At 46.4% G+C, this 44,519-nt stretch carries 43 protein-coding genes; 22 read left to right on the top strand and 21 right to left on the bottom strand.

Annotated features, from left to right (window positions below):
• Positions 1-122: 122 nt before the first annotated feature.
• From H3001_RS10990 to H3001_RS10955, 8 genes are all read right to left on the bottom strand, one after another.
• Complete coding sequence (locus H3001_RS10990; protein WP_181214947.1) at positions 123-1,838, bottom strand: carboxypeptidase-like regulatory domain-containing protein; 1,716 nt, start codon at positions 1,836-1,838, stop codon at positions 123-125.
• A 29-nt stretch (positions 1,839-1,867) separates the two neighbouring features.
• Entirely contained in the window at positions 1,868-4,153 is a 2,286-nt protein-coding gene (locus H3001_RS10985; RefSeq protein ID WP_181214946.1) for a carboxypeptidase-like regulatory domain-containing protein, read from the bottom strand.
• Positions 4,154-4,321: 168 nt separating this feature from the next.
• A complete protein-coding gene (locus H3001_RS10980; RefSeq protein WP_181214945.1) occupies positions 4,322-4,504 on the bottom strand; it encodes a hypothetical protein in 183 nt (60 codons plus the stop codon).
• A gap of 10 nt (positions 4,505-4,514) precedes the next feature.
• On the bottom strand, positions 4,515-5,873 hold the full coding sequence (locus tag H3001_RS10975; protein ID WP_181214944.1) for a radical SAM/SPASM domain-containing protein: 1,359 nt from the start codon (positions 5,871-5,873) through the stop codon (positions 4,515-4,517).
• Between the two features lie 9 nt (positions 5,874-5,882).
• Entirely contained in the window at positions 5,883-7,793 is a 1,911-nt protein-coding gene (locus tag H3001_RS10970) for a hypothetical protein (RefSeq protein ID WP_181214943.1), read from the bottom strand.
• 22 nt (positions 7,794-7,815) lie between these two features.
• Complete coding sequence (locus H3001_RS10965) at positions 7,816-8,166, bottom strand: DUF3244 domain-containing protein (protein ID WP_181214942.1); 351 nt, start codon at positions 8,164-8,166, stop codon at positions 7,816-7,818.
• Between the two features lie 98 nt (positions 8,167-8,264).
• Positions 8,265-10,007 (bottom strand): tetratricopeptide repeat protein, encoded by a 1,743-nt coding sequence (locus H3001_RS10960; RefSeq protein WP_181214941.1) that lies wholly within the window; start codon positions 10,005-10,007, stop codon positions 8,265-8,267.
• 90 nt (positions 10,008-10,097) lie between these two features.
• Positions 10,098-10,349, bottom strand: a complete 252-nt coding sequence (locus H3001_RS10955; RefSeq protein WP_181214940.1) for a type B 50S ribosomal protein L31 — start codon at positions 10,347-10,349, stop codon at positions 10,098-10,100.
• Between the two features lie 401 nt (positions 10,350-10,750).
• Here H3001_RS10955 and H3001_RS10950 point away from each other — a divergent pair, with 401 nt between their 5' ends.
• The gene (locus H3001_RS10950) at positions 10,751-11,758 is read left to right on the top strand and encodes a class II fructose-bisphosphate aldolase (protein WP_181214939.1); all 1,008 of its coding nucleotides are present in this window, start codon (positions 10,751-10,753) and stop codon (positions 11,756-11,758) included.
• Between the two features lie 117 nt (positions 11,759-11,875).
• On the opposite strand, the gene H3001_RS10945 is transcribed toward H3001_RS10950, so the two are convergent.
• From H3001_RS10945 to H3001_RS10935, 3 genes are all read right to left on the bottom strand, one after another.
• Entirely contained in the window at positions 11,876-12,814 is a 939-nt protein-coding gene (locus H3001_RS10945) for a transglutaminase domain-containing protein (protein WP_246368562.1), read from the bottom strand.
• A complete protein-coding gene (locus H3001_RS10940; RefSeq protein WP_181214938.1) occupies positions 12,807-13,442 on the bottom strand; it encodes a hypothetical protein in 636 nt (211 codons plus the stop codon). The genes H3001_RS10945 and H3001_RS10940 overlap by 8 nt, the downstream gene beginning before the upstream one ends.
• A gap of 200 nt (positions 13,443-13,642) precedes the next feature.
• Complete coding sequence (locus H3001_RS10935) at positions 13,643-14,194, bottom strand: DUF3332 domain-containing protein (RefSeq protein WP_181214937.1); 552 nt, start codon at positions 14,192-14,194, stop codon at positions 13,643-13,645.
• 159 nt (positions 14,195-14,353) lie between these two features.
• Between H3001_RS10935 and H3001_RS10930 the strand changes: the two genes are divergently transcribed.
• Positions 14,354-15,712, top strand: a complete 1,359-nt coding sequence (locus H3001_RS10930; protein ID WP_181214936.1) for an MFS transporter — start codon at positions 14,354-14,356, stop codon at positions 15,710-15,712.
• A gap of 140 nt (positions 15,713-15,852) precedes the next feature.
• Here H3001_RS10930 and H3001_RS10925 read toward each other — a convergent pair whose 3' ends face one another.
• Positions 15,853-17,526: a nucleoside kinase gene (locus tag H3001_RS10925; protein ID WP_181214949.1), complete on the bottom strand. Its 1,674-nt coding sequence runs from the start codon at positions 17,524-17,526 to the stop codon at positions 15,853-15,855.
• 82 nt (positions 17,527-17,608) lie between these two features.
• On the opposite strand from H3001_RS10925, the gene H3001_RS10920 reads away from it, so the two are divergent.
• Complete coding sequence (locus H3001_RS10920) at positions 17,609-19,303, top strand: Na/Pi cotransporter family protein (RefSeq protein ID WP_181214935.1); 1,695 nt, start codon at positions 17,609-17,611, stop codon at positions 19,301-19,303.
• A gap of 124 nt (positions 19,304-19,427) precedes the next feature.
• On the opposite strand, the gene H3001_RS10915 is transcribed toward H3001_RS10920, so the two are convergent.
• Positions 19,428-19,901: an Lrp/AsnC family transcriptional regulator gene (locus H3001_RS10915; RefSeq protein ID WP_181214934.1), complete on the bottom strand. Its 474-nt coding sequence runs from the start codon at positions 19,899-19,901 to the stop codon at positions 19,428-19,430.
• Between the two features lie 219 nt (positions 19,902-20,120).
• On the opposite strand from H3001_RS10915, the gene H3001_RS10910 reads away from it, so the two are divergent.
• The 7 genes from H3001_RS10910 to H3001_RS10885 all read left to right on the top strand — a co-directional run bounded on the left by H3001_RS10910 (position 20,121) and on the right by H3001_RS10885 (position 29,206).
• The gene (locus H3001_RS10910) at positions 20,121-21,407 is read left to right on the top strand and encodes an O-acetylhomoserine aminocarboxypropyltransferase/cysteine synthase family protein (protein WP_181214933.1); all 1,287 of its coding nucleotides are present in this window, start codon (positions 20,121-20,123) and stop codon (positions 21,405-21,407) included.
• Positions 21,408-21,732: 325 nt separating this feature from the next.
• Positions 21,733-22,596 (top strand): helix-turn-helix domain-containing protein, encoded by an 864-nt coding sequence (locus tag H3001_RS10905; RefSeq protein WP_181214932.1) that lies wholly within the window; start codon positions 21,733-21,735, stop codon positions 22,594-22,596.
• 85 nt (positions 22,597-22,681) lie between these two features.
• The gene (locus H3001_RS10900) at positions 22,682-23,836 is read left to right on the top strand and encodes an OmpA family protein (RefSeq protein WP_181214931.1); all 1,155 of its coding nucleotides are present in this window, start codon (positions 22,682-22,684) and stop codon (positions 23,834-23,836) included.
• Positions 23,837-23,909: 73 nt separating this feature from the next.
• The gene (locus tag H3001_RS10895) at positions 23,910-24,785 is read left to right on the top strand and encodes a copper resistance protein NlpE N-terminal domain-containing protein (protein WP_181214930.1); all 876 of its coding nucleotides are present in this window, start codon (positions 23,910-23,912) and stop codon (positions 24,783-24,785) included.
• Positions 24,786-25,284: 499 nt separating this feature from the next.
• The gene (locus tag H3001_RS19490; protein WP_246368561.1) at positions 25,285-25,668 is read left to right on the top strand and encodes a hypothetical protein; all 384 of its coding nucleotides are present in this window, start codon (positions 25,285-25,287) and stop codon (positions 25,666-25,668) included.
• Between the two features lie 12 nt (positions 25,669-25,680).
• Entirely contained in the window at positions 25,681-27,969 is a 2,289-nt protein-coding gene (locus H3001_RS10890) for a hypothetical protein (protein WP_246368560.1), read from the top strand.
• 10 nt (positions 27,970-27,979) lie between these two features.
• Positions 27,980-29,206 (top strand): OmpA family protein, encoded by a 1,227-nt coding sequence (locus H3001_RS10885; protein WP_246368559.1) that lies wholly within the window; start codon positions 27,980-27,982, stop codon positions 29,204-29,206.
• Between the two features lie 129 nt (positions 29,207-29,335).
• Here H3001_RS10885 and H3001_RS10880 read toward each other — a convergent pair whose 3' ends face one another.
• Both H3001_RS10880 and H3001_RS10875 read right to left on the bottom strand, forming a co-directional pair.
• A complete protein-coding gene (locus H3001_RS10880; RefSeq protein WP_181214929.1) occupies positions 29,336-30,205 on the bottom strand; it encodes an FKBP-type peptidyl-prolyl cis-trans isomerase in 870 nt (289 codons plus the stop codon).
• A gap of 54 nt (positions 30,206-30,259) precedes the next feature.
• Positions 30,260-30,844, bottom strand: coding sequence for an FKBP-type peptidyl-prolyl cis-trans isomerase (locus H3001_RS10875; RefSeq protein WP_181214928.1), 585 nt, complete (start codon positions 30,842-30,844; stop codon positions 30,260-30,262).
• A 113-nt stretch (positions 30,845-30,957) separates the two neighbouring features.
• Between H3001_RS10875 and H3001_RS10870 the strand changes: the two genes are divergently transcribed.
• Entirely contained in the window at positions 30,958-31,662 is a 705-nt protein-coding gene (locus H3001_RS10870) for an SIR2 family NAD-dependent protein deacylase (RefSeq protein ID WP_181214927.1), read from the top strand.
• 73 nt (positions 31,663-31,735) lie between these two features.
• Positions 31,736-31,900, top strand: coding sequence for a rubredoxin (rd, locus tag H3001_RS10865; RefSeq protein WP_181214926.1), 165 nt, complete (start codon positions 31,736-31,738; stop codon positions 31,898-31,900).
• Between the two features lie 230 nt (positions 31,901-32,130).
• Here rd and pnp read toward each other — a convergent pair whose 3' ends face one another.
• Positions 32,131-34,317, bottom strand: a complete 2,187-nt coding sequence (pnp, locus tag H3001_RS10860; protein WP_181214925.1) for a polyribonucleotide nucleotidyltransferase — start codon at positions 34,315-34,317, stop codon at positions 32,131-32,133.
• 246 nt (positions 34,318-34,563) lie between these two features.
• Between pnp and H3001_RS10855 the strand changes: the two genes are divergently transcribed.
• From H3001_RS10855 to H3001_RS10810, 10 genes are all read left to right on the top strand, one after another.
• Entirely contained in the window at positions 34,564-35,706 is a 1,143-nt protein-coding gene (locus H3001_RS10855) for a thioredoxin-like domain-containing protein (RefSeq protein ID WP_181214924.1), read from the top strand.
• 1,482 nt (positions 35,707-37,188) lie between these two features.
• On the top strand, positions 37,189-37,536 hold the full coding sequence (locus H3001_RS10850; protein ID WP_143867833.1) for a molybdenum ABC transporter ATP-binding protein: 348 nt from the start codon (positions 37,189-37,191) through the stop codon (positions 37,534-37,536).
• Positions 37,533-37,748, top strand: a complete 216-nt coding sequence (locus H3001_RS10845; protein ID WP_103004125.1) for a hypothetical protein — start codon at positions 37,533-37,535, stop codon at positions 37,746-37,748. Before H3001_RS10850 ends, H3001_RS10845 begins: the two co-directional genes overlap by 4 nt.
• A gap of 12 nt (positions 37,749-37,760) precedes the next feature.
• Positions 37,761-37,982, top strand: coding sequence for a hypothetical protein (locus tag H3001_RS10840; RefSeq protein ID WP_103004126.1), 222 nt, complete (start codon positions 37,761-37,763; stop codon positions 37,980-37,982).
• Between the two features lie 21 nt (positions 37,983-38,003).
• The gene (locus H3001_RS10835; protein ID WP_143867831.1) at positions 38,004-38,252 is read left to right on the top strand and encodes a DUF6926 domain-containing protein; all 249 of its coding nucleotides are present in this window, start codon (positions 38,004-38,006) and stop codon (positions 38,250-38,252) included.
• A gap of 13 nt (positions 38,253-38,265) precedes the next feature.
• Entirely contained in the window at positions 38,266-38,688 is a 423-nt protein-coding gene (locus H3001_RS10830; RefSeq protein ID WP_143867829.1) for a PcfK-like family protein, read from the top strand.
• Entirely contained in the window at positions 38,685-39,950 is a 1,266-nt protein-coding gene (locus H3001_RS10825) for a PcfJ domain-containing protein (protein WP_143867827.1), read from the top strand. The genes H3001_RS10830 and H3001_RS10825 overlap by 4 nt, the downstream gene beginning before the upstream one ends.
• 11 nt (positions 39,951-39,961) lie before the next feature.
• Positions 39,962-40,207 (top strand): DUF3873 family protein, encoded by a 246-nt coding sequence (locus H3001_RS10820; RefSeq protein ID WP_143867825.1) that lies wholly within the window; start codon positions 39,962-39,964, stop codon positions 40,205-40,207.
• Positions 40,204-40,449 carry a DUF6956 domain-containing protein gene (locus H3001_RS10815; protein ID WP_143867823.1) on the top strand — a complete coding sequence of 82 codons (246 nt, stop codon included), beginning with the start codon at positions 40,204-40,206 and terminating at the stop codon, positions 40,447-40,449. The genes H3001_RS10820 and H3001_RS10815 overlap by 4 nt, the downstream gene beginning before the upstream one ends.
• 57 nt (positions 40,450-40,506) lie before the next feature.
• The gene (locus tag H3001_RS10810) at positions 40,507-40,821 is read left to right on the top strand and encodes a hypothetical protein (protein ID WP_143867821.1); all 315 of its coding nucleotides are present in this window, start codon (positions 40,507-40,509) and stop codon (positions 40,819-40,821) included.
• A 487-nt stretch (positions 40,822-41,308) separates the two neighbouring features.
• Here H3001_RS10810 and H3001_RS10805 read toward each other — a convergent pair whose 3' ends face one another.
• The 5 genes from H3001_RS10805 to traN form a co-directional block, all read right to left on the bottom strand.
• On the bottom strand, positions 41,309-41,824 hold the full coding sequence (locus tag H3001_RS10805; RefSeq protein WP_181214923.1) for a glycoside hydrolase family protein: 516 nt from the start codon (positions 41,822-41,824) through the stop codon (positions 41,309-41,311).
• On the bottom strand, positions 41,824-42,279 hold the full coding sequence (locus H3001_RS10800) for a DUF3872 domain-containing protein (protein ID WP_250884450.1): 456 nt from the start codon (positions 42,277-42,279) through the stop codon (positions 41,824-41,826). Before H3001_RS10800 ends, H3001_RS10805 begins: the two co-directional genes overlap by 1 nt.
• 56 nt (positions 42,280-42,335) lie before the next feature.
• A complete protein-coding gene (locus H3001_RS10795; protein ID WP_143867816.1) occupies positions 42,336-43,208 on the bottom strand; it encodes a toprim domain-containing protein in 873 nt (290 codons plus the stop codon).
• A gap of 8 nt (positions 43,209-43,216) precedes the next feature.
• A complete protein-coding gene (locus H3001_RS10790; RefSeq protein ID WP_143867814.1) occupies positions 43,217-43,792 on the bottom strand; it encodes a conjugal transfer protein TraO in 576 nt (191 codons plus the stop codon).
• A 4-nt stretch (positions 43,793-43,796) separates the two neighbouring features.
• Positions 43,797-44,519: conjugative transposon protein TraN (gene traN / locus H3001_RS10785; protein ID WP_246368558.1), on the bottom strand; the 723-nt coding region annotated here is incomplete at its 5' end.

Here is a 44,519-nt window from a genome sequence, read left to right as displayed (position 1 = left end):
AATCCTGTCGCTGCAAGCACTTGGCTATGACGGTGGCGAATCTTGTCATAATACATCAATTGAACTTTTTAGACCACAAAGATAAGTCAAAGAACGCTTTAATCAATTATTCGATATAAACTCTATTTAAGTTCAAACTGCATGTTGACTTTGTTCACCTGTGCCCTGTACTGCAAGAAATAGCTGTATATTTTTGTATTGTCCAGATAAGGATTTCCTCTTTTAACCTGTAGTGAATCCACAGCCTGACTTACAGAATTCAGGTAGCTGATGTCCGCCTGCTCATTGCCGATGGCCATACTTAGGAACAGCTGGTGTTTGGGGGTGAACTGATAACGCAACCCCACGTTCGTCCTGAAGTTCCAGAAACTGTGTTTGTCCTCGTTGTTGTGGTTAAGCTTATACCTCAGCAGCGATACCCCTGGCGAAACCATGAAGGTGAACTTCTTTCCAATATCCTGTGTATAGCTTAAAAACGCCATCGTTTCTCCCATGCGCAGGTATTGCGAAGACAAGGTATTTCCGGTATATTCGGAAGAAGTGATATTCTGATAATGCTGTATGTTCCCTCCTATGGAGTTGTGATGTCTCAGCTTGATGTTATATATCCCAATTGCACTTACCGAATACAGGTCCTCGTTTACATCGGTGTTGTACATCCGTTCCTGTTCCGTATAGTTTCTCAGATACTCGTTCCTTGAATAGGAGGAGTTGAGCAGGATGTGCAACCTTTGTCTGTCGCTGGGATAGAAAGTACCGTCCAGAGATACGGCCGGCTTGTAGTTCTTCTGGCTTGTAGTTTCTACGGAGCGGATAGCCTGATTCCCGGTTTCACTCGTATATGTCAGCAGTTCACCGAGGTCGTTGTGCGGTGTCTGGTTATGTACGAAAGAAACACTTCCCGACAAGGTTCTTTTGCTGTTACTGTTATTCACCTTGAACTGCACGTACTGCTGGTTGTTTTTATAGGACGCATCCTCGGTCGAAGCATTTCGGTAAACCGGCACATCCAGTGCAAACATCTCTTCCTTCTCCGTATCTGTTCCGTCATACTTTTTCATGTTATATCCGGCAAACAGCAGATAATCCGTGTTGTGGTGCGATGTTTTTGAAGCGATGTTATAGTCTCCACTCAGATATCCGAACAGCTGCTCCCCATCCAGTGAGATATATCCCCCCGTCTTGTATTCCTTGGTAATATAATTGATAGAGGCAGCATCTCCCAGATACTGTCCGGTAGGCATTTCGAAAAACTCAATCCGTTCGATGTCCTTCGGGCGCAGGTTCTGCACTTCCCTGAAATCAGCCTTTACGCCATTGATATATAACGTAGCCTGTCCCCGGGAGGTAGATACCGTCTTCTGTCTTCTCTCTACGGTGATTCCTGGAATCATCAGATTATACAATAAATCATATCCCGTATATGCATGCTTTACCTGCTGCTTGTCGGGAATAATCAGCAAATGGTCTTTCTTCTGTATGACAGATGCGCCTGTCACGGTGACTCCCTCCAGCATCACATTGTTTTCTTCTAGTATGACCGTTGGTAGTTCATAATCCTTGTCGGGCATTTCAAAGTCAAGAAAACGGTTGGTATATCCGATGCAACTGGCAGACAGAATATATTTCCCCTTCTTGATGTTATCCAGACAGAATTCTCCCTTCTCATCCGTCACGCTTCCTTTGACGAAAGAGGAGTCTGGAGCCAGTATCCGTATGGTGGCTGCCGGTATGGAGTTCTGTTCTATGTCTTTTATACTTCCGGTTACTTTATGATTGGCAGAGTAGGCACTCATAAAGGAGAAGCAGGTGATAAGCAAGCAGATTCGTTTTTTCATATCTATTCTTCATTTTATGTAGATTCATATTATTCAGCTTTCAATATTGCACTGTTTATTGTAGTGTTAATATTACGCTGTTCTTTAGAAGTGTTCTTTCCAAAGTCGAATGTATAAGCTACTTTGATATAACCTGTTTTTTGATACGTTTCACTATAAGAGCTGTTATGAAAACGATATACCCCCATATCCATATACATTTTAGTTTGGTTGTGTTTGCTAAATGTATTGTCCGTACCGGCTTCTGCCATCCAATTTTTATGATTCCAACGCACAAATGCACCATAATTTGCTGGGGTATCTACGAAAGCGGGATAATTATCTAATGTTTTTCCCGTAGATTTTCCGTGTATATTAAATGCAAAATCTTTCCAGTAATAGTTTATATCCATGCTTCCTCCCCATTCGTTTCTATGTTGTTTTACCTTTCCCGTAATTTCATTATAACGATAAAATCCTAGCAGTTTAATATGTAAACTAGGAATTATCTTGTAAGTAACAGCGAGTGAACCTTTTAATTGATGAAAATTTCCTCCAGTACGGAATGTATTCACCAGTTTGTCATTTTCTATATAGTAATCACTGAAAACACTGTTTATAGCCCCAAAATAAAGCCCTGCCACTTGCAGATTGATTTTTCCTGTCTGGTGGTTATAAACCAAATAACTATTATAATAATTGGTCCTTTCCAGATGCGGATTACCCCGTTTGACAGACAATGAATCCAATTCTTGATTCACATTATTTATCCATTCCATAGGTGGATTGGAATTTCCTGTATTCAATCCATACAATATAGAGTTTTCGGAATTTATCTGATAGTTCAATAAGATATTAGCATGAGGAGACAGGTAACGTTTTGCTTCATTTCCATGCAAACAATATTGCAGTAAATCACCTCCAAACTGCAAACTCATATATATTTTTCCGATGCTTTGATTGTATTGTCCCATTAATAAAGTCTCAGTTGTCCATAAATGACTCCATTCCTTAAAATCTTCTTTATATGTGGCAGAAGAAATAGAATGTAAATGGCTGAAGTTTAATCCGAAAGAGTTGTTGTGTTTTAACTGGATATTATAATCTGTTGAAAACGTAATATTGTATAAACTTTCGTCCACTTTCGTATGAGAAAAGTAGTTTCTTTCCGTGTACTTTCGTATATACTCATTGTTTGTATAAGTAGCTGTTAAATTAACATTCAAAAACTGCGTCTGTCCCAATTTAAAACTTCCATATAAATTTAAACTTGGCATTAGGGCAGTCTGGGTTGTTTCAGTTTTTGCACTAATATCATTAACTGGAGTATTATCATATTCAATGACACTTTTACTATAATTGTCCGGCATGCTTTGATGGACAAAGGAGATTTTTCCAGCTAATGTCCGTTTATCATTGTTGTTATTAATATTCAGTTGTGCATATTGTTTGTTCTTATTCAGCTCTGCATCATCTACATGGGTTGTACGGCTTATTTCCTGCTCTGGGAAGTAAAAAACTTCTTTTTTATCTGTTCGTATCCCATCATTATGCTCCATGGAGTGACCGGCAAATAGCGTATAGCTGGTACTTTTGTACACAACCTTTAGATTGGCATTGTAGTCGCCTCCCAAATACCCGATAGTTTGCATCCCATCTAATGCAACATAACCACCTGTGTTTTTCTTTTTCAATATATAGTTGACCGAGGCTTTATCACCTGCATACTTCCCCGTAGGCATTTCAAAATATTCTATTTTTTCAATATCTTTAGGACGAAGAGCATGTATTTCTTTGTTGTCAGCTTTTTGCCCATTTATATAAAGGGTAGCTTCTCCCAACAATGTATTTACCGAGCCTTTTTGTGTATTGACAGACATTCCCGGAATCATCAGATTATACAAAAGATCATATCCTGTAGAAGCGTGTTTTACTTGTTGTTCAGTTGGGATAATTAATACCCGATCTTTTTGACGAACAAAAGAAGAAGCTTTTACTACTACTTCATCCAATAATATATTATCCTTTTTCAGCGTAAGCAAAGGTAATTTCTTATCTTGGATTCCTATACTAAAGATATGCCATTGCGGTATATATCCCATAGAACTTACAAAAAGTAGATAATCACCCGAATATACATTTTGCAGGCAATAGTTACCTATACTATCCGTTATGGTTCCTTGTACAAAGGAAGAATCGGGATGTAATAGCTGAATGGAAGCATAAATTACTTCTTGTTTGTTTTCACTCTTCACATTACCTTTGACCAATACTTGAGAAATCATAGGAAGTACATAAAACAACCAAAACCAAACAGTTAAACCTAATATTTTCATTAATAACTTTTTAATTTAAAATTATTAAAAGCGACCATTGAACAGATAATTTGCCTCGTTTTAATATTTGTTATCTAAATTCATATGTTGTACGAACAAAATATCATTTAATGGTCGCTCAATCAATCTTAATCTAAATAGATTTTAATTTTCTGTTACAGCACTTAGTTAGCATTGTAGTTCACAATTCTGCAAGTGAGGACAGCGAAACAAACAAGTTGGTGTTGGATCATCCGTTAAATCTAATAATCCACCAGACACTAGAGGGTCTGTTTCCAAACGTTCTTCTAATTGCTGAAGATCAAACTCTGAAAAATCTGAGTTTACTGAAAAGATTTCATCTTTAATCATAGCTAAAACTTTATTTATTAAACATATTCGCATAAACACTATTATATACAGTATTTACGGCTTTTATTATCATTCTCTTAAATAAATTACACTGATTGCTTTTCATTGCTAAGCACCCTCCACCACACAAAAAGACATATTTACAATGTTTACAAGACGAAGAAGTGACATCATGGGTATGCCATTTTTTTAATTCATTCTTATTCCAGCTAATGGTATTATTCTTAATAGTTCCTATTTGGAACTTTTTATCCCCAACAACTTCCCAACATGGATAAATTTCTTTTAATGGCGAAAATACATACTCTCCAGTTTGAGCAGTACAATGCACAGCTGTTAGTGGTAAGGACTTTTTAGCTGTAACCGAATATTCTATTTTTTTATAAACTGTATTATATCCTGCACAAACAGTAATCGTACCCATCTTTTCATGTCTTTTTAAATACTCGGATTCGGATAAAAAATCAATATCATTTTTATCATTTTCTTTGACCTCTTTATTATCTTGAATTAATGCAGAATACACTTTAAAGTTTTTATGGGCTAAGAATCCTAATTGCCTGAAATAAGAATATAAATCCCTAAAATCTTCTAAATTATAATTATCCACATTTACTCTTATGTGAATATCTACGTTCAATCCTTTTTCAAAAATCAATTTAATGTTAGAAATAATCTTGTCAAAAGAATTAAAATCTTCAAAATGTTTTCGCTTTTGATTATGTTTTTTCTTTGTTCCATCAATTGTAATCTGAAGCAGAGTAATTAAATCAGGTGCTAATAAAGTCAAATAAGAATCTAGATCATATCCATTAGTTATAGCATGGAACTTATACCCTTTTTTTCGACCTTCCTGAACAATATATGTCACTATTTCTTTATTTTCTTTCAATAAAGGTTCGCCTCCATATAATGTTATTACAGGGGCTTGAAGTTGTTTCCTTGGTTCAATTTCAGTCATGGCATTAAACAATTGGTCCACTTGAGATTTTGTAAGAACAATGCGATGTGACGAATCTTTATATTCTCTTTTTTCAAAGCAGTAAGGACACCTAAAATTACAGTTATAGGTAACAACCCATGTGAAACTTTTATGCAAAATTTCATCTCTTTTATGTAATGCTTGAGCTACCCTTTCTACATATTCTATTTCTTCTTCTTTTGTTTTATTTGTAATATATCCTCTCTTCTGTAAAACTTGTAATGTCAGACTTGAAATTTTTTTTATTTCATTATTTTTTAGATATAATACAATACTTTCACTAACAATATCCATAGCGCCTGTGTATCCATGAATTAGCATATATTTCCCTTTTTCACTTTCCAGTTTAACTGGAATCATGTAGGATGATGTTCTAAGTGTTCCCATAAGGTTATTTTATTGTATATCGTTAATATAGATTTGTCTGTGATTTTGAAAATAGAATATTTGCTCCTCCTGTCCCCGGGTACGGTCTCTGAGTAGAAGTAGAGCATTATCGGGTACTTGGCAAGGCATTGTAACTTCTGTAGCCACTTGTTTCAGTATTGGAATCCATCCTTTTGTGTGGTCGAAATAGAAGAGTTCGTATTCATCGTCGATACGGATGAAGTTATCATCGTTGCGGGGAACGCATATTGCATGAGTCAGGTGGACTTCTCTTCCAAAATCGAATATGATGGAGTCTCCCTTGTGTTTCGACAGATAATAGGTCAATGGATCATGGTCAAAACAGTTGCTTAATTGCATGGCTGGATCGCGTGAATCATACGCTTCTCCGGCTTCCATATGAAGAGGCTTTATTTCCTTTGTATTGTCATAGAAATGAAGTTCGGCCAATTCCACAGGTACATTATCACGGGCAATGTATTTGAGGTATCGCAGCTTGCTTTCCAAAGGATAACGATTGTAGCATACATAGGGTGTATCACATATCTCATAAAGTTTACGGCTTATTCGATAAGGCGTATCTCCTGCATAAAAACGGGCATGGAGTACTCGGTACAGGCGCTCTTTGTTCCATACAGGCATTGGATATTTGCGGTAAAGTAGTTCTTTATTCATCTTGGCTGTGTCGGGTATCAGGTAATGTACATGATTATGCAGGAAAATGAATGGGGCGCTTTCTAATGTTAAATGCTCGGGTGTACCGGAAAGAAGTAGATAAATGTTCTTGTCTTCTACTGTTCCGAAGGTAACGGCATGTTCCTTTATTTCCCCTTTGATAATGGGGATGATTTGCTCTCGTTTGAAAGTTCCCAAATAATAGTTCTTACCGGTATCTGTTATGGGAAGAGTGAGTTCGGTGTGAAAATATTCATCGGATACATCTTTCCGGTGTGGGTCTTTCAGGTTGTCTGGTATGGATTTATCGTTCAGCAAAGAGAGGAATTCATCCTGAAGAGCATAGGTACGTCGGTATACTTTGCACTTACGTCGAGGGTCAGTTTCCATGCTGCCTCTTTGGGCAAAGAAATCCGAGTAGAATAAAGGGACATTTTGTTTGGTCGTGTCCAATACTACACACCAGCCATGTGAACTGAAAGTTTCCGGAGAATAGGCATAGAAGTCTTTTTGGATAGGAATACCTAATGCCCGCATTACTAAAATGGTAAAATTACACTCATCAGTACAGTCACCTATGCGATGCTTGGCAATAAACAGAGGAGAGGCAGTTCCCAATGGATTGAAGGTCATGGTGTGGATATACCCTTCTTCTTTTAGTACCTTGCATACTGCATTGGCAGCTTCGATAACATCGCTACCAGTATATAGTGAATCTAATATATAGCTGTATTGTTGGAGGAAGGTAGTGCGCCATTCTTCCAGTTCTTCGTTTGTAGCTCGGTAGGGAAGCAGGTATTCGCAGAATTCCTGAAAGGTATAATGCTTGCCCCACGGCCTTTTATGCCATGCTTCAAATGCCATGTCAATATTTCGTATCAGGTAATCGGATTTTATGGTCTTCAAATCTTCTGCTATGGTGAAATTACGGCATTGGGTAAGAAGAGACTGAAGGCTGTCCGGATGGATAAAACCGTCTTTCAGAAATGCTGTTTTGGCTGCTTCTACTTTTGTCCGATCAGTGTTGAGGCTACTATACTGGTAGGGCATATTTTCTATCAGGTAAATAGCGGCTTTGTACTTCAAGGTATCGGCATCATTTTGATAGTGTGCCAATACTTTGAATAGTTCTTCTCGGTTTTGTTTGGCTTGTTCTAGGGCATAGGCAAGTTTGTCACTGCCGGAAGATAGGCAAGAGGTAAACAGACCGAGAATTAGGACGCCTATGTATAGTGCTTTTTTCATAGTATTGTGCAGGATTGTAAGGTCATTTTTCAAGATATCCTAATATGTAGTTGTCTCCTTTTCGTATCTCTACTAAATACTTTCCGGGTGATAAGGTTTCGGTAGGTATGAGGTGGGGGGAATTGGCAGCAAGACAGATTTCTTCTTGAGAAATTAAATGCCCTGTAGTGTCTTTTATTTTTATACAGAGTCCTTCTATCGTTTTGTCTGATGAGATAGTCAGTTGTCCTTTCTCTATAGATAAGAGCGGAGAATTCCGGTCCTTATTTGAAGTGTTTTTCCAATTATTTTCTATTGTGAAAAAGGTTTGTGCATCTGCACTGATTAAAGTAAGTAAGCTGAATAGCAAACTGAATAGCACTTGTTTTTTCATAATCTCTTTTGTGTTTTTTTGATTTGTTGCTAAAGTAGAAGTTATGAAGAAACAAGTGCAAAAAATGAGTTTGCATTTTGTTTACATTTTGTAACTGCTTATAAATCAAGTATAATTTTGTCGGTTTTTTCAGCAGAACCTTCCTCTCCGGTTAGCTTTTTGTGCATACGTGCACGAGCTACCGTAATGGCAGAAGTGGAGCGGTTAAGCAGATGTGCAATCTGCGATACTGGAATTCCTGTCTTCACCAAGTGGCAAATATGAAGTTCATTGGCTGACAAGCGAGGGTAGAGCATCAGTAGTCGGTGGGTAAACTGGGGATATACCTTGTCTATCTCACACTGTAAGGTTTCCCAGTCATTCGGATTCAGGTCGCGACTGTCTGTGGCGCGGTGAAACAGCAGATAGATATCCGACTGCTTGAAGTGTGCGATGCGCTGTTCTTGTGACTCTATGGTGTGAAGGAACTGCTGGGAACTTTCCAATGCTTCTTTCTGGGCTTCCAGTTGAGCTTGCTTTAGCTTGTCGTTTTGCCGGATAGCGACTTGAAGCTGTTCGGTGAGTTCCTTTATCTGTTGCTCTTGCTGCTGTTGATTTTGTTGGGTCTGTCGGTAATGTTCTTCTTGGATAAGTAAGAGGCGTTTGGCCTGTTCTTCTGCTTTTTGGCGTTTTTGTCTGATGTGCAGGTAAATTCCTCCTCCGGCAGAAAACAGGATGCCAAGAGAGAGAATGAGTCCGGTTATGGTCATTTGCTGGTGGATAGTCTGCTCCTTTAAATGAAAGTTTTCTTGTTCGGTCAGATGATAGTCATAAAGGGTATTGGCTTTGGCTACCTCTTCCGTTTTTGTGATTTGCCGGATCGTGTCTTGTAGTTGGTACGCCTTTAATTCATATTGATATGCTTTAGGATAATCTTTTCGATATGCGGCTACTTGGCTTAGGGCATGATATGCTCCTATTTGGTTATAGGTATCTCCTTCCTTAAATACTGTTTGCAGGTAATATTCGGCAGAGTCAATCTTTTCATCCTGTAGATAGATTTCACCTAGCATTTTGCATACATTGGAGAATGGTGAATACTTCAGCACTCTCTGTAAGATGACACGGGCAGAATCGTTCTGTTTCTCTTCGAAATAAACTCCTCCCAACTCTGAAAGAATGGAGTAGGCTGTGTTTGAATCTTGGTGGGCAATGGCTATTTCATACCCTTTCCGGTAAGAAAGGATAGCGCTGTCTATCTGTGCAGAAAGGTGGTAGATGCGTGCCATGTCACGGCATGCAAAAGCCATGCCGCAGAAATTACCTGCAGTATCCCCATAAGCATATTGCTGTCGGGCTGCTGCCATACTTTCCTTGTGCAGCCCCTGATAGGCAAAGAGAATGGCCATTTGTCCGTATATTTTCCCCATCAGTGTCTTGTTGCTTCCGCCTTGCCCCGTTGTAATTGCCATGCGGTAGCACGCTATGGCGCGTGGGGCATTATGCAGGTCACGATATACGCCTCCCTGCTGGTAGTAGGCTTCGGTGAGCCGCTCTTTGTCGGGATGACTTTCGTAATATGCTACAATCCGGTTGATGAGGCTGTCGGAGGTGGGGAGGACATCCATTTTGTCCTTCGCCTTGATGCAGAGCAGGTGGTAGTACATTTGGGTTTCTTCAGGCTCTTCGTTCAGATGCTCTATTTTTTGCAGATAGAGGAGTGCACTGTCCGGGCGGGTTTCAATAAGACGGATGGCCTGCTGCATGGCGGCAGGGTAGGGCTGTGGCCGTCGGCATCCGGTAAAGAGGACCACCAGTATTCCGGAAAGGCTGAGAAGAAGGGAAAGAAGTGGCTTTGTCATAGTAGGCGTGGCTAAAGTAAGGGATAAAAAAACGGTCGGTTTTCCACTAGGAGACCGACCGTTTTTCTTATGCATGATTCGTAGTCAAAATTACTTTTTGATACGGTTGTAACGGCTCATGAACTTATCTACGCGTCCAGCTGTGTCAACCAGTTTAGACTTACCAGTGTAGAAAGGGTGAGAAGTGCTGGAGATTTCCAACTTAACACAAGGATAAGTTTCGCCTTCGAATTCTACTGTGTCTTTTGTAGCACAAGTTGAACGAGACAGGAACATGTCACCGTTTGACATGTCTTTAAATACTACCGGACGGTAGTTTTCAGGATGAATGCCTTTTTTCATTTCAGTATATACTTTATTGTTATTATTAGCTTGTTTATATTAAATATGGTGGTAACACGAGTGTGTAATGGTTTTATTTTCGGATTGCAAAAATACTGCTTTTATTTGAAATAGAAAAAGTTTTTTGCTATTTTTTTGTTTTTGCTTCTGTATATTAGTGCTTTGCTGCTTTCTTTTGTCCTTTCTGAGTATCCGTCATTCCGGCAATTACCGGCTTTTTTATGCTTTCTGTTTGCAACATGCAGTTTGCAGACCGTCCTTCAATTGTCATTATCGGCATTGATTTAGGTCAAAATACACCTTAATCCTGCATTTTCATGAGTGAAAAGAAGGCATTTGATTCATTTATTCGTATTTTTGCACATAGAATTTAATCACTAACAATTATAAAAATTACAACAATGGTTAATTACAAAGATTTAGGTCTGGTTAACACAAGAGATATGTTTGCCAGAGCAATCAAAGGTGGATATGCTATCCCTGCTTTCAACTTCAATAATATGGAACAGATGCAGGCTATCATCAAGGCTGCAGTTGAAACAAAGTCTCCGGTAATCCTTCAGGTTTCTAAAGGTGCTCGTCAGTATGCTAACGCTACTTTGTTGCGTTACATGGCTCAGGGTGCTGTAGAATACGCTAAGGAATTGGGTTGCGAACATCCTGAAATCGTTCTTCACCTCGACCACGGAGATACTTTCGAAACTTGCAAGAGCTGTATCGACTCAGGTTTCTCTTCAGTAATGATCGACGGTTCTCACCTGCCATACGAAGAAAACGTAGCTTTGACTAAGAAAGTTGTAGAATACGCTCATCAGTTCGATGTAACTGTAGAAGGTGAATTGGGTGTATTGGCTGGTGTTGAAGATGAAGTTTGTGCAGAACACCACACTTATACTAACCCTGAAGAAGTTATCGACTTCGCTACTCGTACAGGTTGCGATTCATTGGCTATTTCAATCGGTACTTCTCACGGTGCTTACAAATTCAAACCGGAACAGTGCCACGTTGATCCGGCAACTGGTCGTCTGGTTCCTCCTCCTTTGGCATTCGAAGTATTGGATGCTGTAATGGAAAAACTTCCGGGATTCCCTATCGTTCTTCACGGATCTTCTTCTGTTCCTCAGGACGAAGTTGATACTATCAATAAGTATGGTGGTAAACTGGAAGCTGCTATCGGTATTCCTGAAGAAGAATTGCGTAAGGCTGCTAAATCTGCAGTTTGCAAGATCAACATCGACTCAGACTCTCGTCTGGCAATGACTGCTGCTGTACGTAAAGTCTTCGCTGAAAAACCGGCTGAATTCGACCCACGTAAATACCTGGGCCCGGCTCGTGACAACATGGAAAAACTGTACAAGCACAAAATCCTGAACGTTTTGGGTTCTGACAATAAATTGGCTAACTGCTAATTTAAATTGATATAGACTTTATACACCTATATTATAAATGTAAAAGAGTTGCTCTTTTCTTCGTGAAGGAGCAACTCTTTTTTTTATGGGACTTTTCCCGATTCTGCCTGAGCCTTGTCAGGGTTTTATGGATAAGGGTACGGTATATGATTTCCGTTTGTCTTTCAGTTCCTTGGCAAGCATGTCGGCCTGTGTCTCATCGGTATGCTTGTCGTTCAAGAAGGTTTCGGCTTTCCGGATCAGCTGTTCCAGTTCTTTGGCCTGAGGCTGTTCCAGATTGAAGTAATCGTCTTCGCCATGGTAATAAAGCAGTCTCAGCCGGGCAAGCAGCAGTTCCGCTTTCAGCGATACCGTTCCTTTGTATACATGGATTGGCTGACTTTCGTCCTGTGTGAACTTCAGTTTATCGTAAGATGCTTCTATAAACGAAATCTTTTTCTCCTTTCTGAAATCGTTTCCGTCGTAGTTCATTGAGCAGATGTGATAGCTGCCGTCCAGGTGGTCAATGAAGTAAATCCGATCTTGAGTAAGTTTCAATTTGTCTATAATACCCGCTCTGGAGTCGGTTTGCAGTTGCCTTAGTACCGTCCGGCGGCTTCCTGAAAAGTCGCTCTTTATGATTGCCATCTTTTCGTCTTTTTGGGATACATAATACCAGTTTCCATCGGCATACAGGGCTTCGGTCTTGGTTATCCGGTTGTTGGCGTCGTACCGTCTTATTACACACGATTCATCGTCGAATCGGGTGCCGGCTTTCAGGTAAATCCGTGGCGCCAGATTGGTATGGGGCCTAGGATGTCCGAATGCCGTGTAGAACAGTTCGTCGGAGCATAGAAAATATTTATTGATGCTGCTCATGTTTTTCTGCCTCTGCGTGCTTGCATCGTCAAAGGTTGCATCTGCATGATACCAGTTTCCGTCGATGTAAATCCGGTTCCATACATGTCCCTGAGTGTTCGTGGCCTGACCGGTAACGTAGTCTGTAGTAATTCCGATGCCGTTCATCAGCAGTGAATAAGAAAGGCTGTATCCTTGGCAGACTGCTTTTTTAGGCAGGAAGACTCCTACAGCCGAGAAGGCACTGTATGCCAGATAGGGGATATTCTTCGTTCATTTGTCCGTAGATGACCTCCTTGCATACTTTCTGATAAAGAGTATAGGCTATTTCGGGTGCTGTCATTCTGTAGTCTAGCTGTGAATAGTATTCGGCCAGGCTTTCTTCCATCTGCGGGAATACATCCTGCATATGGCTGGGGTTTACGGCATATCGGGGGAGGAAGGCCTTCAGGTTTTCCGGATTGTCTATGTCGGTCCGGTATCCGATATTTCCGCTCATCTTCAGGTGGAACAATAAAGGGGTTTCTGCCAGAAACTGCTGATAGATACTGTCGGCCTTGGTTTGGGGAATGTGGAATTCACGGACATCTATTGCCTGTTCTCCACGTAATACTCCGTTGGTCAGTTTCTTGAACAGTTCACTCATCTGCTCGGGAGTGGTTTGTGGATTTTCCTCTTCCGGTGTTTTCTCTTCTGTGGTGTCACCGGTCTGTTCCGGGTCTTTTTCTGAATCCTTTTCTTCGGTCTTTTCCGGTGCCTTGGGGATTTCCGGTTCTTTTTTCTCGCATCCGGAGCAAAGCATGCCGCACATAAGCACTGAGAGTGCCAACAGGGGTAGTTTTCTCATAAAATTCTTGAATATGTAAATGTAAGTCTAGTATTTCTGTGTCTTGAAATGCAGGACAGCATTTTTTAATTTATATATAACAAAGGTAGGGCCCGGAATGTTTGCCGGATAAGTAATTATTCTTTATATAAAAGAGCAGCGTCCGATAAATCTTGCGGCAGATTCATCGGACGCAGTATCACAGGTTGAAAAGACAACGCTTATCTTGCAGCAAAGAACAGTGAGCCGTTCTGGGCACGCATGGCAGATACACCCATCAGGTCGGGAGTGACTGTCATCGGGGTACCGTCTTTCTGCTTGAACGTGATGGTGCCGTCTTCGTTCATGGTAATCAGCTCGTATGATTTGTCTTCGTATACAGCATTCCAGGTACGGTTTTCCTGATTGTAGACCAAATCGACTGACTGACCTTCCTCACCTTTCTTGGTGATGGTATAGCCGTCGGCATTGGTGCGTACCAGGTATTCTCCGTTTTCTCCTTTGACTGTCTTTACGGTGCCGACTTCCGCAACCGGATTGGAACCGCTCCAGAATTCAATGGAGTTCAGTACAATTACATCGGCTAAATATGCCACTTCGTATACAGGAACAATATGGAAGGCCAGGAATACAATCTCATTTACGAACTTGTTGCCCAAACTCTGGTTCCAGTCTTTCAACTGACTCCACAGACCGAATGAACCAATGCAGGAAGAAAAAAGTAAACTTCCGCTCAATATGGCACAGATTGCTGTTATTTTAGTCTTTCTCATGGCTTGATATTTTAATAAGTTAATGATATCTGCTTTTTTATATAATTAGGATACTACAAAGTTAGAAGTTATTTTGAATAATGAAATAAAAACGGCTGAAAAAATGTATCTTTGTCACGTTTTATCAAAGATGAAAGGAAAATTAATAATATAATAACGATGGAAGAAACAAAAATGAAAAGATTGAATGATTCTCGGGCCGTGCGTTGGGGCGCTTTGGCCATTGTGGCCTTTACAATGATGGCGGCATATTATGTGAACGATGTGGTGGCGCCTTTGAAGACCATGCTCGAAACCGAACTGAAATGGGACAGCAGTGCGTTCGGATTGTATACCGGCGCGTACAGCTTTCTGAATGTATTCTTTTTGATGCTGATCTGGGGAGGACTGATTCTTGACCGTTTCGGTATCCGGTTTACCGGAAAGCTGGCTACCGTACTGATGGTGCTGGGTACCGGACTGGAATATTATGCCATGACCTGTATGGTAGATGATGAGGCGATGGTGATGGGTTACCGCATCAGTGTGTTTGTTGCCTCTGTGGGTTATTCTATTTTCGGTGTCGGCGCCGAGGTGGCAGGTATTACCGTGACCAAGATGATTGCAAAATGGTTCCGTGGAAAAGAAATGGCTACTGCGATGGGAGTGCAGGTGGCACTGGCGCGTATCGGTTCGCAGGCTGCTTATGCCGTGGCTATTCCTATTTCCCGTTCTTATGAGATTACTACACCGGTGCTGATCGGTCTGGTCTGTCTGGTAGGAGGACTGATTGCCTTTTTTGCTTTCTCTGTGCTCGACAAGAAGCTCGACCGTCAGATAGAAGCCGAACCGGATGCGTCACCCGAAGAAAAGTTCTCGTTCCGTGATGTGGCAAAGATCCTGTCTAACCCGGGATTCTGGCTGATTGCATTGCTGTGCGTGCTGTTTTATTCCTGTGTGTTCCCTTTCCAGAAATTCGCTTCAGAGCTGATGATCAGTAAATATGGCATCGATGAGAATGTAGCCGGATTCTTTGCCGGTCTGCCGGCCTTGGGAGCATTGTTCCTGACTCCGGTATTCGGTGGTATGGTCGACAAGCGTGGAAAGGCAGCTTCTATCATGATGCTGGGATCTTTCATGCTGATTTGCGTACACCTTATTTACGCACTTCCGTTCATCACCAGTTCTTTTATAGCCATCCTGCTGATGATTCTGCTGGGTATCGCCTTTTCGCTGGTGCCGTCGGCCATGTGGCCTTCGGTTGCCAAAATCTTCCCTTCACACCAGTTGGGAACGGCTTATGCACTGATTTTCTTTATCCAGAATATCGGTCTTTGGGGAATTCCTACACTGATAGGGGCTGTGCTCAAAGAGTTCTGTGTGGTAGGTAAGACCGAATCGGGAGCCAATCTTTACGACTATACGCTGCCGATGTGTATCTTCACCGGTATTGCGGTATTGTCGCTGTTCATTGCCTTTGCATTGAAACTGGCCGACCGTAAGTACGGATACAAGCTCGAAGAAGCTAATATCAAATAAATCCGGAGTCCTGTCCGGGCCTATAAAAACTGTCAATGCCGCACTTCCGTTTTACGGGGGTGCGGCATTGATGCTTTACAGGGCCTTGGGCCGGTGATGTTCCGGAAGGGGTGCCGGAGATATGTTCCGGCAGATGCATGTCAGTACCTGAAACTGCTTCCTCCCAGAAACTCCCTCAGCAGTGAGGTGGGCGGGATTTCCTGGTCGGGAACCGATACAAAATATTCCAGGAAGCGCAACAGCCGGTGGGATTCCGAATATTCGGGCCGGTTGTTGGGTACCTTCCTCAGAATGGGTTCCGCATAGTCTTTCAGTACGGCCAGCTCGAACAGCAGGGCCGAGTTGAACATGGCATCGGCATACTCCTGATACGGGAAAATCCATTTGTCTTCTCCCTTGCGTACGCTGCCCCAGCGTGAGATGGTTTCCTCGGCCGAATAGTTCCGGTATTTGTAGTCGCGGATGATCCGTCGCAGCAACCGGTTGTCGGTAGTCGGGATATAATTATGGTTGTCGAGCAGGATGGTAGTAAGTGCCGATACATAAATCTTGAACTTGTTTTCGGCCGGAATGTTCGGAGTCAGCGCCGGATTCAGGGCGTGGATGCCTTCCAGAATCAATACCATGTGCTCATCGATTTTCAGTTTGTTTCCGCTCATTTCCCGTCTTCCGGTAGTGAAGTTGAAGCGGGGAAGTTCTATTTCCTTTCCGTCGAGCAGGTCTTTCAGCTGTGCTTCGAAGAACGGTCTGTCGAGTGCCTCCAGCGATTCAAAATCATAATTTCCGTTTTCGTCTTTCGGGGTGTTTTCCCGGTTTACGAAATAGTCGTCCAGTGAGATGGGATACGGTTTCATGCCATTGGTCATCAGTTGTATGCTGAGACGCTTGCTGAAGGTAGTCTTACCCGATGACGACGGGCCTGAGATCAGTATCAGTTTCACCCGCTGTCCGTTCTGGTTACGGTGCGTAATCTCGTCGGCTATCTGTGCGATTTTCTTTTCCTGCAAGGCTTCCGATACGTTGATAAGGTCGGTGGCATGTCCGGCGTTGCAGGCAATGTTGAAATCGCCTACGGTGCTGATTCCCAGAATCTGGTTCCAGCGGCGGTATTCCTGAAAGACTTCCAGCATTTTTTCCTGTTTGACTACCTCTTCCAGCTTTTCGGGATGCTGGCGGTCGGGAATGCGCAGCAGCAGTCCGTCGTAGTATTTTACGATATCGAACTGGCGGATGTATCCCGTGCTGGGAACCAGGCTGCCGTAATAGTAATCGATACAGTCTTCCAGCCGGTAATAGAAAGTATAGAGCTGTCCGCTGGTCTGCAGCAGTTTTACCTTGTCTTCCATGCCCTGTGAGCGGAACAGGCCGACGGCTTTTTCGGTGTGGCATTCAATGCGCTCGAAAGGCAGGTCGGCCGCTATCAGCTCTTTCATCCGCTGCTTGATCCGGCTTACGTCGTCCAGTCCGATGCTGCGGTCGAGGTGCAGGTGGCAGTAATATCCTTTCGATACCGGGTGTTCGAGCGAGATGCTGCCCGTAGGATACAGGTCTTTTACAGCCTTTACCAGGATGAAGCAGAGCGAACGCACATAGGTACGCATTCCCGAGGGGTTGGTAATGTCGAGAAACTCTACGTCTTTATTGTAATATACCCGGAAATTAAGCCCTTCTACCTTGTTGTTGACCTTGGCGCTGACCGGACCATAGGGCATATTCAGGTCCAGGCCGCTGTAAATGTCCAAAAGAGAACTTCCCACAGGGAATTCTTTTGTTAAATTGTTATTTTTGCAATATATTTGTAGCATAATTGTAATATGTATTACTAACATGGTTGAATAGGCAGGTAATTTACGCAATAAAAAGTTATAAGCCTATCTCCAGCTTAATTAATTACTGATGGAATATACTTTTTATGATTTTTTAGCGCTGCTCGGATCGCTGGCGCTTTTCCTTTATGGAATGAAAATCATGAGTGAGGGACTGCAGAAGTTTGCGGGCGACCGTCTTCGCAGTATCCTGACTGCAATGACCACCAATCGGGTGACCGGTGTACTGACAGGTATGCTCATTACTGCCCTGATTCAATCTTCTTCGGCAACGACAGTTATGGTCGTCAGTTTCGTAAACGCAGGACTCCTTACGCTTTCCCAGTCAATCGGAGTGATTATGGGAGCCAATATCGGTACTACCGTGACTGCGTGGATCATCTCTACCCTAGGATTTAAAGTTGATATTTCTGCCTTCTCGCTGCCTCTTCTGGCGATTGGTATTCCACTTTTGTTTTCTCAGAAAAGTTCCCGTAAATCGGTCGGGGAGTTTATCTTTGGTTTTGCTTTCCTTTTCATGGGACTTAACTTGCTGAAAGTGAATGCGCCCGACTTGAGCCATAATCCGGATATGCTGGCCTTTGTACAGAATTATACGGATATGGGGTTCCTCTCTGTCATCCTGTTCGTGCTCATCGGTGCCGTGCTGACCATGATTGTGCAGGCTTCGGCGGCTACGATGGCTATTACGCTGATCATGTGTGCCAACGGATGGATCAGCTTTGAACTGGGAGCGGCTCTGGTACTGGGAGAGAACATCGGTACGACGATTACGGCGAATCTGGCGGCTCTGACGGCCAATACCCAGGCACGGCGGGCGGCTGTGGCGCATCTGATGTTCAACCTTTTCGGAGTGGTCTGGGTGCTGTGTCTCTTCGAGCCTTTCCTGAATATGGTCGACTGGATCATTGCCGACTTCATGAATATCAGTGAGGCCGGAGGTGTGGCTGTCTCATTCAAACTGTCGGCTTTCCATACGTGCTTCAATGTCTGCAACGTACTGATCCTGATCTGGTTCGTGAAGTTTATCGAGAAAACCGTTTGCAAGGTGGTACCGCAGAAGGAACAGGAAGAGGAATACCGTCTGCAGTTCATTACCGGAGGTATGCTCTCTACGGCAGAACTTTCTATCCTGCAGGCACGCAAGGAAATCAATCTGTTTGCCGAACGGATACAGCGGATGTTCCGCATGGTGCGCGACCTGCTGCATACGGAGAACGAGAATGATTTCAACAAGCTTTTCAGCCGGATTGAGAAATATGAGAACATCAGTGACAACATGGAGGTGGAAATTGCCAATTACCTGAACCAGGTGTCGGAAGGAAGACTGAGCTCGGAAAGTAAGTTGCAGATCCGTGAAATGCTGCGTGAGGTTACCGAGATTGAAAGTATCGGAGACAGCTGTTATAACCTGGCACGTACCATCAACCGCAAGCGCAGGGGAGATACCGATTTTACTCCCAAGCAGTATGAGCACATACATCAGATGTTCCAGCTTACCGATGACGCCCTCACACAGATGATTGCACTGGTAGAGGATACACACCGTCAGGTAGATGTCAACCGTTCGTTCAATATCGAGAATGAAATCAACAACTACCGCAGTCAGCTGAAGAACCAGAACGTGATTGACGTCAACAATAAAGAATACAGTTACCAGATGGGGGTACACTATATGGATATTATCGCTGAATGTGAGAAACTGGGAGATTACGTGGTGAACGTGGTCGAGGCACATTCGGATGTAAAAGAGAAAAAGGCGTAAGCCGGAAAAGTTCCTGAATCCGCCTTCCGGGTCCGGCTGGCGGAGGATGCGGGGGCTGTCTCATTGCGGTGAGACAGCCCCTGTGTGTTATAGGAGGGAGGATGCGTGCCTCCGGTCTCCGCTGCTAGATGTGTATGCCGTATTCGTGCTTGATGACGTCCATTACAAAGACACTTTCGAGCGAAGAGAGGTTCTCTACTCTTCCCAGCACGTTCAGTATGAAGCTCTGGTAGTATTTCATATCCGGGGCATGTATCTTGAGCAGGTAGTCGAAGCTGCCCGAGATGTTGTAGCATTCGGTAACTTCGGGTATGCCTGAGATGATTTCGGCAAACTGGACGGCAATGTCGTAGTTCATGTGCTGCATCTTGACCTTGCAGAATACCATGAAGCCCTGGTTCAGCTTCTCGGCATCCAGTACCGCAATGTATTTTTTGATGTATCCGTTGGCCTCCAGGCGTTTCAGGCGTTCGAACACGGGGGTGGAAGACAGACTCACCCGTGTGGCCAGTTCTTTGGTTGTCAGGCGTGAGTTCTCCTGCAGGGTACGGAGTATCTGTAAGTCTACTTTGTCCAGTTTTTCCAAATAGCTGCTCATGGAATAATATTCTGTTTAAAGGGGTTTATACACGGATTATCAGATAAAATAAATAGTTATACGGACAAATATAGTGTATTATTCCAAAAAATAAAAGAATATTGGATGATATTGCTATGCAGGATAACTTTGCAACCGATGAAAGTACCTGTCCGGGCAGTCTGGAAGTCTATCGCGGAAGAGTTCATCGTTTTGTAAAACCCTAAAAATTGATTGAATATGGCAAACGGAAAACTGCGTTTTGAAACTTTACAGTTGCATGTGGGACAGGAGCGTCCCGACAAGGCTACAGGAGCCAGGGCGGTACCTATTTATCAGACGGCTTCGTTCGTCTTCGACAATGCGGAGCATGCGGCCGCACGCTTCGGCCTGCAAGACCCGGGAGATATCTACAGTCGCCTCGGCAACCCTACACAGACGGTATTCGAGCAGCGGATGGCTGCACTGGAAGGAGGGGTGGCGGCACTGGCCGTGGCATCGGGAGCGGCAGCCGTGACCTATACTTTTCTGAACATCACCCGAAGCGGTGACCACGTGGTGGCAGCACGTACCCTCTATGGAGGAAGCTATAACCTGCTGGCGCATACGCTGGAGCCTTACGGGGTGACGACGACTTTTGTCGATCCTTCTTCGCCTGCGCATTTTGAGGAGGCTATCCGGCCGAACACGAAGGCGGTCTTTGTAGAAACCATGGGAAATCCCAACGCCAACCTTATCGATATTGAGGCAGTGGCCGAGGTGGCACACCGGCACGGTATTCCGCTGATCATCGACAATACGTTTGCCACTCCGTTCTTGTTCCGCCCCATCGAATACGGGGCCGATGTGGTGATACATTCGGCCACCAAGTTTATCGGAGGACACGGGACGTCGCTGGGAGGAGTGATTGTAGACTCTGGAAAGTTCGACTGGCAGGCTTCCGGAAAATTCCCTCAGTTTACTGAGCCGGATCCGTGCTATCACGGACTTCGCTTTACGGAGGCAGCAGGAACGGCGGCTTATGTGACAAGAATCCGGGCGGTACTGCTCCGCGATACGGGTGCGGCCATCAGTCCGTTCAATGCATTCCTGTTGCTGCAGGGGCTTGAGACCTTGTCGTTGCGGGTGGAGCGGCACGTTGCCAATGCGCTCCGGATAGTAGACTTCCTCCACCGTCATCCTAAGGTGAAGAAGGTAAACCATCCGTCGCTGCCGGAGCATTCGGGACATGAGTTGTACCGCCGTTATTTCGGAGAAGGAGGAGGTTCCATCTTTACGTTCGACATTGAAGGAGGAAAGGACGAGGCTTACCGTTTCATCGACAGCCTGCAGATTTTCTCCCTGCTCGCGAACGTGGCCGATGCGAAATCGCTTGTTATCCATCCGTCGAGCACCACTCACTCGCAGCTGAGCGAGGCGGAGAAGGCCGAACAGGAGATTTATCCGGGAACCATCCGGCTTTCTGTAGGACTGGAGCATGTAGACGACTTGCTGGCTGATCTGGGGCAGGCTTTGGAGAAGGTATGACATAAGGAAATTATTTACGGAATGATTGCAGGGGGTCTTGAACCTTCGTACGGAGGTCGGACAACCTGCATGGGAAAGTGATGAAACCCGCGTACGGAGGTTATACGGCCTCCGTACGCGGGTTTAAACTTATATCGGCATGCGATGGCGTATGCTTTTCTTTGTTTCTCCATAAACAATACGCTCCCGAAGCGTCGGAAAAAGATGGATTGCAAAGTGGTATTTTTTTGTTTTTTTAATAAATCGGCAATGGCCCTTTTTCCCTGTTTCTTTCTCTTATTAGAAGAAAAATAAGGCTTTTTTATTTCAAGATACATTATAATTTATGGACGTATTGTTTTTGTTGGAGAAATTATATCGTGACCCTTTGGTATTGTCTAAATTCAGTCAGTTCAGGTCGTATACTGTCAACGAAGGTGAGAGTATCAGCAATCTGAACGAAAATCAGGAGTTCCAGATTTGCTTTGTGCTGAAAGGGACACTGCGTTTCTCTAATAATCAGGCGAACTCCATGCCGAAGCTGATTACGAAAAATGAGTTGTTCTTTATCAGTCATTTTCATGAATGTAATATCAAGGCGATAGAAAATGTGCATATCGTGGTGTATGCCTGCAACGTCATAGCGCCTTATTTCTATACGCGGGTACTGGAATATCTGGGCGATACTTCGACGGAGAAGGTGTCTCAGAAAGATATTTTCCCGGTGTATCCGCTGATGCTTTCTTACCTGCATTCGCTGGTGGATTACATGAAGATGAACGTGGAGATTCAGGAACTTCATCAGGCAAAGGAGTGTGAGCTTTTCTCTCTGTTCAAGATTTGCTACAGCAAGCAGCAGCTGATTCAGATATTCCGGGATGCCCTGTCGAAGGACGTGCAGTTCTTTGTTTCGGTCATGAAGCATTACAAGACTTGCCGTACGGCAAAGGAACTGGCCATGGCGTGCGGGTACAATATGCTTGTCTTCAACCAGCTTTTCAAGATTTGTTTTCACGGTTCTACTCCCTACCAGTGGCTGCAGAAGCAGACTTCGAGTGAGATAGAGTATAAACTGAAAAAGACGCGGCAGCCCATCAAGGAGATTATGCTGGAGTATCATTTCAAGACGTTTTCTCATTTTACGGCGTATTGCAAGCGGAACATCGGTAATGCACCGAATGAGGTGCGCCGGCGCGAGAACCTGGCATAGGCGGAAGCCCGAAGGTGTTTGGTGTGTTCAGGTAGGGGCGCTGCCTTTACTGTAACGATAGTTGAATCTTAATTTATTGAGAAGTATGAAAAAAGGATTAATGTGTTTGTTGTTGGGAATGGGTATCATGAATGCTTATTCTCAGACATTGATTGATGGAAACAAGTTTTTTGACAACTGGTCGGTCGGAGTGTCGGGAGGGGGATTGACTCCGTTCTCGCGCGGGAATTTCCTGAAGGACATGCGCCCGGCAGTGGGACTGGAACTTTCCAAGCAGGTTACACCGGGATTCGGACTGGGAGTGGAAGGTATGGGCTATATCAACATCACTGACAGCAGGACGGCTTTTGACGGTTCGAATGTCAGTCTGCTGGGTAAGTTCAACCTGATGAATCTGTTGGGCGGTTACCACGGTCGTCCGCGGGTGTTTGAACTGGAGGCGGTACTGGGTGCCGGATGGTTGCATGGGTATGTAAATGGTCCGGGCGACTATAATGCATGGTCTACCAAACTGGGGATGAACTTGAATTTCAACCTGGGAGAGAAGCGTGCATGGACGCTGGCACTGAAACCGGCGCTGGTGTATAACATGGAGGGTGATTTCGATGAGCATCAGAGCCGTTTCAATGCGCAGAATGCGTGTGTGGAGATTACTGCCGGAGTGGTGTATCATTTCAAGAACAGCAACGGCAAGCATCATTTCACGAAGGTCAGGGCCTACGACCCGATTGAGATTGATGCGTTGAACCAGGATATCAATGCGTTGCGTGCGGAGGTACGTGCCGGACGGGAGGAACTGTCGGTGGCTCAGAACAACCTGATTCTGGCCGATCAGAAGATTGTGCAGCTGAACCGGGAACTGGAGGATTGCCGCAACCGGAAACCGCAGGTGCAGACGGTGGTGGAGACGGCCAAGACGCTGGAGTCGGTAGTGACTTTCCGTCAGGGAAAATCGACCATTGATGCTTCTCAGTTGCCTAACGTGGAACGGATTGCGACTTACCTGAATAATCATAAGGATGCCAGGGTGGTCATCAAGGGATATGCTTCGCCGGAAGGCAGTGCGGAAGTGAATGCGCGCATCGCTGAGGCTCGTGCCAATGCGGTGATGAGCCTGCTTGTCAAGAAGTACCGTATCAGTGCGGAACGCATTACTGCCGGTGGACAGGGGGTAGGAAACATGTTCTCGGAAGCCGACTGGAACCGGGTGAGTATCTGTACGATACAGGAAAATGAATAAAAAACGATAAAATGAAAGTACGGTATTACATGAGTCTTTTCTCATGTGGCACCGTCTGTTAGCAGATAAACTTATGAGAGTAAAGGAATTTTTGAAGGCGGGATTTGCCGGGCTGATGCTGGCGCTGACGTCCTGCAGCTCGCCTTCGTTTGACGGAACCTACGAGGGAGTATTGCCGGCAGCTGACTGTCCGGGGATTTATGTGTTGCTGGCTGTCAACGGCGACAAGTATGAATTGCTGGAAAAGTATCTGTTGCATCCGGAGACTTTTGTCACTTATGGAAAGGTGGAAAGCACGGATGGAGGAAAAGGATTACATCTGGACAACAGCATGGAGTTAAAGGTAGAGGGCGGCAGTCTGCAGTGTCAGAGAGTCGCTTTGAGACGGATATCTTCAGAAACAGTTTTGCCTGAACTTTATACGTCGGTAGCCTTGAAGGATTATCAGACGGGAGAAGATGCTGTTGTCAGATTCTACGAGAGAGAGGAAAAAAAATATGCAGACCTTAGTCTGGGAGATAAAGACTATAAACTGAAGTTGGAAACTTTGAATGATTCTGTGAGTGAATACCGAGGTTCGGATTTCTCACTGAAACTGGCAATGAGTGACCCGTTGGAGCCCCTTTCTGAAAAAATCGTATTTGAAGGTCCCTGCGGAACATCTTCCTTTGCCAGACTGACACCTGTATATAGTGTATACAATCTGACAGAACCGAAGGGAGAGGAGAGTGTTCCCTCTTTCTATGATGTGGTGTATTATACAGGAGATACCGAGTCGTATGTGAAGCTGATAACTTCGGATACGGAGCAATGCTATACATTATCTCAGGTTGAGGGCTCTGCGAAAGCAGCTGTATATACCGACGGAAAGGTAGAGTGGCATGTGGGCAACCACCGGAATGCGACCCTGATAGTTGACGGTAAAATATACAAGTATAAGGAAGAATAGGGGGCAGACTTTAAATAGGTTGAGTGTGAAGAAATTCGGAAAGAGTTGATTGGAAATATGCCTTTTTGAAATTCTTCTTTTGTATGTAAGCGGATTTGCAGGGGGATGGATACCTGTCTTTTTGCAGATTCCTATGTCAGGAAATTTTCATTTCACCGGACGGATAAATGAGTGTTGAAGGATGACAAGGGGAGTGTGAAATGAACGTGTATGCCAGAGAGGGACAATGTGTGGTAGAGATGTGAACGGCCGTAGCAGAAGACCGGGAAAGAATCATTGTGCCGACGGGATGAATCATGAAGAAAATAGGTAATCAGCAAACAACTAATGTTTTATTAATAAATTTATTATGAGAATAAAGAAAGAATGTAGAGTCCATATATGGGCTGTATTACTGCTTGTAATTTTCTATTCATGCAGCAGAATTGGTTTTGACCTGCCTCAGGGACCTTAGGGAGCAAGCGGCAAGTCGGCTTATGAAATCTGGAAGGAGGAGGTCGTGGGAGGCCGTATCAACTGGCCATCGGACCGTACAGAGGTTGCCGATTTCCTGGCATATATTAAAGGTGAGAAGGGCGACAAGGGAGATAATGGCCTGTCTTCTTATGAACTGTGGAAGGCTATGATTGCACAGGGAGGGGTATCTGACCCTCATAATCCGTCTCAGGCATGGCCTGCTTCGAAGAATACGGAAGGGGATTTCTGGGATTTCCTGTGCGGCCGCGACGGTCAAACTCCGCATGTGGGCGATAACGGTACGTGGTGGATCGGTAATACGGATACACGCGTGAAGGCTGCGGGAACGGATGGCATCAATGGTCGGGACGGGATTTCTGCCTATGACCAGTGGAAGCGTCTGGTGACGGAGGGAAGTATCAGCTGACCTTCCGACCAGTTGACTCAGAATGATTTCTTCCTGTATCTGAAAGGCCGTGATGGGGCGAACGGGGTGACTCCTCATGTGGGTACGAACGGCAACTGGTTTGTGGGTGCTGCAGATACGGGTGTCCGTGCTGCAGGGCGTGACGGTGCTGCCGGTGCCGACGGACTCTCTCCTTATGTAGGCAATAACGGTAACTGGTGGGTTGGTACTACCGATACGGGTGTGAAAGTTACCGGCCGTGACGGTGTAGATGGTAAGACCCCTGTTATTAAGGATGGCTTCTGGTGGGTTGGCGATACGAATACGGGTGTAAAGGCTGTAGGAACGGATGGTATTAACGGTCGTGACGGTGTAGACGGAAAGACTCCGGTCATCAAGAACGGTACGTGGTGGATTGGTGAGACTAATACTGGTGTATCAGCTGTGGGAACTAACGGAACGAATGGTGTTGACGGCACTTCTCCACACATCGGTGACAACGGCAACTGGTTTATCGGCACTACAGATACGGGTGTTTCGGCAAGCGGTCAGGCAGGCAGCAACGGGGCAGCCGGAGCTTCGGCTTATGAACTTTGGGTGGCCGATGTCAAGGCTGGAAGAATTCGTGACAAGCAGGGTCTGGTATGGCCTGTAGAGAAGAATACGATGGAGGATTTCTATCAGTATCTGAGCGGTGCGAAAGGTGACAGCGGTAAGTCGGCTTATGAATTGTGGAAAGAAACCGTGGCAGCCGGCAATGTAGGTGACCCTAAACATCCGGGACAGGCTTGGCCTGCGGATAAGGTATCGGAACTTGACTTCTTCAGTTACCTGACTGGTAAAGACGGTGTCGACGGAGTGAACGGAACAAACGGTCTGTCGGCATATGAACTTTGGAAAGCTGACCTTGCGGCCCGTTGTAATACGGCTGAAGCGCTTGTGGATTATAAGAACGGAGGCACCTGGAACTGTGAGAAGAATACGCTGGCCGATTTCTATGAGTATCTGCGCGGTAAGGACGGCAAGGATGGCAAAGATGGACAGGACGGTCGTCCAGGAGAACCGGGTAAGCCGGGAGCAGAAGTAACCATTATTAGAGGAGTTCCTAATGTGATAGCCCAGTATTCTCAATCGGAGTACGGAGAATATGTACGGTCTTCAGACGGCGGGGTATTGTATAAGGTATATGATGAGATGGGAGAAGTAGCTCCAGGAGCACAGGTAAAAGGCATGCCGGGAATTGCACCCGAGAAGGTGTATACTGCCAATGAAAAAGGTGAATTCATTATTCCTAAAGAAGATTTGCCGGAGATTCAGAGTGTGGATTTGCGTTGGGGAGCTGTAAAGGAAGTGACACTGAAGGGAAAGAGTGCTCAGGTTTCTGCCAAGAATACCTATGTACCGAACAGGGTACACATGCGGATAATTTTGCGTGATAATAACTCGAACTCATTAAGTAAATACCAGGATTTATATTTCCTGATACAGCGCAGAATGAATCCGGAGGATGAATGGCAGAATATTCCTGCGTATTTGCCGAACAGCGGTAACCGGTATTTGGATGCATACAGAGTGTCGGATAAGGAAAATCCCAAAAGCATTCAGATGGATAAAAAACTGTATTCTGGTATGAGTTTTGGTACATACTCCGGGTCGTTGTCTTATTACTATAATATTTATACCTATCGTTTTATGGAAGAAAATCCGGGAAAATTTAAAAACAGTCAGAATGAGTACTGGGATAAGACGGATGTATATTATAGTGTAAAAGCAAGAGAGGTTTATTATGGTGAGGAATATCAGTGGAACGGAGTGTGTCTGCTTGCACCATATCAGATGGGGCCGGTACTGAAAACTTTGAAGTTGAAAGCGCTGAATAGTGAAAAAGAAGCTTCGTTTGCTCAAGCAGAAGGAACTTTTGATTTTTCTAAAATTGATTTTAGTAAAATGTACAAGAGTTTGAGTAAGTGTACCGTGCTGGAGAATGGTATGGATCTGGTAGTGCCGGAAACTTATACAGAGGAAGAGGCTAAAAAAATAAAGATGGCTTATATCGAATTTTCTTATATTTCATCTGCAGGTAGGCAGACTGCGTCCAGCTCCAATAACTCCTCTTCTTTTGAGGCGCCTGCTTTCAAAGTCTTTACACCTTTCTTGAATTCAACCATCAGTATAAGTAGCAACTCTTCTTCTTCGTTGTTTTATAGGTTTACGCAGGGGTATTTGCGAAAGAAGCAGGGAGAGGAGGAAAATAAATTTGAAGTAGTACCTTATACTGATTCTTATCAGCTCCCTGCAGTGGAAGTAACTTATGAACCATAAAGCAATGAATATGAAAAGTAGATATACAGTCAGCCGACGGATTTTTCTGTCAGTGTTAACGATATTGAGTACGTGCCTGTGGGGTAATGCACAGCATACTATGGGTGTTGTGGGTGAAATCCCTGGTTTTGAAACTGTGAAAGAACGAAAGGCCTGGGAATTCGGTGTGGGGGCGAATGCGCTTCAGATGACCCGCTTCAACGTGCTGGATTTCCGTACCAATCCTCAGGGAGGGTATTTCATTGATACGAGCAAGAGGGACCTTCTGTTCGGAGGTCACCTTTATCTGGCACGTGAACTGAATACTCATTTTTACCTGGATTTGCAGGGGACGTGGGATTACAGTTCCGATCCGGTGCGCAGCGGTCGTGCGTCCCGCTGGGCGGGCATGGCGGGCCTGGGCCTGCAGTGGCGTCTGGGAGAGTATTTCCGTTCTTCTTTCATCGATCCCTTCCTGCGTGCGGGGGTGAATTATATGTATAAGAACTTTAGGGTGGACTATAACGGACTGGAGGCCTTTGAGCGAGACCGGATGGGCTGGAACATGTCGAACGACTATAATAAGGAGGGGCAGGACCGGAAGCATCTGATTCCCCTGTCATTGGGAGCAGGTGTGAATATGTGGCTTAATGACCGTTTGGGTATTGGTCTTCAGGCAGATTATCTGTTCATGCCTTACCGCAATGTGGCAAACTCCTGGAACGGAACGGTGCGGCTGATGTGGCGGTTTGGAGGTAAGCCCAAACGGGCCGGAACGCCTGCTCCCCAGTATGTGGAACGGGTGGTAGAGCGTGTGGTCGAGAAGCCGGTAGTGGTGGAAAAGCCTGTGGAGGTGGAGAAGGTTATTGAGGTAGCTTCCTCCGAGAATTTGTATGAACTGTTCCAGAATGTATTCTTCGATTTTGACAAATGGGACATCACGGAGAAGTCTGCCGAAATACTCGACCGTGCGGCCCGTATCATGCTGAAAGATACCGACCGCAAGTATCTGATAACTGCCTGTACGGATGCCCGGGGAACGGTGGATTATAATCTCCGGCTTTCGCGCCGCCGTGCGGATGCGGTGGTGCAGGCACTGGTGGACCGTGGGGTTCCTGCCGACAACCTGAAGGCTGTCGGTATCGGCAAGAAGATAGCCCTTGCCTCGAGCAGTGCTTCGGATGCCGTCCGTGAGGCGGACCGTAAGGTGATGGTGGAGATGGTTTCGAACATGGAGTACTGGAACCATATCCGATAAGAGGACCTTATTCAGCATACTTGCCTGAAAGAAAAATCCCCCGGACAGCCAGAAGGTCGTCCGGGGGATTTTTGTCGGGTACACTCACGGCGGTCAGCGTGTGCTGCCGGAGTCATGCCCCTTGATTATTTATTTTTCTTTTTCGATCTCAAGGAGTTCTACTTCGAAAATCAGTGTAGAGAACGGTTTGATCTTTCCTGCTTCACGAGAACCGTAAGCCAGTTCCTGCGGAATGTACAGTTCCCATTTTGAACCTACAGGCATCATTGTCAGGGCTTCTGTCCATCCTTTGATTACCTGGTCGGCACGGAAAGTAGTCGGTTCCTTACGGTCGTAAGAGCTGTCGAACTGAGTACCGTCGATCAGTGTACCTTTGTAGTGTACTTTTACTCTTGATTCTTTAGTAGGAACTTCACCCTTACCTTCAGTGATTACTTTGTACTGCAAGCCGCTGGCAGTTACCTGAATACCTTCTTTGCCCTTGTTGTTGGCCAGGAATTCTTCGTTTTCTTTCTTGTAGTCTGCATATTTGGCTTCCAATGCTTTTTCTTTGATAGCTTCTGCCTTAGTGCGTACATATACTCCTGCTGAGTCAGCGCTTACCAGACCTTTTTCCTGTACGGCAGCCATGAAACCAGCCAGGAAGTTTTCTTTGCTCAGGCTCTGAGTAGAGTCGCCGCTGAAAATCTGGTTGTTGATAGCTTCGAACATGTCACCGCTTACCTGCTGACCGATCTGTACACCGGCCATGTAAGCCTTCTGCTTAGCGTCAGTTTCTTTCATTCCCTGTTCGATACCTCTTACGAAGTCTGCCATGTGTGCTGAATCTACGCCCAGACGACCGATGACATAGTCTTTCAAACCTTGAGTGTTGCTTACTCCCATCATGTATGAAAGAGTGTCCACTTCGCTTTTCATATTAGCTTTCGGGCCCTGAGAAGTACATGATGCCAGTCCTGCTGTAGCTGCCAGCATCATGAAAATTGTACTTTTTTTCATGCTTTTTAGTTTTGTTTTTTATTGAGTAATAATTTAAAATATTCGGATGTATGCTTACAGCACCTCAATCAGTTCTACTTCGAAAATCAGTGTGCTGTGAGGCGGAATCATGTCACCGGCTCCCTGGGCACCATAGGCCAGTTCCGACGGAATGTAAAGTTTCCATTTGGCTCCTTCCGACATGAGCTGCAGGGCTTCTACCCATCCTTTGATTACCTGGTTGACACCGAATACGGCCGGTTCACCGCGCTTGATGGAACTGTCGAAGAGGGTTCCGTCGATCAGTGTACCTTCGTAGTGGCAGCGTACACGGTCGGTAGCCTTAGGCTGTTTGCCGTTGCCGGCTTTGATTACTTCGTACTGCAGTCCGCTGGGCAGTGTGATGATATTGGGGTTCTTCTTGTTTTCTTCCAGGAAAGCCTTGCCTTTGGCAATGGTTTCAGCGTTCATTTTCTCTTCCAGTTCGGTGAAATACTTGTTGACGATTTCACGGGCTTCTGTGTGGCTGATTGCTGTCTGGTTTCCCTCTAATACGTCTTTGATTGCCTGTGCAAAGTCGTTTACTTCGATACCGCGAGCACCCATGCTCAGCAGATTTTGGCCTATACCCAGACCAATGGCGTAACTGAATTTATCCATATTTTTGTTTTTGATTAAAATATTGGCGCAAAGGTATCTTTTTTCTTTGAATATGAGCTTCTTTAAGCGATTAAAAATTCTTATTTTTGTATTTGTATGTAAATTATGGGTATATGAAAAAATTGGTGGTGCTTACAGGTGCGGGAATGAGCGCGGAAAGTGGTATCAGTACCTTCCGCGATTCTGGAGGGCTGTGGGAACAATACTCGGTAGAGGAGGTAGCGACTCCCGAGGGCTATGCGGCCAATCCTAAGCTGGTGATTGATTTTTACAATGCACGCAGAAAGCAGTTGCTGGAGGTGGTTCCGAACCGGGGACACAAATTGCTGGCCGGACTGGAGCGTGATTTCAAGGTGACGGTGGTGACACAGAATGTGGATAACCTGCACGAAAGGGCGGGCTCGACGAACGTCATTCACCTGCACGGGGAACTGACGAAGGTGACTTCGAGCCGGAATCCGAATGATCCGCGCTGCATCAGGGAACTGACTCCGGAGCAGTATGAGGTGAAAATGGGGGACCTGGCTGCCGACGGCACGCAGCTGAGGCCTTTTATCGTGTGGTTCGGAGAGGCTGTGCCGCTGATTGAAAAGGCGGTAGATGAGGTGATGGAAGCCGATGTGTTTGTGATTATCGGGACTTCCCTGAATGTGTATCCGGCGGCGGGACTGCTGCATTATGTGCGTCCGGGGGTACCGGTGTATCTGATTGACCCGAAAGAGGTGGCGGTTCCTGCAAACCGGAAGGTGCATGTAATCCGGAAGGGAGCATCCGAAGGAATGGAAGAATTGAAAAAAATGTTATTAAAAGAAGAATGATAAACAAATAATGCCTATATTTGTTTCATATATGTAATGTCATTAATACTAACTTAAAGCAAAAGATAAAATTATGAAGAAGTACATTTGCACAGTTTGTGATTGGGTATATGATCCAGAAGTAGGTGATCCGGATAATGGCATCGCTCCGGGTACAGCGTTTGAGGATATTCCAGAAGACTGGGTTTGCCCGGTTTGCGGAGTAGGTAAAGAGGATTTTGAAGTGGTAGAAGAATAATTCGGATACCCGTAAATTATAGAAGGCGGTTTTATCTTATACGGATAAAGCCGCTTTTTTGTGCGGTGAAGAAAGCGCTGGCGCCCGATGGCTGTAGATGGAAATGAACAGCAGGATACGTTGAGATGAACAGGCGGATATATTTGAAACGGAACAGCCGGATACGAAAAATCCCTTCTTCTCCGTTGCCGGGGAAGAAGGGATATGTATGGACAGGGAAGGTTCCCTGATTATTTCTGTTCCTTATTGTGCTGAGGCTTGCGGTCACCGCGTTTCGGACGGTTTTCTTCAGCCATGCCTTCCGGTTTCGGAACCAGCACTTTGTGTGACAGTTTGAACTTACCGGTCTTAGGATCGATGTCGAGCAGCTTGACTTCGATGTCATCGCCTTCCTTCAGTCCTGATTCTTCGATAGTCTCCAGACGCTTCCAGTCGATTTCTGAAATGTGGAGCAGACCGTCTTTACCCGGCAGGAATTCTACGAATGCACCGTAAGGCATGATAGAACGTACTTTACCGGTGTATACTTCGCCGATTTCAGGAACGGCAACGATACCCTTGATCAGGCGCATTGCGCTGTCGATGCTCTGCTTGTTGTTTCCGGAAACTTCGATGCGTCCCACTCCGTCAACTTCTTCGATAGTGATAGTCGCACCGGTTTCTTCCTGCATACCCTGGATGATCTTTCCGCCCGGGCCGATGACTGCACCGATGAATTCTTTCGGAATAGTCATGGTTTCAATGCGCGGAGCATGAGGCTTCAGTTCTTCACGAGGAGCAGCGATACATTCAGTCAGTTTGCCGAGGATGTATTCACGTCCCTGTTTTGCCTGCAGCAAGGCTTTTTCCAGAATATCGTAAGTCAGACCGTCGCACTTGATATCCATCTGAGTGGCAGTGATACCGTTCTTTGTTCCGGTAACCTTGAAGTCCATGTCTCCCAGGTGGTCTTCATCGCCCAGGATATCAGACAGAACGGCATATTTTTCTTCTCCGGCATTCTTGATCAATCCCATTGCAATACCCGAAACCGGATTCTTGATAGGTACACCCGCATCCATCAGAGCCAGTGTTCCGGCACATACTGTTGCCATAGAAGAAGAACCGTTAGATTCAAGGATATCAGATACTACACGTACGCAATATGGATAGTCGGCTGGAATCTGGCCTTTCAATGCACGCCATGCCAGATGACCGTGACCGATTTCGCGACGTCCTACGCCACGCTGTGCCTTGGCTTCTCCGGTAGAGAACGGAGGGAAGTTGTAGTGCAGCAGGAAGCGTTCCTTGTGCTGGTCGAGTACATCGTCTACAATCTTTTCATCGAGCTTGGTACCCAAAGTAACCGTACTCAATGACTGGGTTTCACCACGGGTGAAGATAGAAGATCCGTGAGGACCTGGCAGCGGGCTGGTCTCGCACCAGATAGGACGGATTTCTGTAGTAGTACGTCCGTCCAGACGCTTGCCTTCATCGAGGATGCAGCGGCGCATGGCTTCTTTTTCTACATCGTGGTAGTAGCGGTCGATCATGCCGGCCTTTTCTTCCAGTTCTTCTTCAGTGAACTGTGCCTTGAATTCGTCGCAGATGGCATCGAAGGCATCCTGACGTTCGTGCTTGTTGCGGTTACCTGAAGCAGCGATGGCATATGCCTTGTCGTAGCAGGCATCGTGAACGGCCTTACGCAGCTCTTCGTCGTTTTCTTCGTGGCAATATTCGCGTTTTACTGTAGAGCCTACTTCCTCCATCAGTTCCATCTGAGCCTTGCAGTGTACTTTGATGGCTTCGTGAGCGAAACGCATGGCTTCCAGCAGGTCCTGTTCGCTGACTTCGTTCATTTCTCCTTCCACCATCATGATGTTCTCATAAGTAGCGGCAACCATCAGGTCCATATCAGCACGTTCCAGGGCTTCGAATGTCGGGTTGATGACAAACTGACCGTCGATGCGGGCTACACGGACTTCGGAAATCGGACCGTTGAACGGAATGTCAGATACGGCCAACGCTGCAGAGGCAGCCAGACCGGCCAGTGCATCCGGCATGTCTACACCATCGGCTGAGTAAAGGATGATGTTGACATAAACTTCTGCATGGAAGTTATCTGGGAATAAAGGACGTAATGCACGGTCTACCAGACGGCAGGTAAGGATTTCGTAGTCGGAAGCTTTACCTTCACGTTTGGTGAAACCGCCCGGGAAACGTCCGAAAGCGGAATATTTTTCTTTATACTCTACCTGAAGAGGCATGAAATCAGTACCGGGAACTGCATCTTTTGCTGCACAAACAGTAGCCAGCAACATGGTGTTACCCATGCGTAGCATAACAGCACCATCTGCCTGTTTTGCCAGCTTTCCCGTTTCGAGAGTAATGGTTCTTCCATCACCTAACTCGATCGTCTTAACAATTGGATTGATCATATAAAAAATGTGTTATATATAAAATTCGTGTCAAAGATAAGAATAATCTTGTAGTAAAATGGTGAAAATGAGATAAAAGTTTGTGGCAGGACTCAGTTTTTATGATTATTGGCCTGTATCGGGGGGCAAAGATTGGATTTAAGGGATAAAATACTTACTGTCTGTGATAAGAACTTGGCTAAAAACTTTGCGGACTCACGAAAAGCCGTATCTTTGCACCCTGAATAAAAAAGAAAAAAGAAAGCGATGAGAAAAAATATCAGTTGTATTGCGGGAGCCTTGTTGCTGGCCGGTTTCTCGGCTTGTAACCACCAGCCGGAATTTAAGGTAGAAGGAACGGTTGCGGATGCGGCCGATAAGATGCTGTATCTGGAACAGGCCGGTCTGGAAGGAATTGTGGCCCTCGACTCTGCCCGCCTGGATGAGGAGGGAGTATTCAGTTTTGCGGCTGCACGTCCGGAGTCACCGGAGTTCTATCGTCTGCGCATAGAAGATAAGGTGATTAACTTTTCGGTGGATTCTGTCGAAACGGTGAAGGTGACTGCACAGCTTCCGGATTTTGCTACCGGCTATCAGGTGGAAGGCTCGGAAAACAGTGCGAAGATCAAGGAACTGGTTCTGCTGCAGACAGAGTTGCAGAATCGGGTGAACGGACTTTCAGGGATGCCGGCAGGTATTGCACAGGACAGCCTGATTGCGATGGTCGAAGCCTACAAGGATAAAGTGAAAAGAGGATATATTTATGCTGCGCCGAATAAGGCATATGCGTACTTTGCGCTGTTCCAGCAGTTGAACGGATACATGATTTTCGATCCGCTGGGCAACAAGGAGGATGTGAAGTGCTTTGCTGCGGTGGCTACCAGCCTGAATAATCTGTATCCGCATGCCGACCGCTCACGCAACCTGTATAATATGGTAATCAAGGGAATGAAAAATACGCGTACTCCTCAGCAGCAGGCGGTAACGATTCCGGAAGATAAGGTACAGGAAACTTCCATCATCGATATTCCGCTGATGGACCTGAAAGGGGTGACACGTCACTTGACCGACTTGAAGGGAAAGGTGGTACTGATTGATTTTACGGCTTATGGCAATGCGGTATCGGGAGCGCGCAACCTGTTGCTGCGTGAACTGTACGACAAGTATGCGGCTCAGGGACTGGAAATCTATCAGATTTCACTCGATGCTGACGAACATTTCTGGAAAACGGCTGCCGACAACCTTCCCTGGATTTGTGTCCGTGATCCGCGCGGCCCGTATTCTACGTACGTGAACCTGTACGGAGTGACTCAGTTGCCTACTGCATTCCTCGTGAACCGGAACAATGAACTGGTGATGAGACTGGGTGAAAAGACCGATCTGGAAGCAGCGGTGAAGAATTTATTGTAAAAGCCTAACATGTTGAAAAGCATGTGAAATACTGAGCCGGGAACTTGACTGGTATCGGTAAAAGAAGTATCTTTGCACAGGATAATCAAAAAACGTGTATCTGATTGAATATCAGAATAGAATGGAGGAGTTGCGGATTTATGGTAACGATTTAGCGAAAGTGCAAGTGCACTGATATTCTGTGATTTACTTCGCCTCACAACTCTATTTGCAAAGGTACACTTTTTATTCGGGTACGCCAAGGAATTGCTCGTTTTTCTTTGTTTTCAACGTGATTTCTTGACCTGTTCATTACTGTTCTTCCGTAAAAGTGAGTTTTCATGTAGGAAAGGCGTTGGCTGAAACGAGTTCAGACAACCTCTTTCCTACTATGGCATATCCGAAAGGAATGTCAGCTTTTGAAGCCTAAACTCTCGTTTAGACAATCGGCAATCGGACAACCCTTTCATGGCTATGCGAGAGAGGTACTTTTACGGGGTCTTGCCGTTTTCTTTTTTTGTTGTTCTTCTTGGCGCAAGTGAAACCGTGCTGATGATTCACCCTTACGTGGTAAGGGCCGGTCATCGGCACTGGCGGCATGGCTGAAAGAAAGTCCGCATATCCGCATCAAACCGAGGGTTTGACGATGGATGTGCGGATTATCTTTCTTACGGCACAACCGCCTTTACCACTTGCGCCTTTTGTTTCTTGTTGAAAGCGGAACTGAGATAGGTACAGCCAACCACTTGCCGCTCACAGGTGAGCCACAAAAGGTTGTCCGTACCGCCGAGGCCGAAGAAGAATGTCCGTATGTGTCTGTCCGAACAAGTCGGATAGGCATATACGGACACACTTCTCTTGTGGGGCTTCGGCTTTTCACGCTTTCAGTCTGTTCCCTCTGTCTCTTTTTCATTTTGTTGAAAGCGGAATTGAGATAGGTACAGCCAACCACTTGCCGCTCACGAGTGAGCCACAATAGGCTGTCCGTACCGCCGAAGCTGGAGAAGAATGCCTGTATGTGTCTGTCCGAACAAGTCGGATAGGCATATACGGGCATACTTCTTTTGTGGGGCTTCGGCTTGTTCACGCTTTCAAGCGAGCTTCCAAGTTAGAGGACGTTTTCTTTTCTCATGCAGTTTCCGCATTTAGGAGATGTTCCATTCAATCTGTCTCTTGTTACGCTTACCTCCATTTTGCGACTTCCAGACGGCGCATCAGGAGGTCATTCTCGTTCGGCTGCAAAGGTAACTCCGGGATTTGCCGGAAATGCAAGGTCAAGCCTCCTGTTTGCGGGAAAAATCTCCAGCCCTACGGGTAGTATTTTTCCCGAAAAACCTTGCATTTCCGAATCCCTACCTTGATGGGGCAACCGAAACGAAAACGACCGATGCGACAGGAAGACGCATAAAAAAAATGTCGGATAACCGAGAGGCAGATAAGAAGTTTTGAAACTCAACTCCCTCAGCTCTTGGATCCGCATATAAAAATAAAAACAGAACGGATATGGCAACAGCAATGGCAACAAAATTCGTCGAATGGGAAGTTCCAGAACTGGACACCCTTCAAGACAGCAAGGTTTACAGACTCCGCCACAAACTCAACAACGGAGGCAAGATGAACCGAGAGGAGAAGGATTGGCTCACGCACAACGTGAACTTCAACACCTACTTCACGACCGCAGTACCCCTCATGGGGTGGAAATTCGACTTCTCCGATGTGCTCCGACCCTACCTTGTGTGCCAATACGGAAGGTGGAGCGAGTATCAGGCAGCGGACAAGACGGCACTGAGAAACGTGATTTACGGCAGGATAGACAACATCGTGGAACTTCAAAACGGCAACAGACAATGACAGCAGCAATGGACATCAGACAGACGGCACACTACATGGCGGTAGCAATATGCACCCTCATCGTACAGGCGTTCCTATGGCTCATAGGCATCCTTTGGAGCGTCATCAGAGAGATTGTGAACGGAGTGTTCCGAGTAGTGGTAAGCGTGATAGTGCTCATGCTCTCCCTCATCACCTTCTTCGGGCTTCTCCTTTGGTTACTCACCCTTTAACACCCTACGGCAATGGCAAAGAGAACAAGCAAGACGGCAGCGCAGCAGTGCAGGTACTACGAGGTGGACAACATCTTCGAGTATATGGTGGAAACCTACATCAACGGCAACCACAGCACGTTCAGCGAATTGTACCACGAACTGAACAAGGAGGCACGGCAGGACTTCGTGGAGTTCCTATTCAACGAGGTCAATCCGCAGTACCACAGAGAGATTATCAAGCGAATGTTATAACCCCTATAAACTGACAGCGATATGAACAGAACGACAGAGAAGATACCCACATGGAGTTTGTGCTACCTCATCAATGGCGATGCAACGGCACTGACAGACGAGGAAATCCGAATGGTGGACGAGTGGGTCAGTAAATGGCAGGTGGAAATCGTTTCGCCCCTCATGGACGAGGACGGCAGCACGCACCCCTATTTCAGCCACTACCCCCTCTTCGGACTACCCACCGAGGTGGAGGACTGCGAGATACTTTACAAGAACAATAACCTATAAAACAGCAAGCGACATGAAAGGAACAGACCATTTCAAGAGAACGATACAGATGTACTTGGAGCAGCGTGCAGCGGAGGACGAACTCTTCGCCAAGAACTACCGCAACCCTGCCAAGAACATCGACGACTGCATCACCTACATTCTGAACTACGTGCAGAAGAGCGGCTGCAACGGCTTTTCAGACGGAGAGATTTACGGACAAGCCGTACACTACTATGACGAGAACGAGATAGAGGTAGGCAAGCCCCTGCAATGTCAGATAGCCGTGAACCATGTAGTGGAACTCACCGCTGAGGAGAAGGCGGAAGCACGTCAGCGAGCCATCCGCCAATACCAAGACGAGGAACTGCGCAAGATGCAGAACCGACAGAGAGCAAGGGCAGCCAAGCCACAGAAACCCCAAGTTGAACCCTCCTTATTCGATTTTGACGTATGAGACCGAGAAACAAGTTTGAGAAAGCGGTGCTTGCCGAGAGCAGGCACCTGCGCCCCATCAGCAAGCGACAACTGAAATGGGCATTCCGTGAGTGTGTGGACCACTATGCCTACCGGCTACCCAAAGGACGAACCACCTGCATGGACTGCGGACACACATGGCAGACAGACGGCACAGCACGCACCTGCACCTGCCCCCACTGCAAGGTACGCCTGCAGGTGAAGAACACCTTGGAGCGCAAGTTGCAGCAGAAGCAGTATTTCACCCTACTCACCACCTGCGGAGAGTATCAAGTGCTGCGCATGTACCTCCTCATCGTGGAAATGGAGAAAGGCTGCAAGGCTACTCCCACTGCCCTTGAGATAGGCGGCTATTGGTGGAACAGGCAGGGCAAGCGCACCATCGTAGCCATACAGCGCACGTTGGGCAGGTACATAGACACCTTCACCTTTGCCTCACCCATGGCAATCCGTGGCGACAACCTTGCCTACCAGCATATCGCCCACATGCCCCTCTGCCCCGAATACAAGGTGGTGGACGAGCTGCGCAGGAACGGCTTCCGAGGTGACTTCCACGACATCGTACCCACGAAACTCATCCCTGCACTCTTGTCTGACAGCCGTGCGGAAACGCTGATAAAGGCAGGGCAACACCCCATGCTGCGCCACTACCTCAACTCCTCCTGCAACATCGAAAACTATTGGGCATCCGTGAAAATCTGCATCCGCAACGGCTACACCATTCCCGACGGCTCTCTATGGTGCGACACGATAGACCTCCTGCGCCACTTTGGCAAGGACATACGTCAACCGAAATACGTCTGCCCGACCGACCTCAAAGCCCTCCACGACAAGTTGGCAGCGAAAAGGCAGGAGCAGTTGCAGCGAGAGCGGACAGCGGAGGAACGAGAGCAGGCTATCAAGGATGAGAAGAAGTTCCTCAAAGAGAAAGGCATGTTCTTCGGACTTGTGTTTGCCGATGAACTCATCTCCGTCAAGGTAATAGAGAGCGTAGAGGAAATGATATTGGAGGGCAAGGCGATGCACCACTGCGTAGGCACGTACTACAAGCGAGCCGACTCCCTCATACTTTCAGCCACTATTGACGGCAGGCGCATCGAGACGATAGAGGTGTCGCTGAAGACCCTCCAAGTGGTTCAGAGCCGAGGAGCGTGCAATGCCAACACCGAGTATCACGACCGCATCATCAATCTTGTAAACAACAACATCAACCTTATCCGTCAGCGGATGAAGGCAGCGTAATAGAAACGATTATGACTACACAAATGACCATCAACGGACTCAGTACCTGCACAGCGGCAGGTACTGAGAAGTACGAGAGATTTTTTCGCCAAGGCTCAACAACACGTCAATCGGGTATCGGCAGACGCAAGCGTACCCTTGTGCAATACGACTACCGCCACACGGACGGAGAACTTTTCTCCTGCGTAAAGCCCACGTTGGACGAGTGCCGACAGAAGCGTGACGAGTGGTTGAAAAAGAAGGAGGACAGACTATGAGCGAGACCTATCAAACACTGATTGTCAGGTTCTGCGAGCCAATCACTACATTGGACGGAATATTTGACGATGCCGAAGCATGGGGAGTTTCCACCTTAAAGGGGTGGATAGACAACTACGAGAGCAGCCGTTTCACCGCCATTGACAGCCACACGGCAGTCATAACGAGCGAGTACAACATGGAATGTCTGAAAGAGTGGTTGGAGAAGTACACTTCTATCACTGAGAAATTAGAGTATTGAGAAATTTACTTGCGTTTAGGCGGTGCGGACACCGCCTAAACCTAAAACCAAAAGGCAATGAATACGATAGCACGGACTATATTGGAGCAGATTGGCGGCAAGCGTTTTGCCGTCATGACAGGCAGCAAGGATTTTGTGGATATGGGTAACGGACTGCGCATGAGCCTTGCGAGGAACAAGACCAGTGCCAACCGCCTTGACATCATCTATGATGCAGGGACTGACCTCTACAACATGCGTTTCTTCCGCAAGACGTTCAGCAAGAAGACCTTCGAGAGCAAGTCGAAGGACGTAGAAGTACATGAAGGCATCTTCTTTGATATGTTGGAGGAGGTCTTCACACAAGTGACCGGACTCTATACACACTTTTGAGAGGTGGGCGGCGCAAGCCGCCTACTTTCTTTCATGAGCAGGACAAGCGGAAAAAGAAAGTAGCAAAGAAACCTATGTACCAATCTACGATGAATAAAAAATCCGCAAGTAAAAACTTGCGGAGGAAAATATATTGAGTCGTTATTTTTGGTGGAAGGGGAATGATTATCTCATAACGTTGACTACACATTTCTGCTTCGTTTCCATAACCCCCAACGCTTTGATATGTCTAAACATTCTTGTTGTCCCTTTCTGAATTATCCAAAATATTCTCTTCATATATTCGCTATACTTTTTACGGTAAATAACTATTTCATGTAATGCTCTCACTACACTTACTATTTGAAGTGCATTTTGGAAACCGATTGGCAAAAATGGTTCAACGATGTCAAATAACGAGAAAATCCTAAAATTGTCTATTAGCAATATGCAAAATCCGTGCCAATTTGAACAAGACACGGATTTTGTTGTCAATTTGTCAGTTGCGTCAGGGTACATACAGCAGCGCAAACTCCGCTTTCCTGCGTTTAAGCAGCATGGCGTGCCGTTTCCCCTTGTAGTTGCAGAAAGCGATGTACTCCTGATAGATGTTGCGGTCGCCTGCCTCTAACTTCCTTATCAACTTGCTTTTGGGTATTTTGTCGCTTCCCAAGAGCCTATACGGACCGACATTGTAGGCAAGTGTGGCAAGCAAGAGAGAATCTTTCCCGAACTTGCGGAACATGGCACAGAACTTCCTCAAATCCTTCCGCAGCAACGCCTCGCCCTGCCTGCGTGTCATTGTCCTTGCCGAATACCTCTCGCCCGGTTGCAACTGATGACCATATCCAACGTACGGATGATGTTTTTCGGTGTGCCACCCCTCAAAGAACTTGATACAGCGCACCGCCCTCTCAAACCGGGGCAGGCGATATATCCTTGCCGCCTCCATGCGGTCGCCCTGTGCAAGCAGAGGGCTGACCGTCAGGAATGCACAGCAGATAGCCATGAATATCCGCATCATCACGACAAGGGTTTGAAGTTACCGATGGGAACTACGGACAGCGTTTCGTCCTTCACATTCTGGTTGTTGAAGTCAAACTCCAGCTCGTAGGCATTCCCGAAATTGTCCTCCACCACCACGATGAAGTTCTGCGCCTCGCTGCATCCCGAAGTGTAGTACAGGCGGAACTTCTCGTTCTCGAGCAGGTAGCGGTCGTTGGGCAGGAACGTAATACCGTTGTCCATCTTCAGCGTACCCTCACCCTCAAACTGGAAATAGCGGATGGTGTAGAGCGCATTGGCATAGTTGCCCTCCTTCTTCATCTCGCAGCGTATCTCCACCGTCTGCCCCTTCGTCACCTTGCCCGGTACGGGCATCGTCTCCACCGTGAACGGATAAGACTGCTGTATGTCCAGCTCGCCATCGCAGGAGGCGAGGAAACACCCCATCAGCCCCACGAACAGGACGGTTGCCATACTCAAAAGTTTCACTCTCAGGGTCTTGTTGTTCTTGTTATTCTTGATGTTCATTGTCATTCTTTGTTTTGATGGTTACTGATTTTCTGTTTGGCCACAAGGTACTCGTTCAAGTCCTTGTAGCCCGAATAGCGTCCGGAATGGTCTGCCACACGCTCACCGAACCGTTTCCGCAAGACTCCCACCGTCCTGCGCCCCGCCTCGTCATGATCGAGGTGGCAGACTATCTCGTGGTAGTTCTCCAAGGCAGGTATTGCCTTGTCCGCATTGGCTACGGAGTTCAGCACAAGGCTGTCCTCCGCATGTCCGATGCCCAGAGCCAGCGCAGATAGCCAATCCATAAATCCCTCGTAGAGGTGGCAGCGAGAGCTTCCATACTTCGTCAGCGTGATGTCCTTCGGCGGTATGCAACCCTTGAAGAAGCGGTTGCGCAGTTCAAATCCACCGCTGCGATTCCCGAAACCGATGGCAAAATACCGCTTGCCGTTGAGCCGGAAATGGACTTCCTTGCAATGCCGCCCAGCAATCGCCGAAGCAACGCCACGTTCCTCCAAATACGAGAGCAATGCCCGATGACTTAACGCCCTTACCTCCACCTCCTCAAAGGCAGGCTTCTTTCCCACGGCTTTATGAGGGCGAGGTTCTGTCTGCGGAAGCGGAACGATGCCCGCTTCCGTGATGAACTTTGCCTGCTCCATGAAGTCGCAACTGTGGACAAACTCGCCTGCCAGCGTGAAGATGTCGCCGCCCTTGCCCAGACCGAAGTCATACCAAAGCTGCTTGTCCACGTTCACACGAAACGAGGGAGTGCGCTCCGTGCGGTAAGGTGCGGCATACCACCATTCATTACCCCTTCTTCGGACAGGCTCATGCCCTAAACGTGCGAGAAAGTCCTCCAGTGGTATCTGCCTCAATGCGTCAATCTCCATGCGCTCCGTCAGTTAATGATGAACTTCACGCCCACGCCGAACTGCGTATGGAAATGCCCTGTGGAGTTGCCCCAGAGACACCTTTCCCTGAGGTTGGCGAGCAGGGCGATACGGTCGGCCACATAAAACTCCACATCGAGTGTCAGCGCACCGCCATAGATGAAGGAATCCTTATCGTGGAGCATCGCCCCGTCATGCAGCACCTTGTCTCCCCAGTTCACCGTCTCATAGCCTGAAAGAGCCGAAGCCCCGGCATAGACAAAGAGCGTTTTCCTTGCGTCCGACAGCACTTTCAGATAGTAGCCGCCCTCCGCCATAAACTGCGCCACGGGTATCTTCTCCTCCTTGTAGGGCTTGTTCTTCAGCAGGTACTCACCACCGAACACCCACTTGTTGCCGCCTTTGGTATAGGTGGAGAGAGCCGTGCCAAGACTGTACCCTCCATCATTGCCGCCGGGATTGAAGCCGTCCACCATGTTCGCCCTCACCTCGATGCCCTGCATCTTCGGGAGACATCGCTGGGCGTGCGCCTGCCCCGTAAACAGGGCAAGCGACGCGAGAATCATAAAAAGAAACTTCTTCATAGGGTCAGCGCACTTGAAGTTCGTTGATGGTATTGGCACGCACCAAATCCTCGTTCTCAATCACGAAGGATTGGTGACGACCACCGTTCTTCTCATTCAGTTCCACCACGAGGCACTTGTCGTCAGGGATGGTGAACTTCGCCATCGTGAACACCGTGCGCTCGCTCTTTTTGCCAGGCACGCAGGTAGCATAATTCTGCGCACGGAGTGGCAGGACAACCTGCTCCTGCACGGCGGTACGCTTCGCCACCTTCTTGTCCACAATCTTCCATGTCACGTAGTCCACATCAAACGGCACGTTGCTCTGGTTCTTGATTTCCGTGTGGAAATACAGCAGTCCGTTGTGCGTGTAGATACCTTTCAGCAGGTACTGTATGCCGAAACGCTTGCAGCCGATGTGCTTCACCTCACGCTTGTTCTGCTTGTGGATGGACTTCATGATAAGTCGCACCAGCATCGGACTCTCGCTGCCCAGTTCCTTCAGGTAAATCTCCTGCGCATTGTTCGGACGGTTCACCGCCTCTCCATCGTGGATGAAGTCGCACATCTCCACGTTGAGCAGCAGCGGCTCCTTGGCATACTTCACGTGTAGGCTCGGTGATGGACGCCTTGCCACCTTTCGGTGGTAGGTTTCCCATAACCTGCCCCCGAACCGTACGTGCAGGTCTCCCTGCATACGGCTCTCCACTGGTAATATCAGTTTATTTGTCATGTTCATGAATTTTGG

The sequence above is a fragment of the Phocaeicola faecicola genome (assembly GCF_013618865.1).
In the GTDB taxonomy this organism is placed as follows: Bacteria; Bacteroidota; Bacteroidia; order Bacteroidales; family Bacteroidaceae; genus Phocaeicola; species Phocaeicola faecicola.
Note: the sequence above shows the minus strand (reverse complement) of the source record. Positions and strands in the feature narration are given on the sequence as shown.

What these genes read in the sequence shown, in the direction of transcription:
- H3001_RS10990 (WP_181214947.1), bottom strand. Translation starts at nt 1,838, where the DNA reads ATGAAAAAACGAATCTGCTTGCTTATCACCTGCTTCTCCTTTATGAGT.
- H3001_RS10985 (WP_181214946.1), bottom strand. Translation starts at nt 4,153, where the DNA reads ATGAAAATATTAGGTTTAACTGTTTGGTTTTGGTTGTTTTATGTACTT.
- H3001_RS10980 (WP_181214945.1), bottom strand. Translation starts at nt 4,504, where the DNA reads ATGATTAAAGATGAAATCTTTTCAGTAAACTCAGATTTTTCAGAGTTT.
- H3001_RS10975 (WP_181214944.1), bottom strand. Translation starts at nt 5,873, where the DNA reads ATGGGAACACTTAGAACATCATCCTACATGATTCCAGTTAAACTGGAA.
- H3001_RS10970 (WP_181214943.1), bottom strand. Translation starts at nt 7,793, where the DNA reads ATGAAAAAAGCACTATACATAGGCGTCCTAATTCTCGGTCTGTTTACC.
- H3001_RS10965 (WP_181214942.1), bottom strand. Translation starts at nt 8,166, where the DNA reads ATGAAAAAACAAGTGCTATTCAGTTTGCTATTCAGCTTACTTACTTTA.
- H3001_RS10960 (WP_181214941.1), bottom strand. Translation starts at nt 10,007, where the DNA reads ATGACAAAGCCACTTCTTTCCCTTCTTCTCAGCCTTTCCGGAATACTG.
- H3001_RS10955 (WP_181214940.1), bottom strand. Translation starts at nt 10,349, where the DNA reads ATGAAAAAAGGCATTCATCCTGAAAACTACCGTCCGGTAGTATTTAAA.
- H3001_RS10950 (WP_181214939.1), top strand. Translation starts at nt 10,751, where the DNA reads ATGGTTAATTACAAAGATTTAGGTCTGGTTAACACAAGAGATATGTTT.
- H3001_RS10940 (WP_181214938.1), bottom strand. Translation starts at nt 13,442, where the DNA reads ATGAGAAAACTACCCCTGTTGGCACTCTCAGTGCTTATGTGCGGCATG.
- H3001_RS10935 (WP_181214937.1), bottom strand. Translation starts at nt 14,194, where the DNA reads ATGAGAAAGACTAAAATAACAGCAATCTGTGCCATATTGAGCGGAAGT.
- H3001_RS10930 (WP_181214936.1), top strand. Translation starts at nt 14,354, where the DNA reads ATGGAAGAAACAAAAATGAAAAGATTGAATGATTCTCGGGCCGTGCGT.
- H3001_RS10920 (WP_181214935.1), top strand. Translation starts at nt 17,609, where the DNA reads ATGGAATATACTTTTTATGATTTTTTAGCGCTGCTCGGATCGCTGGCG.
- H3001_RS10915 (WP_181214934.1), bottom strand. Translation starts at nt 19,901, where the DNA reads ATGAGCAGCTATTTGGAAAAACTGGACAAAGTAGACTTACAGATACTC.
- H3001_RS10910 (WP_181214933.1), top strand. Translation starts at nt 20,121, where the DNA reads ATGGCAAACGGAAAACTGCGTTTTGAAACTTTACAGTTGCATGTGGGA.
- H3001_RS10905 (WP_181214932.1), top strand. Translation starts at nt 21,733, where the DNA reads ATGGACGTATTGTTTTTGTTGGAGAAATTATATCGTGACCCTTTGGTA.
- H3001_RS10900 (WP_181214931.1), top strand. Translation starts at nt 22,682, where the DNA reads ATGAAAAAAGGATTAATGTGTTTGTTGTTGGGAATGGGTATCATGAAT.
- H3001_RS10895 (WP_181214930.1), top strand. Translation starts at nt 23,910, where the DNA reads ATGAGAGTAAAGGAATTTTTGAAGGCGGGATTTGCCGGGCTGATGCTG.
- H3001_RS10885 (WP_246368559.1), top strand. Translation starts at nt 27,980, where the DNA reads ATGAAAAGTAGATATACAGTCAGCCGACGGATTTTTCTGTCAGTGTTA.
- H3001_RS10880 (WP_181214929.1), bottom strand. Translation starts at nt 30,205, where the DNA reads ATGAAAAAAAGTACAATTTTCATGATGCTGGCAGCTACAGCAGGACTG.
- H3001_RS10875 (WP_181214928.1), bottom strand. Translation starts at nt 30,844, where the DNA reads ATGGATAAATTCAGTTACGCCATTGGTCTGGGTATAGGCCAAAATCTG.
- H3001_RS10870 (WP_181214927.1), top strand. Translation starts at nt 30,958, where the DNA reads ATGAAAAAATTGGTGGTGCTTACAGGTGCGGGAATGAGCGCGGAAAGT.
- rd (WP_181214926.1), top strand. Translation starts at nt 31,736, where the DNA reads ATGAAGAAGTACATTTGCACAGTTTGTGATTGGGTATATGATCCAGAA.
- pnp (WP_181214925.1), bottom strand. Translation starts at nt 34,317, where the DNA reads ATGATCAATCCAATTGTTAAGACGATCGAGTTAGGTGATGGAAGAACC.
- H3001_RS10855 (WP_181214924.1), top strand. Translation starts at nt 34,564, where the DNA reads ATGAGAAAAAATATCAGTTGTATTGCGGGAGCCTTGTTGCTGGCCGGT.
- H3001_RS10850 (WP_143867833.1), top strand. Translation starts at nt 37,189, where the DNA reads ATGGCAACAGCAATGGCAACAAAATTCGTCGAATGGGAAGTTCCAGAA.
- H3001_RS10845 (WP_103004125.1), top strand. Translation starts at nt 37,533, where the DNA reads ATGACAGCAGCAATGGACATCAGACAGACGGCACACTACATGGCGGTA.
- H3001_RS10840 (WP_103004126.1), top strand. Translation starts at nt 37,761, where the DNA reads ATGGCAAAGAGAACAAGCAAGACGGCAGCGCAGCAGTGCAGGTACTAC.
- H3001_RS10835 (WP_143867831.1), top strand. Translation starts at nt 38,004, where the DNA reads ATGAACAGAACGACAGAGAAGATACCCACATGGAGTTTGTGCTACCTC.
- H3001_RS10830 (WP_143867829.1), top strand. Translation starts at nt 38,266, where the DNA reads ATGAAAGGAACAGACCATTTCAAGAGAACGATACAGATGTACTTGGAG.
- H3001_RS10825 (WP_143867827.1), top strand. Translation starts at nt 38,685, where the DNA reads ATGAGACCGAGAAACAAGTTTGAGAAAGCGGTGCTTGCCGAGAGCAGG.
- H3001_RS10820 (WP_143867825.1), top strand. Translation starts at nt 39,962, where the DNA reads ATGACTACACAAATGACCATCAACGGACTCAGTACCTGCACAGCGGCA.
- H3001_RS10815 (WP_143867823.1), top strand. Translation starts at nt 40,204, where the DNA reads ATGAGCGAGACCTATCAAACACTGATTGTCAGGTTCTGCGAGCCAATC.
- H3001_RS10810 (WP_143867821.1), top strand. Translation starts at nt 40,507, where the DNA reads ATGAATACGATAGCACGGACTATATTGGAGCAGATTGGCGGCAAGCGT.
- H3001_RS10805 (WP_181214923.1), bottom strand. Translation starts at nt 41,824, where the DNA reads ATGATGCGGATATTCATGGCTATCTGCTGTGCATTCCTGACGGTCAGC.
- H3001_RS10800 (WP_250884450.1), bottom strand. Translation starts at nt 42,279, where the DNA reads ATGGCAACCGTCCTGTTCGTGGGGCTGATGGGGTGTTTCCTCGCCTCC.
- H3001_RS10795 (WP_143867816.1), bottom strand. Translation starts at nt 43,208, where the DNA reads ATGGAGATTGACGCATTGAGGCAGATACCACTGGAGGACTTTCTCGCA.
- H3001_RS10790 (WP_143867814.1), bottom strand. Translation starts at nt 43,792, where the DNA reads ATGAAGAAGTTTCTTTTTATGATTCTCGCGTCGCTTGCCCTGTTTACG.